General features: G+C 44.6%; 52 protein-coding genes (2 of these 52 only partly in view). 12 read left to right on the top strand and 40 right to left on the bottom strand.

Annotated features, from left to right (window positions below):
• Together HRQ85_RS02340 and HRQ85_RS02335 are read right to left on the bottom strand one after the other, a co-directional pair.
• On the bottom strand, positions 1–859 hold the 5' portion of the coding sequence (locus HRQ85_RS02340; RefSeq protein ID WP_172378569.1) for a glutathione synthase. The gene continues 596 nt to the left of window position 1, outside the view; 859 of the gene's 1,455 nt are visible here — the first part of the coding sequence; its start codon is at positions 857–859; its stop codon lies beyond the left edge, outside the window.
• Positions 860–977: 118 nt separating this feature from the next.
• Positions 978–1,925 (bottom strand): LysR family transcriptional regulator, encoded by a 948-nt coding sequence (locus HRQ85_RS02335; protein ID WP_059017760.1) that lies wholly within the window; start codon positions 1,923–1,925, stop codon positions 978–980.
• Positions 1,926–2,051: 126 nt separating this feature from the next.
• Here HRQ85_RS02335 and add point away from each other — a divergent pair, with 126 nt between their 5' ends.
• Both add and HRQ85_RS02325 read left to right on the top strand, forming a co-directional pair.
• Entirely contained in the window at positions 2,052–3,050 is a 999-nt protein-coding gene (add, locus tag HRQ85_RS02330) for an adenosine deaminase (RefSeq protein ID WP_172378568.1), read from the top strand.
• Between the two features lie 140 nt (positions 3,051–3,190).
• A complete protein-coding gene (locus HRQ85_RS02325; protein ID WP_172378567.1) occupies positions 3,191–3,766 on the top strand; it encodes a sugar O-acetyltransferase in 576 nt (191 codons plus the stop codon).
• 72 nt (positions 3,767–3,838) lie between these two features.
• Here the strand turns inward: HRQ85_RS02325 and HRQ85_RS02320 are convergent, their stop codons facing one another.
• The 3 genes from HRQ85_RS02320 to HRQ85_RS02310 form a co-directional block, all read right to left on the bottom strand.
• On the bottom strand, positions 3,839–4,678 hold the full coding sequence (locus tag HRQ85_RS02320; RefSeq protein ID WP_172378566.1) for a hypothetical protein: 840 nt from the start codon (positions 4,676–4,678) through the stop codon (positions 3,839–3,841).
• Between the two features lie 38 nt (positions 4,679–4,716).
• Entirely contained in the window at positions 4,717–5,340 is a 624-nt protein-coding gene (locus HRQ85_RS02315) for an HAD family hydrolase (RefSeq protein WP_172378565.1), read from the bottom strand.
• Between the two features lie 214 nt (positions 5,341–5,554).
• Entirely contained in the window at positions 5,555–6,508 is a 954-nt protein-coding gene (locus tag HRQ85_RS02310) for a helix-turn-helix domain-containing protein (protein WP_172378564.1), read from the bottom strand.
• Positions 6,509–6,835: 327 nt separating this feature from the next.
• Here HRQ85_RS02310 and HRQ85_RS02305 point away from each other — a divergent pair, with 327 nt between their 5' ends.
• Entirely contained in the window at positions 6,836–8,080 is a 1,245-nt protein-coding gene (locus HRQ85_RS02305) for a membrane dipeptidase (RefSeq protein WP_048609972.1), read from the top strand.
• A gap of 280 nt (positions 8,081–8,360) precedes the next feature.
• Positions 8,361–9,068: a GntR family transcriptional regulator gene (locus tag HRQ85_RS02300; protein WP_017078485.1), complete on the top strand. Its 708-nt coding sequence runs from the start codon at positions 8,361–8,363 to the stop codon at positions 9,066–9,068.
• Positions 9,069–9,187: 119 nt separating this feature from the next.
• Here the strand turns inward: HRQ85_RS02300 and HRQ85_RS02295 are convergent, their stop codons facing one another.
• Positions 9,188–10,282: a carbohydrate porin gene (locus tag HRQ85_RS02295; RefSeq protein ID WP_172378563.1), complete on the bottom strand. Its 1,095-nt coding sequence runs from the start codon at positions 10,280–10,282 to the stop codon at positions 9,188–9,190.
• A 755-nt stretch (positions 10,283–11,037) separates the two neighbouring features.
• A complete protein-coding gene (locus HRQ85_RS02290; protein WP_004732372.1) occupies positions 11,038–12,237 on the bottom strand; it encodes an enolase C-terminal domain-like protein in 1,200 nt (399 codons plus the stop codon).
• Between the two features lie 260 nt (positions 12,238–12,497).
• On the opposite strand from HRQ85_RS02290, the gene HRQ85_RS02285 reads away from it, so the two are divergent.
• The 3 genes from HRQ85_RS02285 (at position 12,498) to HRQ85_RS02275 (ending at position 15,658) form a co-directional block, all read left to right on the top strand.
• Positions 12,498–13,931: a PTS transporter subunit EIIC gene (locus HRQ85_RS02285; protein WP_017065207.1), complete on the top strand. Its 1,434-nt coding sequence runs from the start codon at positions 12,498–12,500 to the stop codon at positions 13,929–13,931.
• Between the two features lie 113 nt (positions 13,932–14,044).
• Entirely contained in the window at positions 14,045–15,013 is a 969-nt protein-coding gene (locus HRQ85_RS02280; protein ID WP_172378562.1) for a sugar kinase, read from the top strand.
• Between the two features lie 15 nt (positions 15,014–15,028).
• Positions 15,029–15,658 (top strand): bifunctional 4-hydroxy-2-oxoglutarate aldolase/2-dehydro-3-deoxy-phosphogluconate aldolase, encoded by a 630-nt coding sequence (locus HRQ85_RS02275; RefSeq protein ID WP_172378561.1) that lies wholly within the window; start codon positions 15,029–15,031, stop codon positions 15,656–15,658.
• A 99-nt stretch (positions 15,659–15,757) separates the two neighbouring features.
• On the opposite strand, the gene melR is transcribed toward HRQ85_RS02275, so the two are convergent.
• Entirely contained in the window at positions 15,758–16,762 is a 1,005-nt protein-coding gene (gene melR / locus HRQ85_RS02270; protein WP_172378560.1) for a transcriptional regulator MelR, read from the bottom strand.
• A gap of 327 nt (positions 16,763–17,089) precedes the next feature.
• Between melR and HRQ85_RS02265 the strand changes: the two genes are divergently transcribed.
• On the top strand, positions 17,090–18,442 hold the full coding sequence (locus tag HRQ85_RS02265; RefSeq protein ID WP_172378559.1) for an alpha-glucosidase/alpha-galactosidase: 1,353 nt from the start codon (positions 17,090–17,092) through the stop codon (positions 18,440–18,442).
• 70 nt (positions 18,443–18,512) lie between these two features.
• Positions 18,513–19,940 carry a melibiose:sodium transporter MelB gene (melB, locus tag HRQ85_RS02260; protein WP_172378558.1) on the top strand — a complete coding sequence of 476 codons (1,428 nt, stop codon included), beginning with the start codon at positions 18,513–18,515 and terminating at the stop codon, positions 19,938–19,940.
• A gap of 204 nt (positions 19,941–20,144) precedes the next feature.
• Here the strand turns inward: melB and HRQ85_RS02255 are convergent, their stop codons facing one another.
• The 9 genes from HRQ85_RS02255 to HRQ85_RS02215 form a co-directional block, all read right to left on the bottom strand.
• Positions 20,145–20,405, bottom strand: coding sequence for a DUF5062 family protein (locus HRQ85_RS02255; protein WP_017061084.1), 261 nt, complete (start codon positions 20,403–20,405; stop codon positions 20,145–20,147).
• 133 nt (positions 20,406–20,538) lie between these two features.
• Entirely contained in the window at positions 20,539–21,285 is a 747-nt protein-coding gene (locus HRQ85_RS02250) for a phosphatase (protein WP_172378557.1), read from the bottom strand.
• Positions 21,286–21,300: 15 nt separating this feature from the next.
• Positions 21,301–22,035, bottom strand: a complete 735-nt coding sequence (locus tag HRQ85_RS02245) for a nucleoside/nucleotide kinase family protein (protein ID WP_050632692.1) — start codon at positions 22,033–22,035, stop codon at positions 21,301–21,303.
• A 10-nt stretch (positions 22,036–22,045) separates the two neighbouring features.
• The gene (locus HRQ85_RS02240) at positions 22,046–22,564 is read right to left on the bottom strand and encodes an MltR family transcriptional regulator (RefSeq protein WP_050632691.1); all 519 of its coding nucleotides are present in this window, start codon (positions 22,562–22,564) and stop codon (positions 22,046–22,048) included.
• A gap of 52 nt (positions 22,565–22,616) precedes the next feature.
• The gene (locus HRQ85_RS02235) at positions 22,617–23,888 is read right to left on the bottom strand and encodes a zinc-binding dehydrogenase (RefSeq protein WP_172378556.1); all 1,272 of its coding nucleotides are present in this window, start codon (positions 23,886–23,888) and stop codon (positions 22,617–22,619) included.
• 48 nt (positions 23,889–23,936) lie between these two features.
• Positions 23,937–25,343, bottom strand: coding sequence for a PTS mannitol transporter subunit IICB (locus HRQ85_RS02230; RefSeq protein WP_029235764.1), 1,407 nt, complete (start codon positions 25,341–25,343; stop codon positions 23,937–23,939).
• A gap of 29 nt (positions 25,344–25,372) precedes the next feature.
• Complete coding sequence (locus HRQ85_RS02225; protein WP_017065190.1) at positions 25,373–25,816, bottom strand: PTS sugar transporter subunit IIA; 444 nt, start codon at positions 25,814–25,816, stop codon at positions 25,373–25,375.
• A 539-nt stretch (positions 25,817–26,355) separates the two neighbouring features.
• Complete coding sequence (locus HRQ85_RS02220; RefSeq protein WP_172378555.1) at positions 26,356–26,787, bottom strand: GNAT family N-acetyltransferase; 432 nt, start codon at positions 26,785–26,787, stop codon at positions 26,356–26,358.
• A 119-nt stretch (positions 26,788–26,906) separates the two neighbouring features.
• Positions 26,907–27,563 carry a Qnr family pentapeptide repeat protein gene (locus tag HRQ85_RS02215; protein WP_172378554.1) on the bottom strand — a complete coding sequence of 219 codons (657 nt, stop codon included), beginning with the start codon at positions 27,561–27,563 and terminating at the stop codon, positions 26,907–26,909.
• A gap of 318 nt (positions 27,564–27,881) precedes the next feature.
• On the opposite strand from HRQ85_RS02215, the gene HRQ85_RS02210 reads away from it, so the two are divergent.
• Positions 27,882–28,472, top strand: a complete 591-nt coding sequence (locus HRQ85_RS02210; protein ID WP_172378553.1) for a TetR/AcrR family transcriptional regulator — start codon at positions 27,882–27,884, stop codon at positions 28,470–28,472.
• A 119-nt stretch (positions 28,473–28,591) separates the two neighbouring features.
• On the opposite strand, the gene HRQ85_RS02205 is transcribed toward HRQ85_RS02210, so the two are convergent.
• The 21 genes from HRQ85_RS02205 to HRQ85_RS02105 form a co-directional block, all read right to left on the bottom strand.
• Positions 28,592–29,839, bottom strand: coding sequence for an anaerobic sulfatase maturase (locus tag HRQ85_RS02205; protein WP_172378552.1), 1,248 nt, complete (start codon positions 29,837–29,839; stop codon positions 28,592–28,594).
• 119 nt (positions 29,840–29,958) lie between these two features.
• Complete coding sequence (locus HRQ85_RS02200; RefSeq protein ID WP_172378551.1) at positions 29,959–31,704, bottom strand: arylsulfatase; 1,746 nt, start codon at positions 31,702–31,704, stop codon at positions 29,959–29,961.
• A 91-nt stretch (positions 31,705–31,795) separates the two neighbouring features.
• The gene (locus HRQ85_RS02195) at positions 31,796–32,227 is read right to left on the bottom strand and encodes a tetratricopeptide repeat protein (RefSeq protein ID WP_172378550.1); all 432 of its coding nucleotides are present in this window, start codon (positions 32,225–32,227) and stop codon (positions 31,796–31,798) included.
• A gap of 194 nt (positions 32,228–32,421) precedes the next feature.
• Entirely contained in the window at positions 32,422–33,627 is a 1,206-nt protein-coding gene (locus HRQ85_RS02190) for an iron-containing alcohol dehydrogenase (protein ID WP_172378549.1), read from the bottom strand.
• A 216-nt stretch (positions 33,628–33,843) separates the two neighbouring features.
• A complete protein-coding gene (locus HRQ85_RS02185) occupies positions 33,844–34,287 on the bottom strand; it encodes a hypothetical protein (protein WP_017070129.1) in 444 nt (147 codons plus the stop codon).
• Positions 34,288–34,359: 72 nt separating this feature from the next.
• Entirely contained in the window at positions 34,360–35,775 is a 1,416-nt protein-coding gene (locus HRQ85_RS02180; protein ID WP_172378548.1) for a coniferyl aldehyde dehydrogenase, read from the bottom strand.
• 274 nt (positions 35,776–36,049) lie between these two features.
• A complete protein-coding gene (locus tag HRQ85_RS02175; RefSeq protein ID WP_017061075.1) occupies positions 36,050–36,532 on the bottom strand; it encodes a MarR family winged helix-turn-helix transcriptional regulator in 483 nt (160 codons plus the stop codon).
• A 362-nt stretch (positions 36,533–36,894) separates the two neighbouring features.
• Entirely contained in the window at positions 36,895–38,106 is a 1,212-nt protein-coding gene (gene choV, locus HRQ85_RS02170; RefSeq protein WP_172378547.1) for a choline ABC transporter ATP-binding protein, read from the bottom strand.
• 2 nt (positions 38,107–38,108) lie between these two features.
• Positions 38,109–38,951 (bottom strand): choline ABC transporter permease subunit, encoded by an 843-nt coding sequence (gene choW / locus HRQ85_RS02165; protein WP_019824535.1) that lies wholly within the window; start codon positions 38,949–38,951, stop codon positions 38,109–38,111.
• A 95-nt stretch (positions 38,952–39,046) separates the two neighbouring features.
• On the bottom strand, positions 39,047–40,024 hold the full coding sequence (locus HRQ85_RS02160) for a choline ABC transporter substrate-binding protein (protein ID WP_172378546.1): 978 nt from the start codon (positions 40,022–40,024) through the stop codon (positions 39,047–39,049).
• A gap of 136 nt (positions 40,025–40,160) precedes the next feature.
• Entirely contained in the window at positions 40,161–41,873 is a 1,713-nt protein-coding gene (betA, locus tag HRQ85_RS02155; RefSeq protein WP_172378545.1) for a choline dehydrogenase, read from the bottom strand.
• Positions 41,874–41,945: 72 nt separating this feature from the next.
• Positions 41,946–43,406: a betaine-aldehyde dehydrogenase gene (gene betB / locus HRQ85_RS02150; RefSeq protein ID WP_172378544.1), complete on the bottom strand. Its 1,461-nt coding sequence runs from the start codon at positions 43,404–43,406 to the stop codon at positions 41,946–41,948.
• A gap of 92 nt (positions 43,407–43,498) precedes the next feature.
• Positions 43,499–44,101 carry a transcriptional regulator BetI gene (betI, locus tag HRQ85_RS02145; protein WP_048610022.1) on the bottom strand — a complete coding sequence of 201 codons (603 nt, stop codon included), beginning with the start codon at positions 44,099–44,101 and terminating at the stop codon, positions 43,499–43,501.
• 429 nt (positions 44,102–44,530) lie between these two features.
• Positions 44,531–45,037 carry a hypothetical protein gene (locus HRQ85_RS02140; RefSeq protein ID WP_172378543.1) on the bottom strand — a complete coding sequence of 169 codons (507 nt, stop codon included), beginning with the start codon at positions 45,035–45,037 and terminating at the stop codon, positions 44,531–44,533.
• Positions 45,038–45,046: 9 nt separating this feature from the next.
• Positions 45,047–46,729, bottom strand: coding sequence for an LruC domain-containing protein (locus HRQ85_RS02135; RefSeq protein WP_172378542.1), 1,683 nt, complete (start codon positions 46,727–46,729; stop codon positions 45,047–45,049).
• Between the two features lie 207 nt (positions 46,730–46,936).
• Complete coding sequence (locus HRQ85_RS02130; protein ID WP_172378541.1) at positions 46,937–48,121, bottom strand: M24 family metallopeptidase; 1,185 nt, start codon at positions 48,119–48,121, stop codon at positions 46,937–46,939.
• A 36-nt stretch (positions 48,122–48,157) separates the two neighbouring features.
• A complete protein-coding gene (locus HRQ85_RS02125) occupies positions 48,158–49,501 on the bottom strand; it encodes a TRAP transporter large permease (protein WP_102478417.1) in 1,344 nt (447 codons plus the stop codon).
• Complete coding sequence (locus HRQ85_RS02120; protein ID WP_172378540.1) at positions 49,498–50,040, bottom strand: TRAP transporter small permease; 543 nt, start codon at positions 50,038–50,040, stop codon at positions 49,498–49,500. Before HRQ85_RS02120 ends, HRQ85_RS02125 begins: the two co-directional genes overlap by 4 nt.
• Positions 50,041–50,161: 121 nt before the next feature.
• Positions 50,162–51,205, bottom strand: a complete 1,044-nt coding sequence (locus HRQ85_RS02115) for a TRAP transporter substrate-binding protein (protein ID WP_102432479.1) — start codon at positions 51,203–51,205, stop codon at positions 50,162–50,164.
• Positions 51,206–51,422: 217 nt separating this feature from the next.
• The gene (locus HRQ85_RS02110; RefSeq protein WP_172378539.1) at positions 51,423–52,619 is read right to left on the bottom strand and encodes a M20 aminoacylase family protein; all 1,197 of its coding nucleotides are present in this window, start codon (positions 52,617–52,619) and stop codon (positions 51,423–51,425) included.
• A gap of 101 nt (positions 52,620–52,720) precedes the next feature.
• Positions 52,721–53,515 carry a maleate cis-trans isomerase family protein gene (locus HRQ85_RS02105; protein ID WP_060980762.1) on the bottom strand — a complete coding sequence of 265 codons (795 nt, stop codon included), beginning with the start codon at positions 53,513–53,515 and terminating at the stop codon, positions 52,721–52,723.
• A gap of 310 nt (positions 53,516–53,825) precedes the next feature.
• On the opposite strand from HRQ85_RS02105, the gene HRQ85_RS02100 reads away from it, so the two are divergent.
• On the top strand, positions 53,826–54,317 hold the full coding sequence (locus tag HRQ85_RS02100; protein WP_048610360.1) for an Lrp/AsnC family transcriptional regulator: 492 nt from the start codon (positions 53,826–53,828) through the stop codon (positions 54,315–54,317).
• Positions 54,318–54,491: 174 nt separating this feature from the next.
• On the opposite strand, the gene HRQ85_RS02095 is transcribed toward HRQ85_RS02100, so the two are convergent.
• Complete coding sequence (locus HRQ85_RS02095) at positions 54,492–55,691, bottom strand: diaminopropionate ammonia-lyase (protein ID WP_108019718.1); 1,200 nt, start codon at positions 55,689–55,691, stop codon at positions 54,492–54,494.
• Between the two features lie 316 nt (positions 55,692–56,007).
• On the bottom strand, positions 56,008–57,117 hold the full coding sequence (locus tag HRQ85_RS02090) for an alpha/beta hydrolase (protein WP_172378538.1): 1,110 nt from the start codon (positions 57,115–57,117) through the stop codon (positions 56,008–56,010).
• A gap of 278 nt (positions 57,118–57,395) precedes the next feature.
• On the opposite strand from HRQ85_RS02090, the gene HRQ85_RS02085 reads away from it, so the two are divergent.
• On the top strand, positions 57,396–57,671 hold the beginning of the coding sequence (locus HRQ85_RS02085) for a response regulator transcription factor (protein ID WP_065677243.1). It continues 429 nt past the right edge of the window; 276 of the gene's 705 nt are visible here — the first part of the coding sequence; its start codon is at positions 57,396–57,398; the stop codon falls past the right edge of the window.

The following is a 57,671-nucleotide window of genomic DNA, read 5'->3' as shown; positions in this document are numbered from 1 at the left end:
GGCAACACACTGATTCATTTAGCTCTGGAGCCCAGTAATCTGAATACTGATAGCCAGCTCTTAAGTACACCACATCGACAGCGCCGACATCTTTCAATAACAAGCGTTGATTATCACCCGATGAAAGCTGACAGCTCAATTGTTCAAAGGTACGACGAACCGTGCGAATGCCCTGTTTTTGTAGCTCAACTTCAAGTAAATGTTGGTCATATACGTTGTCTTCGTTCTTCTGCACCACCATCAAGAACACAGGTTTATCTTGCTCATTGAAGTCGGCTTTCACTTGCCTTGCAGCATTAGCGATACCATAAGCCAACTGGGTTAAGCCTTGGTTTTCAGCTGGCACTGCTGACGGATCTTCCAACCAATGGTTATACACGTTTGGCCATTGGTTTTGCATGAATAAGTGAAATTCTGTTGCTCGCTGACCAAAAGGCGCCATTCCTGCAGCAATGCCATTAAACTCAATCACTTTGGCACCGTGTTGGCGATCATCCATGAAATCAGTGCGCATCAACAACAAAGGTTGTCGCGCTGGATTCAAGCGCTCATCCGCACTGCCATGGGCTTGTTGATGCAACTCCATCAAGCGACCAAAAAACGGATCGGCTTTCGCCATGTCGCTCAATGATGATTGTAAAAAGTCGTGGTCTTCAGAGACATTATTGATGAGCTTGGTGATCAGCGGTGTCACCTTCAACAGGTGTTCAAAAACCTCACGCTCAATACTCATTGGAGCAAGGCTAAAAGGGCAATGTCTCGCGGTATTGTCAGACTGACGAAAAGCGACACCGTGCATAATTGCCCACTCACAAGCATCTTCAATAACTTGTTGCGGAATCGATGGCATTGGATTCATTTAGATATCTCATTCTTGGCGGGCATTTGGCACCCGTAATAAGACGATGCTCATTCTAAAAAGACGAAATAAATTTTAAAAAAGTTATTTCGCCGTTTTGATCATCGTAGCTCGCGGTTTACAGCTGAGGTTCTTGGGTCTTATTGACTATGAGGTCGCGAAGCCATTTGTGGCTTGGTTCAGAGTCAAAGTAACGATGCCAAAGCAGAAACAAACCACCTGGAACCAACTCAATGGGAATTGGCTTCATCACCAGCTCGCCACTCTCAATATAGTCACGAACCGAGTTGTACGGATAACACATCAGCAAATCGCTTTGCTTGCACAGCTTTACTGCGCTGGTGATGTCCGACACGTTGGCGGCTTTGTTAATTTGAAGCTGTTTGGCTTGCAAGATTTCCAGTAGCAGCCAGTCACCAACGCCACCGGTCACTAACTGAATATGACGGTATTTAAGGAAGGCTTGCAGGTTCCATTCTTCTTGAAGCACTGGGTGATCATTGCGCATCAAACAAACAGAATAATCTTGCAGCAATTCGACATGGTTCAGCTCGGCAGGAATGTTTTGAATGTGGGTACTCGCCCTTTCATCGAGCTCAAAAATCCCTATCCCAAAATCGACCTCACGCTTTAGTAAGCGCTTAAAAGTTTCGCTGCTCCAAGTAGTGCTGTTTACCGTAATGTTCGGCGCATCTGCCAGAGCGTTAGGCATAAATTTAGGGTAAATCGCGGTATAAGCGGTTTCGACTAGATCGATATTAAAAGTGCGCTCGCTGTCTTTCGGCTCAAAAATGTCCGGCACGGTTAGCTGTTCAACTTGCAAAAGGATCTGATGAATCTTAGGCGCTAAAGAAGTAGCTTTCGGGGTTGGAAACAGACCTTTGGATTCGCGCTCAAATAGCGGGTCATCAAACAAAGTTCGCAGCTTGGTGAGTTGCTTACTCACCGCTGACTGACTAAGGAATAATCGCTCTGCTGTTTTGCTCACACTGCGCTCTTCAAGCAAAACGTGTAAACACAGCAGTAAATTCATATCACATTTGAGTAAGCTCTTAACATCTACCATGATATTCCTTAGATTCAGATTAATGATGACTTTATGTCACTTTAAATCATATCACAAACTTGTTAATTTAAGCCCATGTAACCTATGAGTTAATAACTCAAAAAATAATAGACCTAAGGAATACTCATGAATTTTCTAGCACTCCCGAAGATTGATCTGCACTGCCACCTTGACGGAAGTGTTCGTCCAGACACCATTATTGATTTGGCGAAACGGTACGGAATCGAACTACCTGAAGATCGCGATGCGGTTGTTCAATCTCTAACTGTGCCAGAAGATTGTAAAAACCTAGATGAGTATTTGGCTTGTTTCAGCCTGCCGCTACAAGTGATGCAGACTGAAGAAGCAATTGAGCGTATCTCTTTTGAGCTTTACGAAGACGCTGCACTAGAAAACGTTAAGTACCTAGAAGTTCGTTTTGCACCGATTCTTCACGTAAACAAGGGCTTGTCTCTTGATGCGATCATCGCAAGTGCGGTGAAAGGCATGAAACGTGCAGAAGAGAAGTACGACATCAAAGGCAACTACATCATGTCTGTACTGCGTATGTTCCCGAAAGATTCGATCAGAGATGTTATCGACGCTGGTAAACCATACCTTGGTAAAGGTGTAGTTGCGTTTGATATCGCAGGTGGTGAAAAGCCGGGCTTCTGTGCTGAGTTCCCTGAATACACGCAATACGCGATCGAGCAAGGTTACCGTGTGACGGTTCATGCTGGTGAGCAATGGCATGGTCAGAACGTTTACGATGCAGTAACACTGCTTGACGCTGAACGTATCGGCCACGGTGTTCACATCCAAGGTAACGAAGACGCATACAACATCGTTAAAGAGAAGCAGGTTGCGCTTGAAACTTGCCCAACAAGTAACGTGCAAACTAAATGTATTCACAAATTCAGCGACCACCCAATTGCTGAATTCAAAAAAGACGGCATCGTTGTAACGATCAACACAGACAACCGTACTGTGTCGAACACAACCATGACTAACGAAGTGAAGCGTGTATGTGAAACATTCGGCCTAACAAAAGAAGATTACGCTGAAATCTACAAGTACTCTGTAGAGAGCGCTTTTGCTTCAGATGAAGTGAAACAGCACCTAATGGGTTTCGTTGAGCAAATCTAATTTGGCAAAGAGTGACTGTTGACGCATAGCTTAGCCCACTTAAAGATATAAAATAGGAAGAGAACGGCTAAGGCTTTTCTCTTTTTTTATGCCTGTATATCCGTATTCTAATACCTATATTGACGAGTAAGATCTAAACAATGAAAACAGAACTCGAAAAAATGTTATCTGGCGAAGTTTTTGACGGTGCCGATCATGAGATTGACCAAATGCGCACCCATGCTAGCAAGGCGCTGTCGGACTTCAATCAATGTACAGACGCCACTCAACAGCCAAACCTGCAAACTAACCTATTTGGTAAAGTAGGCAGCAGCGTTGTCCGTCCCCCTTTTCATTGCGAGTTTGGTAAAACCATCGAGATTGGCGACGATACCTTTATCAACATGAACGTGGTGATGCTTGATGGCGCGAATATCAAAATTGGTAACAATGTATTGATAGGGCCAAGTACCCAGTTTTATACGGCATCTCACTCACTGGATTATCTCAGCCGCCGTAAATGGGAAACTTTCTGTCTACCTATTACGGTCGAAGATGATGTGTGGATTGGCGGAAACTCAGTCATCAACCAAGATGTGACTATTGGTGCTCGCTCTGTTATCGCGGCTAACTCTGTAGTCAACAGCGACGTACCGCCAGACTGTCTATACGGTGGCACACCAGCTAAGTTGATTCGATACTTAAACACTGAACAGCCAAGTGACGATAGCGAATAAGTACGAAACAACAACCCTGAAATGAATAACAAAAGAGGTGATGTTTTTAATTAAACATCACCTCTTTTTTGATTAGTTTACCGTGTCTCTTCTATCGAATGGACTTCGTTCCATGGCTTTTTCATACTCACTTTTCGGGCCACTCAAATACGTAGTTTTGACGAATTTTTCCCAATCATAAAACAGCGATGCTATTGGCTGATCGGTAAGCTGTGAGGGATCCCCATTGCTCTTAATGAGATCAACAAACGCCTCTTCTCCCCATGAACGTTCAATAAACTCACCGACCGTATAGCCAAGTTCATAAACCGCCGAGCTACTGTTCGGCTTGTTGTATAAGTCCTGAGCTAGACCATCGAAACGGCGACTGATGGCATGTCTGTTACTCATGTGGAACCAATAATCTTCCGACTTATAGATAGCGATCGCTTCCCACAACCACCGTGGATTGTTTGCAAAATTCGGATTTACTTGCAGAGTCAGCAAATGTACAAACTCATGTAGAGCGGTTTTATGAATTTCACCACCAAAATAGAGCAACCTAATCTCATTACTCTTAGGTTCGATATACCCCGTCGAGAACGCATATCGATATCCGATGCTTCTTTCTTGCTCGTCTAAATAGGCCTTTTGGTTTCGCCACACCCTAACGGTGACTGACGGCATAGAATCAAGCTCGAACGTTTTCATTAAGGGAGTGCGGTTAATCAATAAGGTATTATGAATGCTTGGGATAACGGAGGGTGACGTTCCATCGTAAAGAACATACTTGAACTGCCCTTTATCTGATTCATAGCAACCATCACATACTTGCTCACCACGAAACTGAAGCACGACAGCCACCACTAAAACCAGCACCGACGTAGTCAAAAACAAGAATGCAACGATAGACTTAGATGGGTATCTTTTCATTTTCTACATCCTCAAATTTGAACTTACCCGCCGAGGCGTCAGTCTATTAAATTAACGCAGAGAGCCTGCAAGCTATTTTCACACTGAACGGCATCGGTAAACTGAATAGCAGCCATACCCACAGCTTTCGCTCCTTCAACGTTATAAGGCATATCATCGAGGAAGACGGTTTCTGAAGCCTTAAGCCCATGATTAGATAACAGCGCTTGGTAGATTTCAGGTTGTGGCTTAAGCATACCAAGTTCAGCAGATACTGCCGCACCATCAAACAACGCCCAAAATTGATAGGTATTTTTTAAATATTCAACAATCTCGACCACATTGTCGGTAAGCGCGTACACACCATAGCCCGATCGCTTTACTCGCTCGATGAGTTCAACTGAACCGTGCAATAAGATCTGCGTTTGCTTAACGTAATAGAACAGGCGATCGCACTCTAACGGGGACAAGTCGAGTTCTTGTTGATAACGAAGCTTGGCCTCACTTTCGGTCAAGAACCCTTTGTTCAAATCCATCCAAATCGTACTTTGAAAAATAGAACGAGCTCGAGACTCCAATTCTTCAGTATCACCAAAAGTAAGCCGGGCAATTTCCAGAGGTGCCCAACGCACAATGACATTGCCTACATCAAACACCACATTTTTGATTTCATTAGAACTCATACACACTCCCATTATCACCATGTCATTGATGAAAAATCGACACAAAGTGCCGCGCATCAAGATTCATAGCGAACGTTTATAAATTAAAAGCCTTGGGTAGAATATACAATCAATAGAGTACAAAAAAGGCCATCATTACGACGGCCTTCTCAATATCAATAAACTAAGAAATAACTAACACAAATCAGCTTCTTAAGAGAATATGGTTGGTGCTTTAGAAGCGCAATACGCCTATACCTTTATTGTTCTTTTTCCATTGAAGTGGAGTTATTCCATTCGCTCGTTTAAACGCTCTTATAAATTGTGAGGCATCTGCGTATCCCAAGTGAAGTGCAATGTCTGCGATCGAATAATCTTGCTCTGTCATAACGCGCTTGGCGAATTCAAAAGACAGGGTCTCTTTAATGGTTCGAAAGGTCGTCCCTTCTTCACTAAGCGCCCTCTGGATTGTGCGCTTGCCCATTCGGTTTATCTGACCAAACGAGACCAAATCTACATCTACTCGACCAATATAAGGAAGTAATGCTTGTGTCACCTTGAAGGTGGAAGTAGTAGCCGTTGATACCGCTTTAATTGAACAATCTCGACCAATGGGGTTATACGAAATGCACGTCTCAGTTTGACCTAAATACTGTGGTGTTTCCGTTTGTATTCTCAACTCACTTAACGCACTAGCCGACACCGAAACTAAGTCGTAGCGAATTGGCTTATCAATATCAATCTGCTGAGATTTAAAATAAGCGTGGCTATAAACGATCAAAAACAGCTCAGCTTCAATACCATTGAGCGAGCTATTAGATACCAGAAATGAAAGCTTTAATAACTGTGAAGACGATTCGACTGACCATTGTTCAAACGGAAAAAGGGACAGAAAATCTTGAGCTGAAAGGTTAGAAAAATCTAGGTCGAAAGCGGCTCGTTGAGCACAGCCTAATAACACAGAAACAAACACCTCGGATGGTAATACCTTCCTCATGCCCTCTAAGAACTGCGTAAACACATTGAACGAGACATATTGAGCAGGTGAAGTATCCATTGAGAATGGCATGCTCACTTGAACTGCGAGCGCTTCTATCGCGGCGTGATATGGAGCTAATGACTTATCTTCTCGGACGCACTGCTGGAAATGACTCACAACACTCTTCGCAATCAATGGTAATTCAAGCATCAGTTCACGATTCCTTTGTCTTGTTCAAAACAGATCAAATCCACAATTCAACCCAATATCAGTATCAATTTCTGCATCAATACAGTCTAAGTTCAGTGGCACAAAATGCACATTTTACTTTTCTAGCTTAGCTACTATTACCTCAAGTTAACAAGAGGCGCTTTAAGTTTTTAGCATTAAGGCGAAATCACAATTCAGAACGTAACGCTTTGATTACAAAGTATGACAGGGTTATCAATTTTAAATAACTCAACGATACCGTCAGGGTCTACTATTAAATCTAGGCATAAATATAAATGGACTTAAGCCAGTAATTGAGAGGTTTTCATGTTTAAAAAGATAACGTTAGTAGCAGCAAGCATTGCAATGAGTGTTGGTGTTGCACAGGCAAGTGTTGAGAGTAAGACCTGGCCTGCATCAGATAAGGCTAAAACATTTGTTCAAGACACCATTGTCATTGGTATGCTCGCGAGCCCTTACGGTGCAGGTTGGCAGGACGAGCAACAGCTGTTGGATTACTTCCAAGATGCTCGTGATGCAGGTATCACAGGGCATGAATACACCATTACCGCTGCTGATCACAACTTTGATGACTTCTTGTTTCACCATCATAAACACCGCTCTGCGATGGCAAAACAACCTGACAATTTCATCATCGCGCATTCCAATAATGACATTGAGAAAGCGCACACCGAAGGCAAAACCGCCGTACTTTGGAACAGCCAAACTGCAACGATTTTGGAAGAAGATGTGACCAAAATGGCGATTCTAAAAGACATGGGCTTAAAAAGCATGATCTTGGCGTATAACGACATTTTCAGAACAGGTTCTGGTCAGTTAGCTGCATTTAACGGTAGAGATATTGGTCTAACCCCTTGGGGCGAGTCTGTTATTGATTCAATGGTCGAGTATCAGGTCATTCTCGATCTCAGCCACACAGGCTCGAAGACAGCAAATGACGCGATGGATTACATGGAAGAGAAGTATCCTGGAACCCCATTTGTCTACACGCACTCAGTGCCTGCTGGGCTTTATAAGAGTGAGCCAGATGCAACGCCACAAGGTTGCTACCGTGCTATTCCTGACGATGAAGCGATACGCGCGGCTAAATCAGGTGGCTACGTTGCCCCAACCTTCACCGAGTGGATGATGGACGGCGTTTGGCCTGAAGATATTTCTCCAGTGCAAGCTGCAGATATGATCGACTACTACGTGAAATTGGTAGGCGTTGACCACGTAGGTATCGCAACTGATGATATGTTCTCTACCGCAATGGTTGTGGATTTCGCAACCAAGAACGCGAAAATGTACGACGACGGCGGCTACATGATTGAGGCGTTCAACAAAGGCGCTACCGGTAATGGCGAACTGTCGAAGATCCTAGCGGCGATTACTGATGAACTTTGGAAACGCGGTTACAGCAACGATGACCTTGCCAAGATCTACGGCGGCAACAAGATGCGAGTGTACGCTCAAGTATCTGAGGGCGCTGACCCTGACGAGTTCCAAAAAGAGTATACAAAGCGTCTAAAGGCGCTCACCAAATTAAGAAATGAAAACTTAGCTATGTAGCTCGCAACCAACAAAGCTCAAACACTCGAAGCACGTCCTATCAGGCGTGCTTTTTTATTATCTACTTGCAGGTAACCTCGCCTTCACGCTTATCTAACCAAGAAAGAGAATGAAGTCACACACCCAGAAGTAACCCTTGAATTCGCACTCCAAAACACCCTATTTCTCATCATCTAATTGGCCTTCTATGTTAGAATTATCGGCTAGTTCGGAATGCGCTGAGTATCTGATTTAGTTAACTATAATTTAATCACCATGAGTGCTTTTTTAAGTTTTTAGAATGAAAAAATATGAATTAGTTGTTCAAGATATTGTGAGCAAAATTTGCCAAAACAGTATCAGCCATAAGCTTCCTGCAGAACGAGAACTATCTGAAATATATGGATTATCTCGTTTCACGATTCGTAAAGCACTAGCCAAGCTAGAGGCTATTGGCATGGTGAAATCTAAGGTGGGTTCTGGTTACTTCGTCAACACTTCTCTCATTGGTACACCACTGGTGTACAACTCCATCACTGAAAACAGTTTTGAAGAGATCTCTTATAAAAAGCTCCAGCTAAATAAAGCGCTACCCGATAACCACGAACAGCAGATTTTTTCTTTAGACGACAATGACTACATCTGGAAAATTAGACGGCTTCGATTGATTAACAACAAAGTAGTTCAGATTGAAGAAGCCAAGATCCCTGTCAGTGTCTTCCCAGAGATGAATGCCGAGATCATTGAAAGCTCAATCCAGAAACATGCGCTAGCGAAAGGCCTTCAGATCGATAGCTACTTAACGACGTATCAAGCGATCAACGTTTCTAAAGAAGATGCGGAGTTGCTCGGCTGCAAAAAAAATGCGGCGGCGATGAATATCACCAACCGAGGTTTCTTGGCATCGGGTGAGCTGTTCATCGTCAGCGATATCATCGACATCAACTACCAATGCACCTACCACACGCCTTTTAACAGTGAGAGCATGAGCTTCCGAGACAAAAAGTAACGGCTTAATTTGTATTGAGCCACTTTGTCTTTCCACGTTTAATTTCTCTAATTTCCGTATCCCCAAAAAACAACAACCCGCACAGTGGCGGGTTGTCAGTAAAATTGAATCAACCGTTATTAGAATTCGTAGTACAGACGTACACGAGCACCAAAATCATCGTCTTCAGAGAACGCCGACGTATTAGTCGTTTGGTTGTCGACCGTCGTGTAGTAAGTACCAAGAAGCACAGAGAAGTCTTGTACTTCGAGTACATTCTGGAACTCATAAGATGCGTAACCCGTGTTAACCGTCACATCGCCTTTCGCCCATGTGGAATCATATTCGTTCGCACCATAGATGTAACCGATACCGAAGTTGTTATAAAGCGCGTTCAAACCCACGGTTGCATTGGTTTCATCGACAGCATCTAAGTAAGCAAAGTTAGCGTTAACGCTCCAAGAATCATTAGACCAATTACCTGTTAGACCGTAGCCAGTTCGGTCAGAGATATCTTTACCCGAGGTGTCGACAACAGCATCGCTGACTAAGTTAGTTTCCATTGAGGCTGCAACAGTAAAGTCACCCATTTTATATGACACAACCGGGCGAACAAGGAAGGCATCTTTTGCGTTATCGTGGTCTACTTCCACACCATGGTAGCTATCAGAGAACAAGTCTGAGCGATCGCCGATCATCGTTCCTACTTCGACATACAGATCCCCAAAACTTTGGCTATACATCAATTGACCATCAGAACCACGACCGCGAGCTTCTTTCATCTGATACACATAAGCGCTGCCACCCGTATAAAGTTCATTTGAGGTATCACCTGAATACTCTAGGAAAACATCGAGGCCAACAGGGAACATATCGTAGGCTTCAAAACGACCCGCTTTGATCGCCCACCCGTCTTTTTTGCCGAACTCAAAGTAGGCATCATCGAGTGCTACATTGCCTGTGCTTTCAAATAGAGGCTGCGCTTTAACCCCAACATAGTGACCATTACTGGTGTACTTTTCGCCAGCGAACTCAATCAGAACTCGACCATCTTGGTTGAACTCTGCGTCACCTTTATCATTCGATTCTCTATCTTGGTAGTTGAAGTTCAGCTCCACGTTACCACCGACAGAGAAGTTACCTTCTTCTGTATCAACAATGGCAATGCCTGCATGAGCTCCCATTGCAGAAGAAACTAAAACAGTAGCTAAAGACAGCTTGAATGTGCTTTTCATATAAACCCTAATATTATTTTATTGTTATTAGTTGCATAGCAACTTTTTGAACTTCAAGTTGAAATATATGGACAGTATTCGACTCGATTTCTAGGGCGTATATTTACTAATTAACTCCTCACTCACAATATTATCCATCTGGAATTGCAGACCTAAATCACTGTTTTATATTTATAAAAATAGCCTTTAAATTCAACGCTTTAAATGTAAATCGCAAAATTAAAAACTAAAATAATCTCTATTGCACAATACAGGTTAAATAACAGTCAAAACTTGGGTGGTTTTATAGCAATACGCTAAACCACTTAATTTAGATTATATTAAACTGTTTTAATAACCATCATGTTTTTTATTGGGATTTAAATTAACCAAAGGTCAATGAAGTAGTATTAAAAATATTAATAGTGACAATTAATGTACATCATTAATTTTTTATGAGCCATTTAAATAAAATTAACCCATATCCAAAAGATAAACTTTGAAAGTGGGTAAATTAATTTTCGAAATTATAGTGGAACATTTTTCATTAAGGTCAGCCTGTTATTACTGAACTATTTAAAGTCAGTTAATTGAAGGTATGTGAGAGGTAATACTAATAGTTTGGATATGAAAATTCTGATTACTTGCTGATTGATTAGCTAGTTAAGCAACAGCAACAAATTGAGAACGAAGACTGACAAAGAAGCTAAAACGAACGGTAAGTTTCAGACAAAAAAATGGCCGCTATCTGCGGCCATTTTGGTTAACTCAATGAATTATGGAGTGTGAATCGCGCCATCAGGAAGGCGACTTTGAGTCCACTCGTGGGGGCGATACATAACAGGGAACTCAGCTGCAACCTCTCGGTCGATTTCAACACCAATACCTGCTATTTCAGAAGCGTATAAGTAGCCATTAATTGGCTCTGCAGCGTTCGGGAATACCTTGTGTGTGTTCTCGTTGTACTCGACATGTTCTTGAATGGCAGCATTGTGTAAATGCACATTCAAATGCGTGTTTACCGCTGCGCCAATTGGCGTCATATCTGGCGGGCAATGCCATGCAATACGAACACCGAAGTTCTGACATAGATGGCCTAGTTTCAGAGCTGGGGTAATGCCTCCAATCTGTGAAACATGGCAACGAATGAAATCAATGCGACGGTTAGCAATCAATGATTTCCACTCTTCAGGGTTATTAAATAACTCCCCTAAACCTAATGAAACTGAGCTTTGGCTACGAATATTATCCAACCATTCCGTTTGATTTGGCGGCAGAATATCTTCAATGAAGTAAGGCTTATATTGCTCGACTTCTTTGGCAAATTGTATTGCTTGATTCGGGAATAGGCGCTCATGAACATCATGAAGAATATGGAATTGGTTCCCATATTTCTCTCTCAACGACTTAAACATCGTTAGAGTATTGTCCATGTACTGATCTTGGTCGTAGTACGAACCTTCAGTCGGGTTTTGAGTGGTATGCAAATCGGTTGGAACACCGCCATAGAAACCAAGCTGACAACGAATGTGCTTGTAGCCTTTGTCTAGGAAAGATTCCACCAGCTCATAAATGCCTTCCATCGTGTCGCTAGTCGCGTGTGTGTATACAGGAATAGCATCACGAGACTTACCACCAAATAATTGGTGTAACGGCATGCCCGCCAATTTAGCTTTGATATCCCACAGTGCCATATCAACACCGGAAATTGCATTATTGATAACAGGGCCATTTCGCCAATAAGCGTTGACCATCATCATTTGCCATAAGTCTTCAATATTATTGGCGTTTTTACCAATAAGAATAGGTTTTAAATATTCATCGACCATTGTTTTTACAGCAAGCGGTCTTTGTTGGAATGTCGCACAACCAAACCCAGTCACGCCTTCATTCGTTTCAACTACCACGGTAATGAGATTGTGTCTGTCTGGTTTAGTAATAATACAATGGATATCAGATATAATAGTTTCTTTCACAATTAAATAACCTAAACTTAAGTCAACTCCTATTATCTAACCGCTTTAAAAACCACATTTCAAGCGCTAATTTTGCGTAAAAATAATTGGTACGTTAAGTGATTTTTTTTGATAAACAAAACATACCAATTGGCCAAAAACGGTGAAAAAATAATTTTTCGGATTTTAAGTGTGATTGAGATCTCTTTTTACTCCGTTGGATTTAAATTGGTTGTCGTTATGATTGCTCGAGTTAAATATATTCCAATAACAGGTGTAGTATGCAAATGGTAGAAAAGAGTGATGCCGTTATTAATAACTCGAAGTCATCATCGAAGAAGAAAAATTTCAAAGAAAATATACAGTTATTAATCACTGCACTTGGTGGTGAAGACAATATCGTGAGTATCACGCACTGTATGACAAGGCTGAGATTCAAATTAGCAGACGAGTCGCTGGTAGACGAAGAAGCGATCAAGCAGATCGCAGATGTGAAAGGCGTGGTACTTCAACAAGGCCAAACTCAAGTCATCATCGGTGTTGAGGTCGAGAAGTGGTTCAACGCACTATCAAACACTCAACAAGCTGACGCAACTCCGGCTGATGAGCTAGAGAAAGGCAAGCTGTTCCAAGGAGTGATGCGCATTGTCGCAGGCATCTTTGGTCCGGTTGTACCCGCAATCGCAGGCGCGGGTATGTTGATGGGCCTGTTGTCTGGCCTTATTGCAACCAATGTTATCTCTGAAACCTCAGACACGGTTTACTTCTTCCGTTCTATCTCTGTTGCTGTGTTCTTCTTCTTACCTATGCTGGTTTCTTTCTCTGCCGCTAAGGTATTCAAAGTAAACGAGTACATCGCACTTGCTGTATCTTCTGCAATGCTAGCGCCTCTGCTCGTTGATAAAGCAACAATGCTAAAAGATGCAGGTGCAGCTCCGGAGTTGACCGTTCTTGGCGTGGTTCCTATTGAGCTGCTCAACTACGGCGGCGCAATTGTTCCTGCGATTCTAGCAATCTGGTTATTGTCTAAAGTGACTCCGTTAGTTGACCGTCTAGTTCCTTCTTCTGCGAAGCCTGTATTTACACCGCTGCTTGCCTTTACGGTAACTTCAACCATCACGCTATCATTTGTTGGCCCTGCAGGCATCTGGCTAAGTAATGGCGCGGGTTGGGTAATGAGTTCACTACTGGAAATCTCTCCGACATTAACAGGCTTTGTTTTTGGTCTAACTCGCCCGATTACCATCGTATTTGGTATCCACCACAGCATGACGCCAATCAGCCTGAACAACTTTGCACTGTATGGTAAGGATCTACTTATGCCAATCATGTGTTTGGGTAACATGGCAATTGCTGGCGCGACAATGGCTATCTGGCACAAGCAACGTAAAACGGTATCTAAAGAGCAATCTTCAATTACGATGGGCTCAAGTGTTACCGCTATCTTAGGCATCACGGAGCCGGCTCTATTTGGTGTCCTCACTAAATACACCAAAGCGATGATGACCGCGAGTTTGGCTGCAGGTGTGTTCGGTGCAATCTCGGTAACAATCGATACGCACTTAACAAGCTACATTCTTTCTTCTGTATTCAGCTTACCGGCTTACCTTGCAGGCGGTACGCAAAACTTCATTCAAGCACTAATGGGCGTGGTTGGTGTGTTCGCACTGTCTTTCGTCCTAACGATGTTGTTCGTAAAACTAGACAACAAGTAATCGGCTAGTCTCACTCCCGTAAGATTAGAATCGAAAAAGCATGACCATATCTCGTTATGGTCATGCTTTCTTCAATACGAACAAACCCAACCTTTCCTTTCTAAGGCTATATTATGACCCACATCGCAATCATCGGTGAGTGCATGATTGAACTGAATGGGGCTCCATTTGGCGACATGTATCAAAGCTATGGTGGAGACACATTAAACGCGGCAATCTACTTGAACCGCAGCGCTGCTGTTAGCAATCCCATGAGCTGCAATAACACTGAAAATCCAGCGATACGAACAAACTATGTCACGGCGCTTGGCTCAGACGCTATCAGCCAAGAGATGCTTAACCGATGGCAAGATGAAGGACTATCAACCGAGTTCGTGCTTATTGATGAACAGCGTTCACCCGGGCTCTATCTCATTCAACTCGACGATGTTGGTGAGCGCACCTTCCTATACTGGCGCAACGATTCGGCGGCTCGCTACATGGTACAGCACCCCGATTTCGATAAGATAGCCAACCAACTTCGTGATGTTGATATGGTGTTTCTGAGTGGCATTTCCCTCGCGATACTGCCACACAGCGATCAGCTAAAGTTGCTCACTATCATCGAAGGCCTGCGTGAACGTGGCGTTACCATCGCCTTTGATAGTAACTATCGACCAAAGTTGTGGTGCTCAGAGGCCGCAACTAAAGAATGCTATCTATTGGGCTATAAAACGACCGATATAGCCCTAGTCACATTCGATGATGAACAACTGTTGTGGAGCGATCAAACGCCACAAGACACCATAACAAGGCTGCATGCACTCGGCGTCAAAACCGTTGTTGTCAAGCTTGGTTCTGAAGGCTGCTTGATCAGCGAAAACCCCGCAAATGAGCCCGTAAAAATCACAACGACACCTGTCGAGACTGTGGTGGATAGCACCTCTGCTGGCGACTCTTTTAACGGCGGTTTCTTATCTTGCTATCTCGCTGGAGGTTCTATTGAAGAAGCCTGCCACCAAGGTAATGCATTAGCCAGATTGGTGATTCAACATCATGGCGCAATCATCCCAAAATCCATCACCGACACTCTTTCAAACTGAAATTAAGAAGTACACATGCCTACAATTAACGAACAGCTAAAAGCACTTAAAGTTATCCCTGTTATCGCCATTGATAACGCAAAAGATATTATCCCCCTAGGCAAAGTATTGGCTGAAAATGGGCTTCCAGCGGCTGAGATTACGTTCCGTTCAGACGCCGCTGTGGAAGCTATCCGACTGCTTCGCCAAGCACAGCCTGATATGCTGATCGGCGCAGGCACCATCTTGAACCGTGAGCAAGCACTGGCCGCGAAAGAAGCAGGCGCAACGTTTGTGGTATCACCAGGCTTTAACCCGAACACGGTTAAAGCATGCCAAGAGATCGGCATCGACATCATTCCAGGTGTGAATAATCCAAGCACCGTTGAAGCGGCATTAGAGATGGGACTAACGACTCTCAAGTTTTTCCCTGCCGAAGCCTCTGGTGGGATCAGCATGGTTAAATCGCTCGTTGGCCCATACGGCGATATTCGACTGATGCCAACTGGCGGTATCACGCCATCAAACATCGATAACTACTTAGCAGTGCCTCAAGTATTAGCTTGCGGTGGTACATGGATGGTGGACAAGAAGCTGGTTACAAACGGGGAGTGGGACGAGATCGCACGCCTAACACGCGAGATTGTTGAGCAAGTGAATCGTTAAGCGATAACGTTCTAGAAAGGACAAACTCCCTTGATTCCATAGCAACGAAGCCACAGCAAAACGCTGTGGCTTTTCTTTTATCGGATTGTATCAATACCGCTAACTGTCCGTCGTCGTTAACGGCCTTTTCCCATCACACGCTCCTTTCTCAAGGTCGTATAGCGGACTAGCCCCATGACTGCTCCATCGGTGATCTTCTCTAGCTAATTTTCTATATTGAGTCGGCGTGACACCAATGTACGTTTGGAAGGTTTCATAGAATCGGCTGCTCGAATTGAAGCCCACCGTGAGTGAGATATCGAGAATGGTTCTATCCGTATCACTCAGCAAAGCACGAGCGTGGTTGATACGCATCGCAGTAATATACTGCTTAATGGTCATCTGCATCGTTCGCTGGAATACGTTCATCGCGTAGTTGCTGTGTAACCCGATATGTTCAGCGATACCTTTAACGGTTAATGGCTGATTATGGTGAGTCGCAATGTATTCCAACATCTGACTGACATAGAATTGGGAGTGTTTCGATACCCCTTTTTTGGTCGACTTATCCTGTCGATTTACCAGTAGTTGTTGCCAACCATCAAGGCAGATTCGTTTAAGCATTAAGCCAATTTCATCCATAGCCAACTGTTGACGACTTTCGGACGAATGTTTTATCTCTTGTGCCCAACGGGAGATTTCAAACTCACTGATCAACGCACAGGAATTCGATTGCAATACACTACCGTGAGTTATCTGATTGATAAAATCCCGACTGAGAGCCCACGACATAAAATGGTGAATCGGTATGTTAATGATCCCCATATTATGGCATTGACCTGGATTCGTAAGTCGATGCGGTACCGATGCCCAAAACAAGCCAATCGATCCGCTTTTAACCACAACCGGGCTGCCGTTAATGATGTACTCCACATCATCCCCAAAGGGAATATTCACCTCAACTTGACCATGCCAGTGATATCCCGGCATGGAGTGAGGCGCTCTGAGTTCGATATCGATTTTCTCATAGGAAGAATAGAGAGAAAGCGGACTTACCGACACGGTCTCGGATGAGTACTTATCTAAAGTGATAATTCTCACCGTATCTGGGGCTGACTTCAGCATATCTCGCTCCTTAGGAAATCGTATAGCTGAGTTTTAGCAGTTCCTCGATAATAAAACTCTGAAGGCGATCATAGAGCCGTAGTACCCCAATTCATAAGATCATCACGATGTGATTAGTGTCAGTATCTTAAGTGCAAAACTCGCTTCATTGCATAAGCTCTCTCCTTAAAAGCCAGCAAGTTGTCCCATTTCCTAAGATTTCTATTTAGTGATTTAAAAATATTAGAAAACGGGAGAGCTATTAGATTATCTGAGACGAATCAACATGGGTTCTAGGTGTAATTTATCTGCATCAACAAAGAACTCAGAGAGATAAAGGATTCCACTATGCAAAGCCCTAAGATCACATTCATCGGTGCCGGCTCAACCATTTTTGTTAAGAACATTCTTGGTGACGTTTTCCACCGTTCGGCATTACAAAACGCTCATGTCGCCTTGATGGATATTGATGAGACCCGTTTAGAAGAGTCTCACCTTGTCGTCAGTAAGTTGATGGAATCATCAGGCGCTACTGGCTCTATTTCATGTCACTTAAATCAGAAAGAAGCGCTACAAGACGCAGATTTTGTCGTCATTGCTTTCCAAATCGGCGGTTACGAACCTTGTACCGTCACAGATTTCGACGTGTGTAAGCGCCATGGTCTGGAACAAACAATCGCAGACACACTCGGCCCAGGCGGCATAATGCGTTCACTGCGCACAGTCCCGCATCTTTGGAGTGTCTGTGAAGATATGACGGAGGTTTGCCCGAACGCGACCATGCTCAACTACGTCAACCCAATGGCAATGAACACATGGGCAATGTACGAGAAGTATCCGCACATTAAACAAGTCGGTTTGTGTCACTCAGTACAAGGTACTGCTGAAGAGCTAGCACGAGACCTAGACTTAGATTACGCAGACCTTCGCTACACCTGCGCGGGCATCAACCACATGGCTTACTACCTTACCCTCGAGAAGAAAACAGCAAGTGGCGAGTACGTCGACATTTATCCAGACCTACTTGAAGCTTTCGAGAATGGCCAAGCACCTAAGCCGGGTATTTATCACAATGGTCGCTGCACAAACTTAGTTCGCTATGAGATGTTTAAAAAGCTTGGCTACTTTGTGACAGAGTCTTCTGAACATTTTTCTGAATACACCCCCTACTTTATCAAGCCAAATCGTCCAGATTTAATCGAACGTTATAAAGTGCCACTGGATGAATACCCTAAGCGTTGTGTCGAACAGATTGCCGATTGGAAAAAGGATCTTCAAGAGTTCAAAACGGCCGATAAGATCACCGTTGAAGAATCTCATGAGTACGCTAGCACCATCATGAACTCCATCTGGACAGGTATACCGAGCGTCATCTATGGCAACGTTAAAAACGAAGCCTTAATCGATAACTTACCGCAAGGTTGCTGTGTTGAGGTCGCTTGTTTAGTTGATGCAAATGGTGTGCAACCGATCAAAGTTGGTCACCTACCAAATCACTTAGCGGCATTGATGCAAACCAACATCAACGTTCAAACTCTATTAACCGAAGCCATTCTCACTGAAAACCGCGACCGTATTTATCATGCTGCGATGCTTGATCCTCATACCGCCGCAGTACTGGGAATAGAAGAGATATACGCGCTGGTTGATGACTTAATTGAGGCTCATGAAGGTTGGTTGCCAGAGTGGGTTAACAAGTAATTTCATACTAATAAAAATACAATAACGTGAATATTAACGCCTTCTCTGTGAGGAGGCGTAAGGAGTGGCAATGAGTATCTCAATGAATACCAAGCTCAGTTATGGCTTTGGCGCATTTGGTAAAGACTTCGCAATCACCATCGTCTATATGTACCTAATGTTTTACTACACGGATGTGGTCGGTATTTCTGCCGCTGCAGTCGGCACTATTTTCCTCGTCGCGCGTATCTGGGATGCGGTCAATGACCCAATTATGGGATGGCTGGTCAATAACACCCGCACTCGTTGGGGTAAATTCAAGCCTTGGATTTTAATCGGCACACTCGCCAATTCAGTCGTTCTATTGATGGTGTTTAGTGCTCATTATATCGAAGGCCCTTGGCTAATCGCTTACGCTGCTGTCACCTATATTCTTTGGGGCATGACCTACACATTAATGGATATTCCTTTTTGGTCATTGGTTCCAACACTCACCTTGGATAAGCGTGAACGTGAAGAGCTCGTCCCATACCCTCGCTTCTTTGCTAGCCTAGCTTGGATTGTCACTGCGGCTATCGCGATGCCTTTCGTGAATTACGTAGGTGGTGACGACAAAGGGTTCGGCTTCCAGATTTTTACACTCTTGTTGATCGCTTGTTTCTTGGTATCAACTTTCATTACATTGCGTAATGTGAAAGAACGTTATTCAACCGCCAACCTAGACACAACTCAACCTGAAGAAAAGGTTTCACTGAAAAAGCTACTGTCACTTATCTACAAAAACGACCAACTGACCAGTGTTCTGTGTATGGCGTTGTCTTACAACCTTGCGACCAACATCATTACCGCCTTCGCGGTTTACTACTTCACTTATGTGGTCGGCAATGAAGAACTGTTCCCGTACTACATGGCGTATGCAGGTATCGCAAACCTTATCACTCTAGTGTTGTTCCCTAAACTTGCGAAAATGTTCTCACGCCGAGTTTTATGGGCCTGTGCCTCCACTTTCCCTATCTTAGGCAGCGCGGTACTCATCTACGTCGGCATGTATGACAAACAAAGCATTCTGCTGATATCAACGGCAGGCATCTTCCTACAAATCGGTACCGCTCTGTTCTGGGTACTGAACGTGATTATGGTGGCAGACACGGTCGATTATGGTGAGTTTAAACTGGGTTCTCGTTGTGAAAGTATCGCTTACTCGGTTCAAACTCTGGTTGTAAAAGCAGGCTCAGCATTTGCCGCTTTCTTTATCGGTATCGCACTCACCGCTGTTGATTATGTGCCCAACGTAACGCAAAGCCCTGAGACCGTATTCGGCATGCAATGCATCATGGTCGGCCTACCTGCTTTCTTCTTTGCCATTGCGTTAATCATCTACTTCCGCTTCTACAAACTGAACGGCGCATACCACCAAAAGATTCAAGATCACTTAACAGAGAAATACGACCACATTACAAATGATGGCTCAAACATAGGAGAAGCTTCGAAGCCAACCAAACCAGTACAAGCAATTTAGATCCAAGTAATAAGTCAAAGAAACTGGGAACAGAAAACTAAAATCAAAACAATCAGCACATCATCGATGCAAAAAAACCGGAAACTAAAAAGCCTAGCGAGTCATCGCTAGGCTTTCGTACATTAAAACAATAAGTTAGATTAGGGGAAAGGTTGCTAATCATCAGTTCTAATCAGGCGAGCTGCACCAGTATTCAGAACTTCTCTATTTTAGCGGGTCATTGTCCGGCAGTGCCTTATGAAGCCAGAGTGCTAAACGCTTCTTAATGTTCGCGCCATCAAGCTTGTCGTCCGGTAACGGTGTGATCTGATTGACTTCAACAAGGAACAAGTACACCGCTTTAACCTTTATCGGTTGGGATGAATTTGGCAAATCAAAACCTTGTAGCTTTGCCATCTTAAAACCGACTTCAACTGCTTTTTTTACCAGCTTATCTTCATTAATGATCTTCGCGGTTTTCGACATATCATCTCCATCATCTTTATCGAATGAATACTGAGTATATCAAACCGAAAAACTCACAAGATTACTTCGCTCTCAATTTGAGGCGTCGCTTTGATAAATAACAAACTCCAAATATCAAAAACTAGCAACGCACTTAATATAAGTGTACAAATTCTTCGATTAGACTCTTACCGCGCAATAATAAAAAGTTCAAAAAGCGGGATGTTGAGGTAGTGATTATTTTGTCTTCTTCCACATCGTGCTTTTCAAGTAATGCTTTTACAAGACTCAGATGAGCAATCTCTTCACAGAAATGCGCATCAGAACCTGTCGAGAAATAAACCCCGACTTGCTTTCCAATCTCCACAATCTTAGAACAGCGTACATCACTCCCCTTGCGGCTTTTTCCCGTCAAAGAGGTATTGTTCACCTCAATCGCCACATTGTGCTGTTTAGCACACTCAAGCACGGCTCGAATATCAAATGGGTAATTTGGGTTACCAAGGTGCCCAAGCACATCAACCTTTCCCCCCTCAATTATATTAATGAGGGCTTGGGTATGTATCTCTTCAGTGGATGGAGGAAACACAGGTTCGTGGAAGCTGGCAATAGTCCAGTCAAGGTGCTGATAGGTTGAAGGAGCTAGGTCTAAATCACCTTCAACATTAAGAGTATTCGCTTCCACTCCACGCAGGATTCCAACATCGTGAAGAAAGCGGGGCAAAATTCTTTGATTGTTGAAAAACCAGTAGTGGGGGGCACCCGGCATTTCAGGAGCATGATCCGTTGTACAAAGAAGTTTCAGCCCCTTATGCTGTGCTGCTTTAGCGTTCTCAATAATAGTGCTGTAAGCATGGCCGCTGGCAAGAGTATGAGTGTGGCTGTCGACGACGATCTTCATAGCGACCTCCTAGAATTAATTGATATCAAAAGAACCATCTTGGTTCATATATAGAGTTAGGTCCGCTTTTACAGAATGATTTAAAACCATGTCTACATTCTTTGAATCTGAACTTTTATAAAAAGCGAGAGCCTCTTCTAAGGTGGTACCTCCTCGCACCTTGCGGTTTACTAACCGCTCTTCGAGGAACTTAGCGTCGGTATCTATGAAGATGGTGAAGTCAGCAAGCTCATTCAACCCACTCCATACTGGTTCATCGAGCAGAAGCCAATTTCCCTCAATCACCACAATCTCTTTTTCAACAGTGATCGCATCATCAACTGGATCATGCAGGTTACGATCATAGTAAGGCCACTTTGGGTCTTGAACTTTTAGCTTCTTGAGTTTGTCGATAAGAGATGTGAGGTTAAAGGTTTCGTGTGCGCCTTTAATACTACGCAGCTTTATCTTCTCTTCACCGCGCATGGTGTAATTCGAATCGAGGATCTCGTTCGGATAGTGAAAGCCATCAAAAGGCAACACCTGCAATGGCTCAACATTTGGGATTGTGTGAGATAGGTACTCCCAGAATGCCGCTAGGGTTGATTTTCCACTGCCAGGAGGCGCAGCTAAGAATATAACCGTTCGTTCGTTCTTTTCTTGGTAAAGGCGAGAAAACTTTTCAACCAATGGCTTATGAATTTGTTCGATATTGTTATCTGGGAATACAGCTTCAGTCTCAAAGCCACTGACATTTAGGGAAACTTTCATGTGAAAAGCCTTAATTTAAAATTTCGTTCTCCACGGTTTCTAGCAAACCCTCGCAAGCGAGTTTCAACACGGTTTTGACCAGTGATTCATAACGAGCTTGAGAAAAGGAGTCGAATGATGAAAATTTTAATTGGTTAATCGAATCAAGATAGATGCTACCGTCGCTCTTTGAGAGCGTCGCTTGATTAGTGATGAAGTCGTAAATGACATCATCACTAAACGAAATCGGCTCTTGTTGCTGAGCGACAAAACCGTGCATTTGGTCAAACAAGTTAATGTCAGCATAGCTCTCCAGTGAGATCTTACCCATCGCAAACATCAGCTTTGATACCACATCAATCTCGACCAAAGGACCATCCTCTTTGAGTAGAGGGGTCACGGCATACTCAATCACCAAAGGATCTTGAACAAATACCCTTGGTAACAAATGCTTTAACTTAACGCTAATCAGCTTATGAGATGCTTGGATAAAACAAGTGGCGGTTTCGCACTCTTCTAAGGCATCTAATAATTCGTCTTGCACCGTAATAACATGTTCCTTATTGGTCGTGGCAGCAGTGTAGCTGCCACGAAATCATCGATTACGCCGTTAGGCTAACGCCGTAGAACTCAAGCAGTGCTTTCTCTGCCAGTTCGTTCCAAACGTAGTTGTTGTCTTTCAATATTCGGTCTAGTTCGCCGAAGAACGGGTCTTGTTCTGCTAGCTTATCGAACTCATCAATTGCCGTCAGCGGCAGGTCAATATGCGGGTAGATTAGCTTTTTACCACCCGGAATATCCAGTTGATTTAGGATAGTGTGAGGTGCCGCTTCTAAGCCACCAACGTGAGTTAGCATAAATGATGGGTTGATCTTACCCGCTTCCGAAAGTTCAATGGATTCAACCATATCCCCTGTTGAACCGCCAGAGGTTCCTACAATATGCGTAGATTCATAATGCACATTGTAAAAGTTGAACGGTACTTTGAATTGCTTATCTGTTGGGCCAGCAAAGAAGTTCAGGCAGCCATCGTTACCTAATAGCTCATCAGCTTGCTCAAGCACCTGTGCAACCGCTGCGTACACCATGACATCGTCATAGCCATTACCGTCATTGAGTTCTTTTAAGTACGTAACAGGGTCATCAATTTTCGCTGTGTTCACGTAATGGAGTTCAATACCATTCTCGGTCGCTTTTGATACCGGGATAAGGCTTTCTGCGCGCGCGAGACGAGCTTCATCGATATCAGTCACCACAATACGGCTTGGCTTCACAGGGCCGTTAATCGCGTAATCAATCGCGCCAATACCCATAGGGCCAGCACATGCAAGTAGCGCTAACGCTCCGCCCTCTTTGATGCCCATTTGATGTTCATACACGTATGGGGTTGTGTGGTAGCTAGCGTGGAACGCACCGATGATGCAAGACATTGGCTCTGCAAGCGATGCGTTTGCATAGTAAGAACTCTTGTATGGCAGCACACAGTCTAAATCAATCGCTACTTTAGGGATGATTGAGTACGTCGCGTTACCACCAAATGTCTCGTAGCTGTAGCCTGCTGAGTAGCCTGTTGGCAAGCCCATTGCTGGCTGCAGTACAAATGGTTCGCCCGGCTTAAAACGGTCTTGTAAGTTAGCACCTACTTCTACAATCACACCTGCGTATTCATGGCCTGTCATTACAGGTACGTCAGCAATATTTTCAGGCACACGTTTGTGGTTACTGCCGAGGAGCGCTGCTTTGTAAGTCGATAGACAGATGCTGTTTGAAACGTTTTTAACCAGCAGTTCATCATCTGAAATCTTTGGTAGATCGAAGGTTCTTAGTTGAACGTCTTTCTCACCACAAATTACCGCTGCAGTTGTTTGAACCATGATTTTATCTCCGAAAAGTGGGGCCAATACCTGACCCCAGAATATTAATTAAGCTTGCTGACCGATGGTGTCCATTAGGTTGTCTAATGCTGGGTCATGTAGGAAGTTCTTGATAGTCACCACTGGCAGGCCTGTTGCTTTGATTGCTCGACTCTCTAGACTCTCGTGGGTCACCACCACGTCCGCGTTACTCGGCACTTTTTCGATTGCGAAGTTCTTCACTTCAACGTTAAAGCCGGCTTTTTCGAGTTTGCGCTTAAAGGTTGATGCCCCCATTGCGCTTGAGCCCATCCCTGCATCACATGCAAAGGCGACAAATTTAATGTCTTTCGCTTCTGCTTTTACCGCTGCTTGTGCTGGCGCTTTTGCTGCTGCACCTTCAGCTTTCATATCTTTCATGTCTGTGATTGATTGCTCAAACTCTTCTTCAGACTCTTCTTTCTTGCTTACTTTGAGGATTGCGCTTGCGACTAAGAAAGAAACAATCGTTGCTGTTGTTACACCGGCGATGGTCGCGAAGAAGCTGCCTTTTGGTGTTAGAGCTAAGTAAGAGAAGATTGAGCCAGGGCTTGGACCAGCCACCAGACCACCATCAAGTAGATTGAACGTTGCGATGCCTGTTGCTGCACCTGCAATCATCGCTAAAATCATGATTGGCTTCATTAGCACGTATGGGAAGTACAGCTCATGAATACCACCGAAGAAGTGGATGATGATTGCACTTGGTGCTGATTTCTTACTTAGACCTTGACCAAACTTAGCGTAAGCCAGAAGCATACCTAAACCAGGGCCAGGGTTAGACGCCACCATAAAGAAGATAGATTTGCCCGTTTCCGCCGCCGCTTGTAGACCTAGTGGGTAGTAAATACCTTGGTCGATAGCATTGTTAAGGAACAAGACTTTTGCTGGCTCGTTAATAATTGCAAGTAACGGTAGGAAGCCAGTCGCTACAAGCGCTTCGATGCCCGATTTAACGAATAGGTTCGCTGCAGTTACAGCAGGACCAACAATCGCGTAAGCAAATAGACACATCAACATGCCGAAGATACCTAGCGAGAAGTTGTTTACCACCATCTCGAAACCAGAAGGGATCTTGTCTTGTAGGCGTTTATCGATTTGAACAATCACCCAGCCACTGAGTGGACCCATGATCATTGCACCAACAAACATTGGAATCTCGGCGCCGGCAATAACACCCATAGTACCGATAGCACCAGCTACAGCACCACGCTTGTCACCAACAATCTGACCACCGGTATAACCAATAAGTAACGGTAATAAATAGGTAATCATCGGACCAACAAGCTCACCGAAATACTCATTCGGCATCCAACCTGTTGGGATAAATAATGCGGTAATGAAGCCCCAAGCAATGAAGGCTCCGATATTTGGCAATACCATGGCAGTCAGATGACCACCAAAAGCTTGCACTTTGGCTCTTATATTTGTAGACACGTTAAATTCCTTATTTTCAAAGGTTATTATTAGTAACTTTTAATAATTTCAAGCACTTCTGCTTTTGAAGAAGAAGCAGCCAGTTTGGCAATGTTTTCTTCATCAACCAGCATTTCGCTAAGCGCTTGAATAACCTCAATGTGTGTATCTGAATCCTTTGCAGCTAATGTTAATAAGACATTGGCAGGCCCCATATCAGACCCAAAATCCACCGGGTTAGAAAAGACATGAATACCAAGTCCAGTCTTTAGTACACCTGCTTCTGGGCGTGCATGAGGCATAGCAATACCTGGACAAAGAACGTAATAAGGTCCATTATCATGCGTTGACTGAATGATCGCGTCTGCGTAGTTATCGGTAACGTAGCCCTTATCTTGTAGGTAACGAGTCGTTTCCTTAACTGCATCTTCCCACTTGTATTCAGAGTGGTTAATAACATCAATTAGGTCGTGGTCAATAAGGTCATAAAGCATAATATATCCCAGTTATTCTTTGTTCGTTGTTGTTGGGATTATTATCAATGGAAGTAGAAGAATAGAGAAATGGCAATAAAGTAAGATCCAGATCACTTAAATATCAGAGTCAAACGATTAGTTATTCTCTACCTCTCATATTTGTCATGAAATTTAATTACAATTTTATTATTAACAACAAGTCAATAGTTTAAATTTGATAGCAAGCCCAGTTATAGGATTTAAATAAGATTACACAAGCGTGATAAAGATCTATTTATACGTATTGACCAAGTGTTAATTGTGATGATGGTTACATTTAATTTGGGCGTTTGGGTAATGTTAAGCGCTAAGATCAGTGACCAAGATCCCGTATGAAATACAAACACCACCGCTTTGTAAGTGAGTAACACCTCGTTCACGCACCTATTCAGATCTGCCTCATATTGGATAATTTGGTTATCATTGGTTCAGATACGGAAAAGCCCAAAGTTATTAGCTTTGGGCTTTTCTTCTAGCGACTGTGGTTGATTACAACCGAGTGATACGACAACCGAGGCTTACAGCGTCATATGCAGAATTGGAAATGGTTTTCCCATGTCATCAAGTGGAGAGCGTGATTCAATTTTGAACCCCATGTGCTGATAGAAACCTACCGCTTGTGGGTTTTGCTCATTAACGTCAACTTTGGTGGCTGCTAACTGCTCAATCGCATGTTGCAACAACACCGTACCTACGCCTTGCCCTCGAACTTCATTTAAAACGAAAAGCATCTCAACTTTTGCATCATGGACACCCACGAAGCCAACAATCGAACTACTTTCATTTTTAACGCATTTCAAAGAAACCGCAGGGAACGCATGTTCCATGATAATAGGTTTAAAAAACTCAATATCTTCTTCTGTAATAAAGTCATGAGTTGCTCGGACCGAATTCTCCCAAACCTTAAGCATTTCTGCATAATCTTCAGGAAGCACATTTTCTATAGTCATAATTTTCTCTAGATTAAACTGAATATAAACATGTGCAGCCGCGAAGCTATAGTGTAACAGACATTAATAATACAAAACAACAGCGTTCACTATCGACTCACTCTACCTCACTGCCTCTATTAATCAGGCATTACAACAATACCCATACTTTCAAGCAGTTGCTCTTGTTGCCACGCAACAATTTTAACGCCTGTAGTATCGACTTTTCTTGGGTCCAACCCTTCTAATTCAGCATGGCATAAATTAGCACCTTGCATACTGAATTGCCCCCATACGTCTTCCGAGAACACACCTCGGCTGAGATCAGACTCTTTCAGTGACGCGCCGCCAAGGTAAGTACCTATCCAACGGTTCTCAAACAGCTCGCACTTCTCTAAACAAGCTTGTTCAAAATTGGCGTATGACAGGTTACAGCCCGTAATATACGCGGAGCAAAAATACATTCTATTGCTTACCTGATTGGCAAAGTTAGCACGAGTAAAGTTCGCCCCTTTCAGGTCGCATTCACGTAGCTCAATACCATAACAATTCGCGTTACTAAAATTCGCCATTGCCAACTGACAATTCTGGAAGCTTGCATCTCGTAAGTCGGCAACATCAAAGTGGCATCCCTCAATATCGCCTTGTTCAATAAACTTACAGTTAATAAACGTTGCGTCACGTAAGTTCGAACGTCTGAAATCACAACGGATAAACGTACAGGCTGTAAATGTTAGCTCTGATAAATCTTGTTGAGCAAAACTGTGGTGATGATAAGTGCTGTTATTGGTGTCCATTTAGCCCCCTAAAGAAATTACGCTAAGACTATCATTGCGATCTCAAGAAAACACTAAATTAAAAACCAACAAAAACAGCAACTTAAAACGCTCCAATTTGGCTATTTTAAGGCACCAAACAAGCTCTTTAAGGTTGTTATTTTCGTTTTATAGCATGCGCTTATCTTGAAAAAAGTTTTGTCGCTTAGAAGGGGGCATAGAGAAAAGCCAATTTGACCGTTCGAGCCAATTATTGACAACGTCCTAACGCACTAGACTGGACGGTTGGTATGTTGCTGGTTACACTATTCCTCATTCTCAGCATAAAGAGTAAGAACAATGAAAGACATGCGACAAGCTATGCTCGATGCAGGGTTTAGCCTTATTAATGAACACGGGTTTGCTGGTGTTGGCCTGATGAAAATCATCAACCAAGCGGAAGGCACGAAGGGTTCTTTTTACCACTACTTTAAATCCAAAGAGCACTTTGGCGAGATCCTTCTTACTAACTACTTTGATGAGCATCTCGCTAAGCTGGATGACTTTTTAAGTGATGAGTCACTTTCTCGTCGTGATCGCGTTAAGGCCTATTTCGAGTTTTGGTGTGCGTCGAAACTGACTGAAGACTTCAATATCCAATGTCTTGTCGTAAAACTGGCGGGAGAAGTAGCTGGATCTGAAAACCCGTTGCAATCGACCATGGCAGAAGGCGCGGAAAAGATCATCCTGCGTATGGCGAAACTGTTTGAAGAAGGCAATGAGGCCGGTGATTTCACTATCGCAGAGCCAGAATCGCTATCTCGAACGCTTTATGGTTTATGGCTTGGCTCAACGCTCATGGCCGCAATGCAGCGCAACCGTTCGATTCTAAACAATGCCATGGATGAAACCATTCTTGCCATGAGCCCAGTACAAGAATCAGCTGACTAGGTACCCGTTACCAAATACCAAATACCAAATACCAAATACCAAATACCAAAAGGCTCGCACAATTTAGCGAGCCTTCTATCTAACTTAAATCTTGATTGAATCCATTCACGCCTACTCCATTACCCCAGACGAGACGCAATATTATTGGCTTTGAGTAAGCCCTTAATAACCGGGTCGATATGCTTGAAAAAGCGCAGCCAACCTTCACAGAGATAATTTAACCCCGCCTCACCATCTCGGCTTGTGATGATACGGTTTTTGGGACATTCGCCATGACATGCAAATTTAAACTCACAGGCTTGGCATTGTTTCGGCAGAGACTTTTGTTTGGCGAACCCAAAACGCTGCTGCTTTGGCGAAAAGGCTAAAGTTGAAAGTGCTTGTTCCTGAATATTACCTAACTGAAATTCAGGAAATACATAATGGTCACATGAGTACACATCGCCATTGGGCTCAACTGCTAACCCTTTGCCGCAGATCTCACTCAGCGTGCACATGGTGCTTTCTCTGCCCATCCATACACCGACAAAATTTTCAAAGTACGGCACTAACACTCGACCAAAATCGTGTTCGAACCACTCATCAAAAACGGTAGTGAGGAATTGTCCCCATTGCACAGAATCGACACTCCACGGTTCAACCTCGCCTGATACGGGAATGATCGCTTGTTGGTTGCTCAACCATTTATTGTTGGTGTGAGCTTCGCGCTTATCGACGACAGGAATAAACTGCAATTGCTTCGAACCCACTTCATCGCGTAGAAAGCGATAGACCTCTAATGGATACTTACCTGTCACATCATTCACGCAGCTTAGAGTCGCGAACTCGACGTTATGTTGTTTCAAGTAGCGAATGCCACACATTGTTTGAGAAAAAGTGCCTTTGCCTGCACGGTTAGTTCGGTAGTGATTATGTAGGTGCTCTGGTCCATCAATACTCACGCCGATGATAAAGTCATTGTTCTTGAAGAACTCGCACCACGCATCATTCAATAACGTGCCATTGGTTTGAAGGTCATTGCTGATCTTGCTGTAACTAGGACAATATTTTTTTTGCAGCTCGACAACCTTTTGAAAGTACTCAATCCCCAATAAGGTAGGCTCTCCACCATGCCAAGAAAAAATGATTTCAGGCGTGTTCTGCCCCTCTATGTACTGTTTGATATAACGCTCTAACAGGACTTCATCCATCGTATATTGAGAGCCTTTTGGGTATTCAAGCAGCTGTTGTTTTTCTAGGTAATAACAGTAGGTGCAACTGATATTACACACCGCCCCAATCGGTTTTGCTAGCGCTTGAAGCTTGCTGTGTGCTTTACCATTGAACTGCGGAATTGAACTCAAATTTGATAGCGATAGTGTCGTCATGAAGAGTGCCTCGATGTAAAAGTTATTGTATTAGCTAAAACAATTCGTAATTCCTTTACACGGTGTTCATCGGCCAACCAAGCTCGATGGCATTAGATTGGCCGAGTGGTTCATTTCCTCTATTTCACGTTTTCAAACGGGTTCCACGCTTCATCAACCGGGACGATGTTTTGCGCTTTTTCGTACTCTTGATATTCAGCGACCATTTCAAGGAACAGATCTGGCATTTCATTTCTCAAGTCATGTTGCTCAGCAGGGTCTTTCTTGGTGTTGTATAAGTGCCATTCACTGTCACCGCCCATACCGGTAGAGATTCGAATGATCTTGTAATCACCTTTTAGCAAAATCCCGCTACCAAACAATTCAAATGGAATCGCATTATCGGCACTGTGCACCTCTGCCGTTTCACCTTTGAAGTAAGGCAACAAGCTCACGCCACTCATTGGTGCGACTTCTCGACCTTGATATTCCGTTCCTGGATGCTCTACCTCTGCAATCTCGAGAATCGTGGCAGCGATGTCTTTCACTTGTGATAAGTCGTCTGTTTGCGTTCCCGGTTGCAACGCATCTTCACCTTCTAGAAGCGCTTTGGTTGGCTTAACGATAAACGACACACGGATACCGCCCTCTGCTGTGTAAGCTTTGTACCAAGATAGGCCGCCGGTTGAAGCGCTTGCCCACTCAGGACCCAGTGACACACTGGAGCTCGCCTTACCTAAGTTTTCGGTCGAATTATCGAAGTGATGAGCGGTCCACGTTCGGATCAGGTCACTGATGTTTTCACCGGTAATATCCGCCGCTTCTGGGCCGTTATCCGCTAGATACATGATGTAGGTATTATCGTATTCCCCGATTTCTTTCAGGTAATCGACTATCTGACCGACTTGTTGGTCCTGCATTTCCATCATGCCCATCGCGACAGCCATTTTCTTGCCGTACCACTTTTGTTCTTTCTCAGAAAGCGAGTCCCAAGGGCGGCTTAATGAATTACGTCCTGAAATCTCAGCCTCTTTAGGAATCACGCCCATCTCTTTCATTCGTTGGAAACGATCTTCTCGAACCGAGTCCCAACCATGTTCAACGTAGTAATCGACTTTATCTTGATAAGCAGACTCAGGCGCTTGCAGTGGCAGGTGAATACCGGTGAATGGCACGTAAGCGAAGAAAGGCTTGCCGTCGTCTTTTTTGCTGTCGATCATCTTGATGATCTCGTTGGTGTAAACTTGGTCTGAGTACTCGCCTTTGTATTTATCCTCAACCACTTCACCGTTGCGGTAAGTTGGCTCAACTTCAACACCAGGAATATCGCCTTTTTGCAGCGCATCCGCTGTCGCGGCATTTTTAGCCGGGAACATCATATCTCGGTTAAAGTGATTCGAACCGCCCGCTAAAATACCGTAACTCTCCCCAAAACCTCGATCATCCGGTAGGAAGCCATCCTCGTGTCCCAAATGCCATTTACCAGACAGGTAAGTGTTATAGCCGCTCTCTTCAAGCAGCGTTGCGACCGTGACACCTTTCTTGGTGAGGTAACCTTCATAACCCGGCTTACCAATCGCGCCCGGATAGACAGCATAGTCGAAGGTGCCTAGCCCAACCTCGTGACTGTTTGCTCCGGTTAGCATCATTGAGCGCGTTACCGATGAGGTTGGTGACGCGTGAAAGTTAGTAAACTTGACCCCCTCTTCAGCCAGCGCCATCAGGTTTGGGGTATCCGCTTCTGAGCCATAAGGCTGTGTATCGGCAAAGCCCACATCATCACCAACAATAACAACAATATTCGGTTTTTCTGATTCAGCCGCAAGAGCAGCACTGCTTGCCGCGGCCATTGCCGTGAACACTAAAGATTTCTTGAATGTCTGCATAAGACGTTCTCCAATTTCTGTGATTAATTTTTTTATGATTAACTTTTTCTGTGGTTAACCTTTCTGTGATTAACCTGAGTTAGGATTTGAATTAGTGCGCGGCTTGCGACATCCAATGTAATAAGTCGAGCGCAGGGTCATACTCTTGAGCTGCTGCCATGCCGATCCAGGTGACAGCTTCCGCTTGGCTGGCTTGAACGCCACTTCCAGAGATATACATCAACCCAAGCTGTATTTGAGCTTCAGGGCTACCGTTATTGGCTGCGGTGACGAACCACTCCGCGGCTTTTTCATCATTCTGTTCTACGCCATCTCCGCTCAGATATAAGTAACCGACAGAGAGCTGGGCATCCAATTGCCCTTGGTAAGCCTCATCCAACAATTGCACGACATCTTGATGCTGCTGCGATTGATCCATGGTGGCTGCGTTCTTAGAGCTTTCGCTTCCAACGCTTGCTTTGGCAAAAAACAGAGCAGCCAAAACACCAGTCATAATCACGGTAGTTAAACGTTTATTGATCATTTATTTCCTCCTCGGGAATAAAGGTCACAACGTCCCTGTTGAATGAGTTAGGTGAAAAGTAGGAATGGCGCGATGATGCACAAACTTGATAGCAATACGTTTTCAATTTTCATAATTGGCTCTCGAGTAATTGTTGTGAGTGAATCAAGGACTGAACTAAATGGTCATAAGATTCAGTCGATTAAGACAGAGACTTAAATCGCTTTCTCAATGATGGTTTCAATCGTCTGTTTCGAGATTGGGTAGAACTGAAAGCAGATGTCTTTTTCAATCGCTTCTGCAATGTTGATCTTCTCTTGCTCATCAAAGTTCCAGCTGCTGAAACGCTTCATCGCACCGACGCGGGTTTGGAAGTTATTTAAAAAATCCAACACTCTCTGGTAAACCATCTCATCGGTTCCCGTCGTGTCGACCGAGAAAGCTTGAGCTAACTTCGCCGCATTCGGCATATAGAATTCCGGTAGCGCTTCAATCACAACCGGCATCAGTACCGTGTTGGCATCGCCATGTGGAATGTGGCTAATCGCACCAAAAGCGTGAGCACAGTTATGAATCGGAATACCGCCCAAAGACGAATAGAAAGCAGAGATCGCCATGGTGCTCGCTTGAAGAAGATTGCCGCGTGCTGTTAGGTTTTCTGGTTCTTTAAGTGCCAAGGGTAAGTTTTCAACAATCAGTTTTGCTGCCTGAATGCCGTAAGCGTCGGTGAATGCATTACTCATTGGCGAGACAATCGCTTCAACAGCGTGTGTTAGTGCATCCATCGCGGTAGAACGAGTCAGGTGAGCTGGCAGCTTAGTGGTCACCGTTGGATCAAGAATCGCGATATCAGCTTCCAATCCCGATGCGACTAGGCTTGCCTTAATGTTTTCATGTTCGTTGTAAAAAACAGCAATAGGAGAAGCTTCTGCGCCCGTGCCAGCCGTTGTCGGAACCGCAATGTGGGGCACTCGAATATCTTCATTGTTTGGCCACACATCCATATGACCGCCACCCGCAATCACGGTGCGAATGTCATCTATCTTCTTATGAAATGCGTATTTCACACCTTTAGAGGCATCAATCACGCTGCCGCCACCAACAGACAAGATCGCATCAGCATTGACGCTGTTTGCAAACTCAATGGCTGCGTTGATGTTGTCGCAAGTCGCGTCTGGTGCGATATCGGTGTACACGCCAACAAGCTGAACCGCTTGTTGGTTCTCTTCCTGACTCGCATTCTGGTTTACAAACAACGCCGAGAACTGCTCAACAAAGCCAAGAGACTCCAAACCTTTATCAGAAAAGAGCACGACTCTTTGCGCACCTAAGCGACCAAACAGAGAAGGGATATTTTCAATGCCGTTCTCTTGAGCATGAACAATGGTTTTAAGTTGAAAGTTAAAATTATTGGTTGTCATGGTGTTTACCTCATTTCTAGTTGATGACTAAACAATAACCAAAACAAACCGGTCGGTCTAGAGTGTAAATGTCAAAGATATGTCAATTAAGATCTTTATGGATCATTGCCCCAAAACGAAAAAAGCCCGCAAATGCGGGCTGTAATCATAAGTAAGCTATTGATCATTAAAGAAGTATTATTGACTCACCCTGAGCAACTCACAAACGGTTAACGATTAACGAAGGTGAGCTGGGACCTTACTCTTATCTCTAGTGAGGTAGTAGTACAGATAAACCAAAGAATAAACGGTCACAAATCCATCGAGCGCAAACACTCCGCTCCAGCCATAGAACCACTCATAATCGTTGATACACACGTTGTATAAGAAGATGCCAACGAACATCGACTTCTCAAATGCGCTGTAAATCATCGTCGAGGTTCGCAGCGATTTGTACTTCGCCGAGAACATCAACAACACACCAATACAGCCAACCATCACACCCCAGTGTTGATAAGTACCGAGCAAGTACTCTTTGTTTTCCATCATGGTATCGTTGTATGAGAACAGCGTCTGCATACTCCAATCTGGCGCTAGGAAAGTGGAAAAAGCCGTCGCTGTTAAGAAACCTGTAATCATCAAATACGATTTGATCGTACGTTCAAAAAAACGTTCCAACATAAAAGTAACCTCTTAAAATAATTTCGTGAAAATAACTTTTTGAAAAATAAACAGTGTCATACCAACAGTGATTTACTGGCCAAGCATGCCCATCACTGCGGTTTTTAATTCGTTGTCTTCTTTTGAAAACAGATGCTTAACTCGATGATCTAAACCCGTTTCCAAGACTGTTTTGGCGTGGGAGAAAGTCAGGAAACCTTCTTTACCGTGATAGTTGCCCTGACCTGATTCACCAATGCCACCAAACGGCGCGTCATCAACTGCTAAATGAAAAACACAGTCATTGATACACATGCCACCGGAGTGAACTTGGTGCTTAACCTGAGCCTGTAAGCTCAAATCAAAGCTCATTAAGTAGAGTGCTAACGGCCTTGGTTTGCTATTGATGACTTGGAACGCCTCTTCGACATTGCGATACGTAATCAAGGGCAATAATGGGCCGAAAATCTCTTCGTTCATCACCTTGGATGACAGGCTTGGTTCAACGATCAAATGTGTCACCAAGCGATGAGTATCTAGGTCCATCGCTTCGTCATGGCAAGCAACGATTCGTGTCCCTGCTTCCTGCTCTTCATTCAACAGACCAGCAATACGATCACATTGGCGAGGGTTAATGAGCGAGGTTAAACTCTCAGAGTAGATCCCTTCATCAAACAGCTGTTGGTATTGTTTTTTGTACTCCAGAATGAAGGATTCGAGCTTATCTTCAGGGAGTAGCACGTAATCTGGAGCGACACACACTTGGCCGTTGTTTAGGCTCTTGCCATAAATGATTCGCTCTACCGCAATATCAATCGGCATGTCTTCTGCCACGATAACCGGCGACTTTCCACCCAGCTCTAGCGTGACTGGGGTTAGCGTATCAGCCGCTGACTTCATCACTTGGCGACCCACTTGGGTTGACCCTGTAAATAGAAGATGATCAAACGGCAACGCCGAAAATGCGGCTGCGATTTCTACCTCACCTTCAACCAAGCACACCTCATCGGCATGGAAAACTTCCGCCAATAGCGCTGTTAATACTTGGTTCGTCGCTGGGGTAAATTCGCTCATCTTGATCATGGCGCGATTGCCTGCAGCCAGCGCCGAAATAAGCGGGCCGACGGATAACATGATCGGGAAATTCCACGGAGCAATAATCCCTACGACGCCTTTGGGTTGATAAACCACCTCAACACGAGAGGTTGAAAGTAATGGTCCGGAATGACGAATTGAAGATGTCGACCAATGAGGCAAACATTCAATGCTGTGATCAATATTTCCGATACAAGGCAATATGTCAGCCATCAAAGTGTCTTGTCGGCTACGGTGACCATAGTCCTCACTCACGGCTACACACAAACGATCTGTGTAATCGATAAGCGCAGATTTAAGTGCGAGCAGCTGCTCAATTCTCTCCGATATCGCCGGCATCGGTTTCTGTGCAAAAGCTCCCTGCATGCTGTTCAACGTCATGGTCATTTGTGTTGGCGTCAATTCGTGTTTCATACATCACCTCGTGGTTAAGATGAGCACACAATAATACACAGCAGACCGGTCGGTCTAGTGTTTTATTGTCAGAGAATCGTCAATGGAGTTTTGATTACAATCCAATGAGGCGGCTACAAACGGGGCAAAAAGTCAGGGGAATTTAAATAAGAAGGCGTAACTAACACGCAAGGCAAATAGAGATTTTAAATGGCAGGATCAAAAATGGCCGCTTAATGCGACCATTTGATAATTACTTAAGTTATTGTTCTAAAAAACAATTTAAAAATTAACGTTAGCTCTTGGCTACGTTTGCAATGCCTTCAAGCTGAAGTACTGGAGCGGCGTCAATGTCTTCTGCGTTCATCATTGATGATACTCGCTGCATTGAAGAAAGCAGTAAGCTTTGCTCCCACGGCTCTAGGTTTTGGAATTTTTTAACGAAGTTATCTTGCAGCGGTGGTGGCGCATTGTTTAGCAACTCTTGACCTTTTTCAGTCAGGTTTGCGTGTACTTTGCGGCGATCTGACGAGCTGCGAACACGTTGTACATAGCCATTCAGTTCCAAGCGATCGATGATCGTGGTTGTGGTGGCTTGGCTTACATTGGTGTGATTAGACAATTCTTTGATCGTCACATTACCCATTTCTTGGATTGCTCTCATTAAGATTAATTGAGGGCCAGTCAAACCATACTCTTTACTCAGCTTTTTCGAGTGTAAATCGATAGCGCGAATAATTTGGCGAATAGCGACCAGGATTTCGTCATGTTTGTCCAAGATGCAGACCTTTGTACTAATATACTGTGAATGGTTTTACAGCGTCGAAGCGATGATATGTCCTGATTATTTACGTCAGGTGAGCTCGAATTACACTGTAAATTGATAAATTACTTCATTGATTTTTCCGCATTGTACTGATGTTCATACTATTCTCAATCTTTTCTATACCACTAAACTTGCGTGGTACGGCACTTTTACTTATTGAAGGGGAAATGAAAGCTTCAATGAAAGTAAAAATAGTGAGTCAGAGAATACAAGTTCAAACAATAATATATTTTAATAATCATGGAGGTAGAGAGACTTAACCCTCTCCACCTAATAAAAAACCAGCCCTAATCGCCAAGCTGGAAAACGAAATTTTACGCGGCTGTATTCATCTGAAAATTACCCGTTAGTGCGTTGTAAAACTCGCTGTTATCCAGAATACCGACCAGTTGATTGTCTTCCACCAGCAAAATCGGGTGATTACTTAGCTGTTTCAGTTTAATCGCATCACGCATGCCAATTTCCGGGCTTGCCACAACTACACTAGACTCGCTGATCGCAGTTAAGTCGTCAGACTCATTCCACTCGACAAGCGCCAAAGCAGATTCACCTTTCACTGATAAAGCACCTTCACTCTGTTCAATCCAGAGATCTTTAGAATCGCAAATCTTCCAGCTTTCATTCTCTTGCGTCAGTGAATCAAGAGGCTGCATCAAAGAGCGACCTTTAAGTACATTCAGTGGGTTGGTGTGAGCAACGAAGTCTTTTACGTATTCTGTTTTTGGCGTCAATACGATCTCTTCAGGCTTACCGTGTTGAATCAGTTTGCCGGACTCCATGATCGCGATGTTGTTACCAATCTTCAGTGCTTCATCTAGGTCGTGACTCACGAACAGAATCGTTTTGTTGAGTTTGTTTTGCAGTGTGATCAGTTCATCTTGCAGCTGAGCACGAATCAATGGGTCCAGCGCCGAGAACGGTTCATCCATCAATAGAATGTCTGTGTCCATAGCGAACGCACGTGCCAAACCAACACGTTGCTGCATACCGCCAGAAAGCTCATGCGGGAATTTGGTCTCCCATTCCGCTAGGCCAACCATTTCCAATTGTTCACGCGCTTTTGCACGACGAACATCTTTTGCTACGCCCTGCATTTCAAGACCAAACGCCACGTTGTCTAATACGTTAAGCCATGGCATCAAAGCAAACTTTTGGAAAACCATGGATACACGGTGAGTACGTAGATGACGCAGAGTCGCTTCATCACACTGTGCTAAATCGACTTGTTGGTCACCGTCTTTGATTGTCAGTGAACCACGGCTGATCTCATTCAAGCCGTTAACTGCGCGAAGCAAAGATGATTTACCAGAACCAGACAAACCCATCAATACACAGATCTCGCCTTCTTCAACCGTCAGCGACACATTGTCTACGCCGACAACTTGACCTGTTTCATCGATGATCTCTTGGCGAGTTTTACCTTGATCGAGTAGCTCAAGCGCTTGATTGGCTTTGTTACCAAACACAACATCAAGGTTTTTAATGGTAATCGCGTCCATTGCCTTTTGTTCCTGAGAGATAGACATGATTAAGCTTCCTTCTGGTTTGGTGTTTTGCACAAGCGGTCAAGGATGATTGCGACTAAAACAATCGCTAATCCGGCTTCAAAACCTTGTGAGATGTTCACTGTGTTCAATGCACGAACAACAGGTTTACCAAGTCCGTCAGCACCAACAAGAGCGGCGATAACCACCATCGAAAGCGACAACATAATACATTGGGTGACACCCGCCATGATGCTTGGCAGAGCGGCAGGCAATTCAACTTTGAGCAGTAACTTCATGCGACTTGCACCAAAGGCTTTACCCGCTTCAATCAACTCTTCAGGGACTTTCGTTACCCCTAAGTAGGTCAAACGAATCGGTGCAGCTATCGCGAAAATAATGGTCGAGATTAAGCCAGGAACGATGCCCAAGCCGAATAGAACCAGAGTTGGGATCAGATACACAAACGTTGGAACGGTCTGCATTAAATCGAGAATTGGGCGCAACATCGTATAGAGCCAAGGACGGTGAGCAGCCATGATGCCAACCGGTACGCCAATTAATACGGAAATCGTTGTCGCCGCAAAGACGAGAACAAAGGTTTCCAGCATTTCTTGCCAGTAGCCGAGGTTAAGAATAGTCAGCAGTGCCGCGACCACAAAGATCACAAGCGAAGGTTTACGGTGTAAGTACCATGCAATCGCAGCAGTAATCACGATTGGCAGTGCAGGCGGCATCCACTTAAATACGTCGACTAAAAACATAATGACGGTTTCTAGAAAAATCGAAATAGCGTCAAAGAATCCTGCTGCATTGATTGTTAGCCAATCAACACCCGCTTCCATCCATTGTCCGACAGGGATTTTGTTTTCCGTAATAAAATTCACAATATTGCCTTTTATTATGGGCGGGCTACTTCAAACCAATCGATAAATTGGCAAGCCCACCTTTATTATTTATGTAGCTGTTGAGATAGGTAGAACTAAACTTTAACTTGTTTTAGGTATTCAGTAACTGCTTGAGTCGCTGATTCACCTTTATGCGTTTTTACGTTGTCTAACCAAGCTTCAACTTGTTGAGGGTTGTTGTTCAACCATTGTTGAGCCGCTTTTTCTGGCTTCACTTTTTGGTTAAGAATCTCTTCCATCAACTGGTTTTCCATCTCTAGAGTGAACTCTAGGTTCTGTAGAAGCTGACCGACGTTTGCACACTCAGACAGGTAGTTTGAACGAACGTTGGTGTAAACATTCGCGCCACCGTAGTTAGGGCCGAAGAAGTCGTCACCACCTGAAAGGTATTCCATTTCAACATTGCTGTTCATCGGGTGCGGAGCCCAACCAAGGTAAACAATCCATTGACTACGGCGTGCTGCGCGTGACACTTGAGACACCATGCCCGCTTCGCTTGATTCCACTAGGCTGAAATCTTTCAAGCCAAACGCGTCAGAATCAATCATTGATTGGATTAGGCGGTTACCGTCGTTACCCGGTTCGATGCCGTAGATGCGGTCTTTAAATTTGTCGGCATGTTTTGCTAGGTCGGCGAAGCTTTTTACACCTGAGTCGTACACGTATTTTGGTACAGCTAGTGTGTATTTTGCGCCTTCAAGGTTGGCACGAACGGTTTCAACCGTGCCCTCTTCACGGTACTTAGCAATATCGCCTTCCATGGTTGGCATCCAGTTACCTAGGAATACGTCAATATCGCCGTTCGCCATTGAAGAGTATGTCACCGGTACTGAAAGTAGGTCGGTTTTGGTTTTGTAACCAAGGCCTTTTAATAGTTCAGAAGTAACGGCGGTTGTTGCGGTAATGTCAGTCCAGCCTACATCAGCGAATCGAACGTTTTCACATTGCTGCGGTTCTACTGAAGCATTGGCATAAGCACTGAACGCGAATGAACTGATTGCTAGCGTTACGAGCGCCTTTTTTGTAGCGGTTTGTTTATGTTGAGTCGTCATAATGATTCCTTTTTATCTTTCCTTTTTCTGCCCTAACTCATACTAATCAGGGCAGCTTTGCTGACTTTTGACTAATTTTGGTTGTTACTTTTTTTATTATTTCTGCGTTTATTATTTTTATTTCAATAACAGAGGCTTACGCTTCTCTTACTGGTTTATTTATTCTTTGCTTCTCTTGCCATTCAGGTGCAATCCACACTGGAACGTCCTGCTCTTTGAGCATTGGCTTACCCAAAATCAAATCGGAAGCACGCTCAGCCACCATGATGGTCGGGGCGTTCAAGTTTCCGTTCGGAATAACAGGGAAAACAGATGAGTCGACAACACGCAGATTATCAATGCCGCGAACACGACACTCTTCATCAAGCACTGCCATTGGATCATCATCAGCGCCCATTTTGCAGCCACATGAAGGGTGATACGCACTTTCCACGTTCTGCTTAACCCATTCGTCGATTGCTTCATCGGAAGTGATACTTAGACCCGGCTGAATCTCTTCGCCTCGGTAAGCATCCATTGCTGGTTGAGACAAGATCTCACGCGTTAAACGAATACAATCACGCCAATCTTGGCGGTCTTGCTCAGTCGAGATGTAGTTGAAAATGATCTCTGGCTTGGCATGCGGATCAGCAGAAGTGATCGCAACCGTACCGCGACTTTCTGGCTTATTAGGCCCAACGTGTACTTGGAAACCGTGACCATCAAAGGCCGCTTGTCCGTCGTAACGCATCGCTGCAGGCAAGAAGTGATATTGAATGTTTGGCCACTTCAATCCTTTGCGAGAACGAATGAACGCGCACGATTCAAAGTGGTTAGTGGCACCAAGGCCTTTGCGAGTCAGAATCCATTCCGCGCCAATCATGCCCTTGCTGACCAAGCCAAGCTTACTGTTGAGCGTGATAGGTTCGTTGCAGTGATATTGAAAGTACACTTCTAAGTGATCTTGAAGGTTTTCACCGACACCGCTTAGTTCGTGTTTAACTTCAACGCCGGCCTTTTCAAGCACGGCTTTCGGGCCGATACCAGAAAGTTGCAGCAGTTGAACCGAGCCAATAGAACCCGCAGAAGAGATCACTTCTTTGTTCGCCACAGCCACCTGGGTATTGCCTGACTTTTCAAACTCGACACCGACCGCTTTCAAGCCCGATTGACCTTCTGAGTCTTGTGCTTCAAGTAAGAAACGACGCGCCACGATGCCTTTCTTCAAGGTCAGGTTTGAACGCTTCAATGCACGGCGTAGATAAGCGTTAGAGGTTGAGGCTCTAACACCCTTGTCTACCGTCATATGCATAGTGCCGAAGCCTTCTTGCTGGTAGCCGTTGTAATCGTTGGTTTCTGGGTAACCTGCGTCTTTACCTGCATCGATAAACGCTTGGTAAAGCGGGTTGAGCGCCATATCGTTACCATTACAAGTGCCAACAGGGCCATTGTCACCACGGTATTCATCACCGCCTTTGTTCCATGATTCAGCACGGCGGAAGTAAGGCAAACAAGCTTGGTAATTCCAACCCGCTGCGCCCTCTTCTTCCCATTGGTCAAAATCACACGCGTGGCCACGAACATAAACCATCCCGTTGATCGATGAGCTGCCGCCTAACACTTTGCCACGTGGGCAGTGCAGTTCACGTCCATCAAGACCCGGTTCTTTCTCTGTTTCAAATTGCCAAGCGTACTTTTCAGTATTCATTGGGTAAGAAAGCGCGGTTGGCATCTGGATAAAAATACTCTTATCCGTACCACCCGCTTCCAGTAATAAAACGCTATGTTCACCGCTTTCCGTTAGCCTATCCGCTAACACACAGCCGGCCGAACCCGCGCCGACGATAATATAATCGTAGCGTTGTTCCATGTTTTGATTTCCCTGAGATGAGTCAGTAGGGCTAGCTTTTTTAAGCTAACCCATAAAATTGAGTGTTACGCGTTAAGCATAAGGGCTGGCGTAGTCGCCAAGTTCAATAAGAATGCTCTTAGTCTGCGTATAATGAAGTAGGGTTTCTGGTCCATTTTCACGGCCAATACCCGAAAGCTTGTAACCACCAACAGGCATTTCTGCCGGTGAGTCGCCCCACGTGTTCACCCAACAAATACCTGCCTGCATTTGATGAATAACACGATGCGCACGAGAAAGGTTTTGCGTGAACACACCAGCCGCAAGGCCATATTTGGTGTCGTTAGCGCGGCGAATCACGTCGTCTTCGTCGGTAAACTTCAACACTGACATCACAGGGCCAAAGATCTCTTGTTGAACGTGAGGCATGTTGTCTTCGCAATCCACAAACACGGTTGGGATAACAAAGTTGCCGTTTTCGAGGCCATTGTCTGTCACTTGATAGCCGCCCGTCAGCAGAGTTGCGCCCGACTGCTTAGCTAGCTCAATTGCTTCAAGGACTTTTGAAAGGTGTTCTTTAGAAATCAACGCGCCGATCTGAGTCTCCATGTCCATCGGGTTACCAATGATCAGCTTCTCAGTGCGTGTTTTAAGTTGGTCGATGAATGCGTCATAGATGTTTTCATGTACATAAACACGAGTACCGTTGGTACACACTTCGCCTTGGGTGTAGAAGTTGGCAACCATCGAAGCGGAAACCGCATCATCCAATTTCGCATCATCAAACACGATCATTGGTGACTTGCCGCCAAGTTCCATCGTTACAGACTTGAGTGTTTTAGCACTGTCTGACATTACCGCTTTACCGGTACCGGTTTCACCTGTGAACGACACTTTAGCGATGTCGGGATGAGCCGTTAGCATCTGACCAACACGGTAATCGCCCTGAACCACGTTAAACACGCCATCAGGAAGACCAGCTTCAGTAAAGATCTCTGCAAGCTTTTGAGCTGTGAGCGGAGTCTCTTCTGAAGGTTTGAAAATCATCGCGTTACCCGCGGCCAATGCCGGAGCCGATTTCCACATCGCGATTTGAATAGGGTAGTTCCACGCGCCAATGCCAGCACAGATGCCTAGCGGTTCACGGCGTGTGTAGAAAAATTGAGATTCGCTCAGCGGTTGTTGGTCACCTTGTAGAGTTGGAGCAAGGCCAGCAAAATATTCAATAACATCAGCGCCAGAGGCTACATCCACTGCAATCGCTTCCTGTAAAGGCTTACCCGTATCAACAACCTCAAGTTTTGCAAGGTCATCATTTCGAGCTCTAAGTATCTCTACCGCCTTCAAAAGAATACGACTGCGCTCGACTGCTGTCATTGCTGACCACACAGCGAAGCCACGTTTTGCTGATTCGATAGCGCTATCTACATCCGCGGCAGAGGCTTGGCCTAGCTTGGCAATAGGTTCGCCATTTGCAGGGTTGATGCTATCAAAGGTTTCACCAGACGTAGCTTTAACCGCTGCGCCATCGATGTATAACGAGTTCATTTCCATGTGAGATTCTGACTTAATTATTGTTATTAGACTCTACTGGTCTAGTTTAAATGTTGGTCGTTCTAGTGCTGTTCTAGTTCTAATACTGCGTTCTATTTGGTACTGCACGAGTAGAACGTAAGTTGTTTATCTAGATAATCATTGATGATGGCACGCGCCTTTTGAGCATCGATACCATCTGGGTTTAGTGTGCCTCGCAGCCACAAACCATCAATCAGAGACGCAATCCCGTGAGCAACGAGATCCGCTTGTTCATGATTCAAAATACCTTTCAACTCAAGACGTAAGTGTGAAATCAAACGTTTTTCATTCACACGCTGCAGTCTTTTCAGCTGCTCGTCATGCATTGAATATGACCAAAATGCCAACCACGCCTTCGCGACCTTATTTTCTGCTTGGTAACCTTCGAAGTTACCATCGATGATCGCGTTGATTCTCTGTTGGTGAGCGTCAACAGGAAGCGCTTTTAGTGACGTGGTGATGGTGTTGGAGAGTTGGCGAAGGATTTCACGCATGGTCTCTTCGAGCAGCCCATGCTTTCCACCAAAATAGTGATTAATAATGCCAGTGGAGACTCCCGCTTCTTTGCTGATCAACGCAATACTCGCGGCATGCAAACCCACTCGATCAATCACCGTCATGGTGGCTTGAACAAGCTGTGGTTTACGTATATCAGGCATCCCAACCTTCGGCATTTCTCAGTCCTTTTATTTTATATTGAACGTTCAGTTAAATATAAAATGACAGAAATTTAGTTAGGGTTCAAATGATTATTTAAAACAAACTCGTAACAACACAGCATTCAAATCGACAAAATCCATTACAAAACAATAGATTAAATATCATTTAGAGCACTAACGAAAACAATTAAAGATTTGAGGTGTGATAGTTATTGGTCAAATGTTTTTGCTTGTTCTGAACAAACTTCAACCGCTTATCTTCTGTGCCGAAATAGGACGAGACACAGCGAATAGGCATCGTTATTTGTATATTGGTAGGGAAAGTCGATGATGCGATTGATGAAGAGTAAAAATGAAAATCAGATACAAAGAGAGCACCACAAGTAAGTTCGGTGCTCTCATTTTTATCGCCAATATTGAGATAATAAAATGTGGTTGGTTCAACTAAAAAGCCAAGTGGTAACTATTGCTCGATTGATCCAGTGAAATTACCCAACTTTGCTCTTGTTCACTGCTGCTCATCGGTACCCAACGAGCGTAGATTTGATCCCAGTTCCCATTCACCTCTAATTCCACCACATCGATTTGAGTTGGGTACACCGTGGTGATTCTCGACAAAGGGTCAGCGACAACATCACCGTTACTCATCACAAATGCCGACTCGGAATACAAGTGCAGCGCTCCCGGAGTGGTTCCCGTGTAATCCATCGACAAACTGATCTTCTCACCGACATCAAACGAAAACCCAGCTTGCGCAACAATCTCCGAAGTGTCGGTTATCGCTGCAACGGCTGGCTGAGCAGGAGAAACAGGCGTCTGAACCGGCGTTGGCGTGGCAGATGGTGTCTGAGCTGGCGCAGCACTTGAGCTTCCCCCACCACCTCCGCCGCCACAGGCTGCGACTAACAAAGGCAGAGAACTGATGGTGAATAGTTTGATTGTATAATTCATGGTGCTCTCCTACTCGTCCGTCGCTGAAATAACTTTATTGGTGGTCGATGCCTTGTACCACTCGCCATCTGTCTCACCACTACTGGTTACCCATGTAGGGAACGACGTATAAGCTTCACTGATGTCAATGTATTCTACAGGGTGGTCCCATTCGTCACGGATGTTAATCACCCAAGGCATGTTGTTGCTGGTCTTAAACGATTCAGAACCCGAAGAGCGGTCATCGTGACTATTGAACAAGGCATTATTCATTTCACTGGTGCCAGAAAACGCTTTGAGGTGAGTTTGCCATGTCATACCTGGAGGAGTGCCAACAAAATCACCGTGGTACATATCTTCAGCCGCGAAAATGAATGAGTCATAAGGTGGATAGCCGATTTCATCACGCGATACTGGAGACGTAAACTCGACGTACAATTGATAGTTGAGAGCATCAGCATTTTGCTGTTCAGAGCATGCGCTTTGTGTTCGGTAGAAGACGCAGCTTTCGGTGAGTTCACCTAGGTTTTCTAGCTCCACTCTCAGATCTTCAGACACCATCAGAATCGTTTCGCTGCTCCCCTCTTTGAGAATGGTATGGCCAACGGCGACACCATTTCGAGTCAACGTTGTGGATGCCACGTTAGCAGGCAGAACGTTCGGCAGTTTCAATGCATAGCCATTGGAGTAACCAGCCCCCATCGCCTGAAGTGTGTAATCTATGGTTAAGTTTTTAAGCTCTCGCTGTCCATTGAGTTGCTCTGTCACTCGGTAACGCCACACCACATCATTGAAATCATAGTCCCCTTTCAAGGGCCAATTATCTTCAAATGCGATCGTTGCGTAGCTGTTCGAGCTTGGGTAGACCGACGTGACTGTCACATCCTCATTATTCTCTTGCACAAGCACTTCGTATTTGGAATCTGTCGTGCCATCTTCATTGACCCCATCAACAGCCGCAAATGGCGTCACTTCAACAGTGAAGATCAAATCATTAAAGTCGTTGTCTCCAGTAGGGCGATAAATATCCTCAAAGCCAAGTACTAGGAACTCATTTTCTGTATCGAGGAAGGCAACATTGTGTCTTCGATATTCAGCGGTCGCCTCTGGGTTGAGCGATGGATAGCTGTAAAAAGGTGTTCCCCAACCGCCAAGCCACGGGATATTGTTATAAGAACCCTCCCAACCCCAACCATTGGAGATAATGAAGAAAGCCAATGTTTGGCCAGCGGTAAGTTGGACACTTAGATCAATCGTGTCGCCTTCCTGCATCTCACCAACACTAGCAACGGACGTATTGGGAAACACAATCACATGCGCATTAATATCATCTTTAGTCGCCGGTGGGTTGTTAGTGTCAAACACAAAATAACCGAGGGAATTTCGATAACCCGCCCCTTCATTCAGGAAAGTGATTGTGGCTGTGGCGTACTCTGCACCGCCCAACTCATCATCAATATCAATACTCGAATAACGCTCAGGTGCAATAAAGGCACTGTTCACGGTAGTGCCTTCTGGCAACATCGAATAGACGTTAGTTAAAACATCTTGAGGAAGTGACCCCGCGATCGAATAAGTATTATTGGGTTTACCTTTTGCAGAATAGTTAGAAGCATCCGAGCCTGATTCAAATGTAAGGTCTGCGGTTGTCAACGCCATCGCGACACATGGCACCAAGCAACTCGGCAATATGACTGAATTCCAATTTCTCATTCTGTTCCCTCTTTCACTAGCCTTAAACGTGTATAGAGGAATGGAGCAAGTATAGTGCCGAAAAATAAAACTATATTTAACAGAAGGTTATGATTATCTAGTTGAAAAATCTCATTTTGAGAATGAAGTTGAATGTAAAAACCGCTATTCAAATAGCGGTCTTAATTTGGGATGAATAGAAGGGTTAACAAAGTAACTAACTGTGGTTTATTCGCCGATAATCGGCATAGACTGCCAGGCTCTTTGGTGCAACATTTCACAACCAGATTCGGTAATAACGATGTTCTCCTCGTGTACCATCATACGGTTTTTCGCAAATGCCATACCGGGCTCTAACGTTAACACCATGCCGGGTTTTAATATCACATCACCATTTGGCACATGTGATGGCCACTCGGTTAGCTGCATACCCAGACCATGCCCCATTCGACCCACATCGTTGCCGAGTGCACCGTTCTTTTCGAGCACCGACCACATGGCTTGCCACACGTCTCCGGTTGTTCGTCCCGGCTCTGCAATCGCGAGCCCTGCTTCTGTCGATTGATAAACGGCGTCATAAGCCGCTATCGTATCTGGCTGTGCATGCCCAAACGCATAATTACGGTCAAAGTCGCTAAAGTAGCCATCAAAGTTAGCCCCCGTGTCGATGATCAACACGTCACCTTCACTGAGTACACGGTCGGTTGGTCCCATAATGATGTTGTCATACCCACCTTGGCCGGACGCGGAAATAAGATAAGGACACGCATCGGCACCCAAACGTAACATCTCTAAATGCATCGCTTTACACGCCTGTCGTTCTGTCATGCCTATCGCTAAATGGTGACGAAGATATTCAAAGCCCGCCGCCGTCACTTGACAAGCAAAGCGTACTTTATCGATCTCAGCTTGAGACTTAACACTACGCAAGTCTCGAACCATCAATGACACATCAACCACACAGTGTTGGCTCAACTTCTGCTGTAACAATGCATAATTAGTGGCTGGCATACGCAAATGTGTTTCAGGGCCAATCATCGAACCGATTCTACGAGAACCCTTGGAGACCTCAGATAGCGTAGAAGCTAACAAAGAGATACCGTCATCTTCAGGCCTTGGTGACGGCCAACTACGCACGTCGTCAATCCATGTTTCTTCAAAGCCAGCAACACCGATCTCTGGCACTACCGCTATGGGCTTACCAACCGCAGGCACCACCAAAAACCAAGGTCGAGTTGGGCTTTCCCAAAACTGCGATTTAAAGCCACTGAAATAACGGAATTCAGGCTCGGTTGTGAAAAACGCAGCATCGATGTTTTGTGCGCGAAGGCGTTGTTGTAACTCGACAGTGCGTTGCTCGAGTTCTGCTGATTCAAACCCTCTCTGCGGAGGTGTTAACGGCAATATACTCATATCTCTATCCTTAAATGAAGAAAGGTAACCCTAGAATTAATTGAATAAAACATCTCTTGGTAGCAGAGCGATACTTGGAAAGAAAATCAGCAAAGCAGACATCAATATCAAAATAAGGAAAAACGGTAATGCCCCACGGATCACTTCCATGTAAGGTCGCTCGAAAATCGCTATCGCGGTAAAGATGTCACAACCAAATGGAGGTGTTGCCGACCCAATGGCCATTTGCAGCGTTACCATCACACCGACCAAGATTGGATCGATACCTGCGGCATTAACAATCGGCATGAAAATCGGCGTCAAGATCAGCAAGACCACTAACGAATCCACAAACATACAGCCGACAAAGAAAGTCAGTGCGATGACAAACAGAATGTATTCAGGTGAGGCGTCTTCTAGATTAAGAGGAGCTAGCAATTCCTGAGGAATTTGTTCAAACGAGATATACCAAGAGAACGCCTGACCGACACCCACCAGCACAAAAACAACTGCAGTAATCAAGCCGGTATTTAGCGCTGCATCGCAGATATCTTTTACGCCAAGTTTGCGATAGAAAATGCACTCAACGATGATTGCATATAACACAGCAAATGAAGCCGCTTCGGTAGGAGTGACCACACCAGAATAGATACCACCGATAATCAAAGCAGGGAAGCCGAGAGGAAGAATCGCTTTCTTGATCGCTTCAATACGCTCGGCAGTGTTGGCCTTTTCAACCAAAGAGATGGTGTCACTGTGTTTCACGCTGTAGGCATAGCTGTATAACGAGAACAGGCTCGCGAGCACTAAGCCCGGACCAATACCAGCAATAAACAACTCCCCTACACTGGCGTTGGCTAAGGTGCCGTAAAGAATCAAGCCGATACTCGGCGGAATAAGAAATGCGATGTCACTGGCATTGATGATCAACGCCATCACAAAACTATCTTTGTACCCTGCTTGCAGCAACTTAGGACGCATGATTTGCCCAACCGACACCACGGTCGCTTGGGTCGAACCGGAAACTGAACCAAACAAGGTACAGCTGATACACGTAGTAATCGGTAACCCGCCACGCAGGTGTCCAACAAAAGCTTGAATCAGACCCAGTAGGTTATACGCCGTGTGACCACGCGTCATAATATCCGCAGCCAAGATGAACATCGGCACCGCGATCAGAGCGTTCGGCGAAATACCTGTCACCATCTGCTGAATCAATACACCGGGCTCTACCTGAGAGAAATGAATCAAGCCAATCAAAGCCCCAACCGCTAACGGCACGATCATAGGGAAGCTCAAAAACAGCAAAATCACCATCACAGAGACAAGAGTAAATGTAATGACATAAATATCTAATTCGCCGGCAATAATGTCCGAGAAAAACTGTGCAACATCACTCATTCAAACTCACCTACTTTTGTATTTCTATTTTCAATCACGTCAAATGACACGTAGATCTCTTCATGCAATAAGTTCATCAAGAAACTCATGCTGTATTGCAATCCCGCGATAAAAAATCCGATCGGAATGATCGCGTACACCCAATACACAGGGAACTGTAAGGCTGGACTTAACCGGTTGATATCTTTCAGCTCTTTAACGTAAAAGAACGCATGGTAGGTGAGGTAAAACATCAGTATTGCTGTTAATAACGCAATGATGGTTGTGAGGATTTTCTGAGCTTTCGTGCTCAATGAATCGTAGACAGCTGTCATACGAATATTTCGACCTTGGCGCACCGCATAAGCGAAGCCAATAAAGGTCACAGACACAATCAGAAACTGATTGAGCTCTTCCGAAAAAAATAGGCTTTTATTGAAGGCGTAACGACCAATCGCATTGGCAGTAGAGTTGATCATCATCGCGAGAATGGCAGTCATGATCAAAAAGCGCTCTAGCTTTTCTGTCGCGACACTTATTTTATGTAGCAGTTCTTTCATAACAGGCAGTGCTCCATACTTCGTTCAGTGACACGAGTCCATTGCCACTATTTGGAGAAGGTTGGGATAAGCTATCCGCTGACACATATCAACGGATAACTATCATCCTTACTAACGCTTTCTATTGCGTTGCTGAAGCAGCCTTCACTTCACCTAGGATCTCTTCGAGAATGGTTTTCGCACCCTCACGAGCTTCGCTTTTCTGACCCGCCGGGTAAGCATTCGCCACTACGTCGTAGTATGTCGTGTGCAGCTTCTGGCTTAGCGTTTTAAAGCGCTCACGCTCTTCATCCGTCAACACAACCACTTGCATGTTTGGACGCTCTTTCAAGATCTTGTCCATGTTCTCTTTGTTGATGCGGATCTGATAGTCGTAAGCCGCTTGATCTGCCGCTTTGATTGCTTTGTCGACCATTGCTTGCTTCTCTTCAGACAAAGCGTTGTACCACTTACTGTTGGTCGAAACGGTACTCACATAAGGTTGCTGACCTGGGAACATTAAGTAGTCTTGAACCTCATGCCACTTTGCGTTGTAGATGAAGTAGATAGGGTTAACCATGCTATCAATGGTCTTTAGTTGCAGTGAACCGTACACTTCACCCCAAGAAAGAGGGGTAGGTGTTGCACCAAACGCTTTGTAGGTTTCAACAGGAATGGTTGAAGTGAAAGTACGGATTTTCTGGTTCGCAAAATCTTCAGGAGTACGGATAGGTTTATTACCGCCCCAAACCATTTCACCCTCAGACATCATCGACAATAGCTTGAGGTTTACACTCTCAAACTTCGGTGCCAATTTGTTGTAGATGGTTGGGCTTTCCGTTAACACCTTATGGGTGATTTCTTCATTGGTACCCAGTACATAAGGCAAGCTCACTGCCTGAACTTCAGGAACATAAGATCCTAAGTGACCCGCTCCTACAGATACGAATTGAATCGTGCCTTTAGCAGCCAATTCTACGATGTCGTTTTCTGTCCCTAGTTGACCGTAGTAATAGATGCGGACACGGATGTCGCCATCAGATTCCTTCTTAATCACTTCCGCAAATTTTTGCGCATAGATGTCTTGAACGTCTGTTTTGTCCTCTTCTGAAGCAAACTTCCATGTTTCGGCATGAACGCCAAAAACCATGCTCAAACTTAGCAGTGCTACGCCTAATCGTTTCATCCTGTCTTTCCTTTTATTATCCTAATTACACGTTGATGACCTTGGTCACTTCACGCGCTTCAGTTTTGGCTGTGTCGACAATAAACTCCGTTTAAAGTCTGCCATCTTGCAGTGCCAAATGCGTCACTGCTGAATCCGTGTCTCTACTTATCGCTTCTAATTGAGTTGTTACTTCCAATTGAGCTGCTTTTAATTCATTGTTTCTAAATAAGTGTTTCTAAATTGATCTTGTTAAACGGTCGTTCACCAACTGAACCCAGTAACTCGCACCGAGCTTTAAGATGCCGTCATTAAAGTCATATTCAGGGTTGTGCAATGCGCAGCCACCGACCGATTCCGTACCATTACCCAACAGCACATAACAGCCCGGTTTAACACGAAGCATGCTTGAGAAATCTTCCGAAATAGTCAGCGGGTCGCAGGCGTCATTAACGTTCTCTACGCCAAGCACTTTCTGCGCGGCGGCAACCGAATATTGGGTTTGTTGCTCACTATTGATGGTTGGGTAGAAGGTATTGATGAACTCGAAATCGTAAGTAGCGCCCGCAGCCTGACAAATGCCAGCCACAATCCTCTCCATACTTTGTTTGATTCGATCGAGAGAAGACTCAGTGAAGCAGCGGCAGTCACCTTTAATGGTGACTTGGGTCGGGATAACGTTAACCGTGCCATCGGTAATAAACTCGGTCGCAGAGACTACAGCCGTGTCGTGGATCGCACTAAGGTTGCGAGATACTATGGTTTGCAGACCAAGAATGACTTGCGAACCGACGACTAAAGGATCAACACCTTGATGCGGCAGAGCAGCATGCCCACCCACACCATTGATGGTGATCTCAAAGCTACTTTCACTGGCCATTAATGATCCGGGGCGAACCATCAACTCACCTTCCGCTAAACCGGGGAAGTTATGAACTCCATACACTTCATCAATCGAGAATCGCTCAAATAAGCCATCATCAATCATCGCTTGCGCGCCACAACCGTGCTCTTCATCGGGTTGAAAGATGAAATACACAGTGCCATCGAAGGTTAGGTTCTCGGCCAAATAGCTTGCAGCGCCGAGCAGCATTGCGGAGTGTCCATCGTGCCCACAAGCGTGCATTTTTCCATCGTGTTGTGAGCAGTGTGCGAAGTTATTTTGTTCGTGAATATGTAGCGCATCCATATCAGCTCTCAGACCAATGCTCGCTTCACTCGATCCTGAACGAAGTATCCCAACTAATCCTGTTTTACCGATGTTACGCACCACTTCGATACCAAAGCTATGTAACTTATCGGCGATGAAATCGGAGGTCAGATTCACGTCAAAGCCACACTCAGGGAAACGGTGTAAATGTTGACGCCACTCCGTCATGCTTTGAATAAGCTGCGAAGACAGTTGGTCTGGTTTGATCGAGAAAGTAGAAGGCATAGTAGTAGTCCCAAAGTGTCATTCTTTGTATTAACGTAAAATGTAGAGTTAGCTTGACTGCTGAATGTAAACACGAAACGAGCAGCTTTAATCGAAGGTTGTTACAACGACTGCGACCTTCGGTGATTATCTGAGGTTGGCTCAAGATGGTGCTCTAGCAGTGCACCGAAACCTTTTATGGGTATGGGGTAGTTCATCAACTGAAGCGAATGCCAAGCCAATACCTGATTGCTGCTAACAACGGGCTTATCTAATTCCACTTCAATGGATTCAATCACCGATGCTGCACGCAGTGCCGTGCAAGAGATAAAAAGAAGATCCGCTTCAGGATCGCAAACTTGTAGTGCGGCATTTTTAATGTCCATTGGGTCAATGAACGTCATCGCGGTGTCATCTTCAAAGCCAAAGCCAGCAATGCTCAATACCTCAATGCCTTGCGACTCAAAAAATGCTGCGACGTCTTGATTCACAGCTTCGGTATAGGGTGTTAACACTGAGATACACTTAACTTTGAAGCTTTCGAAAGCTGCTAAGGCCGCGGTCACCGGGTTGGTTACTGCTGCATTTGGGCAAGATTGATGAATAAGCTGGGTAATTCGTTCGCTGCCAATCGCTACGGTGCCGGAAGTACAAGCGTAAATCACCACATCCAATTCGGTACCCGGAAGGATGGTATCAGCGCAAGCAGCGATTCCTGGCTCCATCTTTCGCAGGTTCTCTATCGTCAAAGGATTATAGTTTCGAACTCGGCTGGTGAACGACTGTACATCGTCTGGAAACAACGTGTTTAAATCACGCTCAATATTGAAATCTGTCGCTAACGCAATCACACCGACGCGTCCTGCTGGTGCCAATTTTTCTAATTCAAACTGTAAAGTAGCGGTTGCAGATTTCATACTTTCCGACTCCTTGAGCTGCCAATATCAACACTTAACAAATGTTAACAACATGTATCATATAAACTTCAAACTCTGTGATTTTGAACTTTACATTTCGTTCACAAGGTTAATAATGCACCGACAACTTTAAGGATTATCATTAAACGAATACCTTATTGTGCGGGAATTCCGCATTTTTATTGCGTTATAGTGATTTTTTGTTCTCAATCCTCTGTGATTAATTGTTGGAGCCAAATACCTTTAACTCGATCACACACTGGAAAAAAAGAAACAAATAATTTACAAATTGACACTGGGAAGTATGGGTATGACACAACAGCCTGCATTGGTGGTCGACAGTTTCGACAAGAAGATCCTCAACATCGTACAAGACTCAAATAGAGCAACATCAGACAAGATTGCAGAGAAGGTCGGGCTCTCTCCTGCTGCCGTTCAGCGCCGTTTAAAACGCATGAGAGCACAAGGGGTAATTCAGGCTGATGTCTCGGTGATTAACCCAAAAGCGGTCGGTCACGGAATGACGTTTATCGTTCAGGTAACACTTGAACGTGAACGTGTGGATTTGATGCATAACTTCAAAAAAGAGATGAGTTCGAACCGTTCTGTGCAGCAATGCTATTACGTCACAGGCAGCTCTGATTTTATCTTAATCGTCACGGCTGCAGATATGGAGGGGTACGATAATTTTACTCGTGAGGCCTTCTTCGATAATGCCAATATCAAAAGCTTTCAAACCAATGTGGTGATGGATAACGTCAAGGTCGGGCTGACTATTCCGATTGATGAGCAGCGCGATTAGAAAGCAAGACGTGTCATGAGATGAAGTCAAAAAGAGAGAAAAAAAAGACGGTATGAAGAAACCTTACATACCGCCAACTTTGGGGCTTACTTTATTATTCGTTGTTCGCGATTAGCTATTAATTGCTAGCTGCTAACTGCTAACTGCTAACTGCTAACTATGAGCTTTTCGTTATTAGATTTTGTTGTCGATGATTTGTTGGTAGAGATCCGGGTCAGTTGCCCCTTCAGTACCAATGACTAGCACTCGGCTGTCTTGAGTTAAATCCAGTTTTTCAGCGAAATTCGGCTCTTGCTTAGCGATGATCGCTGCGGCAAACCCTGGAACGGCAGATTCGCCCCCTTCTATCGCCGCTTCCGTTTGCTCGCCACTTGCCAGCATGCGCATCGCTTGCGGGATCGCCTCTTCACTCAGCGTCATGAAATCATCAGCACCATTTTGTAGAATCGTCCATGCCAAGCTTGAAACCTCACCACAGGCAAGCCCAGCCATCAGTGTCTCTAGATCGCCGGTAACTACAACGGGCTTGCCCGCTTGAGCACTCTTCTGCAAACAGTTGGCCTGCTCAGGTTCTACGATTACAAAACGTGGACGCTCAGCGCCCCACAAATCCCAGAAGTAACCACAGACGGCTGATGCCAAACCACCTACACCGCCTTGTACGAAGACATGTGTTGGGATCTCACCATCCAATTGCTCGACAATTTCAGCCAACATCACTGTGTAGCCAAGTGCCACATCCTTCGGGATTTCCATGTAACCTTCATAAGAGGTGTCCGACACAATCACGCGGTTTTTCGCTTTGGCTTCAGAATCAGCCAAACGAACCGATTCATCGTAATTACCTGTAATGCGAACTACTTCTGCACCGAACGCTTCCATCGCTTGCTTGCGGCCTTCTGAGACGTCACGGTGAATGTAGATAACACAACCACAACCAAACATTTGTGCGCCCCATGCGACGGAGCGGCCATGGTTTCCGTCTGTTGCACAACTCACAACGATCTCAGCAACTTCTGATTTCCATTCACCGTTGAGCAGCTCACTGATGGTCGGATTCTTCCCATAGCGATTAGCGATTTCAATCTGAAGCTGACGAGCCACCGCATAAGCGCCGCCCAGAGCTTTAAAACTCTTTAAGCCAAAACGCTGCGATTCATCTTTGTACCAAAACTTGTTTACGCCGATCTCAGCAGAGATAGCATTCAGTTCATGCAAAGGAGTCACAGAGTAACCTGGCCATTGAGAAATATCTTTAATCGCCTGTTGAGAGTTCGCGACACTTAAAATGTCACGCTGCTCACTTGAGTATTCCAATTCACGGCGTGCTTGGGGATTAGCGTAGTGTGTCAGAGTGCCTGCCAGTAACTGCATAAATGATCGTCCTTATTAGTCATTCACATGCTCCTTACATCGTTAGATTATAGAAACCTATTGGCCAGTAAGGTTGCGGATAATAAATACTATCGTCAAAAAAGTGCTGTGATTGTGCTTTCTAAAAACCAAATCTGCAGAAATTAGTTGTTACTTAGCGAATAAATGCGGTTTTTACTCACATCCATGTTTTCTCGTTGAATTCATGAGCATTACAAGCGGTACCGCCTTCAATTCCAGAACAAAAAAAGGCTGGTGATGACAAAGCACAACCAACCTTTCAACATACACACCTAATTTTTAATGCGAGTCAAAGCTACTCAATACGTGTAATAAAACCGTATTTATCTGAATCGGCCTTAGTCACCCAGTGTTCGCCAGAAGCCGGAGCAGAATCTAAAGTGAAGATATAGAAATCGATCCCTTTCTCTCCCATCACCTTTTTAAAGTAGGTCGCTTGCTTGCGATGGCTTTCGTTCGTGTATGGGAAGTCTTTGGCTGTTTTATCATCCTCAGCCCAACTGTGCACACCAACCTGCTTATTAAGCTCAATGGCTTTAGTGGTATCTGCTCGTTGCAAAACTCGTTGGTTACCCGCAGCGAAAAGATCCGTGCCGCCAGAGAACACCGAACCCGTAGGCGTTACGATCGTCGTCATGTTGTTACTGTGGATCATGATCCCGGTGTACATATTGATATCATCGTCGGCGCTTCCACCAATATGGTTGGTAAACTTCAATGTCATCTCGCTGCCTTGATACAATTTCACGATATCAAAAAGCTGAGAATAGGTTGATGCACCCAGAGTCGACCGAATTCGATCAACAGCACCAGTCTCTTTGAGCACATCGCGATAAAAGGCATTGAAAGCAAATGAAGTGGTGATGGTGACCTTATTACCCTTTTTGGTTTTACTCAGAATCGTCGAACCCAAGCTCGTCACGTATTGCGACAACTCATTTTGGTACTCAAGCTCAACCGCTTTTGCACTGTTCGCTTTTGTTTGGATTAGCGTGGTCTCATTAGAGACAGAGCGTTGGGCGGCGCTGCAATCAAACACATCTAACCCCTTGCCCTCTGTGTAAATACCGCAGCTATCAAACCCTGCATCAGGAAGGTACAGATCCACACTTTGACCTAAACTATCCGCAAGCCTAACCACTTTTTGCTTATCACTAATATCTTCCGCAAACAGAATGCTTTCATACTGCACACCGTCGTAATCAAGCTTTATGGCCTCTTGAACCTCTTGTCGTTCTTTATACAACTCACCAAGTTTCGCTGATGAAAATACGTAATCAGCTTGAGGTTTTGCTTGCGCTTTAGTCGCCGCTTTACCAGAACTTGAGCCTGAGTTAGAGCTTGAATTACAGCCCGCTAAAAGAATTAAAGGTAACGCCAGTAATGCATTTCTATAGTCGTTCATACAGTTATTCCCAAAATATTTGATGGGAAAATTCTATTATTTAAAGGCCAAAACATCTGTCGTGCGAATGTATGAGAATGTATATCGTTTTGAACATTGTTTTTTATTTTCACACAAATCCAAAAACATCATTGAACTAGCGTGCAAAGTGTTTAATCATTCATGTCAGGTATTTTACGTAAGGCCTGTAAATTGGGTATGCCACAATAACTAGATACTCAAAAAGGCTCCCTCACGTAATCTCAATAAATGAAACGCACGACAAGGCTGATAATGGAATGACAAAACCTAAAATGATCATCGTAGAAGACGATTTGAAACTTCAGCGAATGCTAAAGGATTACTTTGTTACGCAGGACTTTGATGTTTCCACACTCGATGATGGCAGTGATGCCGCACAGACCATCCTTGCCGAACAGCCTGATATCGTGTTGTTGGATTTAATGCTCCCTGTAACCGATGGACTGACAATATGCCGACAGACGCGCACGCTCTTTAAAGGTAAGATTTTAATGCTCACCGCCAGCGATGATGATTTCGACCACGTTGCAGGC

Origin of the sequence: Vibrio sp. Vb339 (assembly GCF_902751245.1) — a bacterium.
In the GTDB taxonomy this organism is placed as follows: Bacteria; Pseudomonadota; Gammaproteobacteria; order Enterobacterales; family Vibrionaceae; genus Vibrio; species Vibrio coralliirubri.
This window is presented reverse-complemented; position numbering and strand designations above follow the sequence as displayed.

Bases quoted from the DNA above. Each gene is read 5' to 3' on its own strand.
- HRQ85_RS02320 (WP_172378566.1), bottom strand. From the start codon at position 4,678: ATGAAAAGATACCCATCTAAGTCTATCGTTGCATTCTTGTTTTTGACT.
- HRQ85_RS02180 (WP_172378548.1), bottom strand. From the start codon at position 35,775: ATGAAACACGAATTGACGCCAACACAAATGACCATGACGTTGAACAGC.
- HRQ85_RS02310 (WP_172378564.1), bottom strand. From the start codon at position 6,508: ATGCTTGAATTACCATTGATTGCGAAGAGTGTTGTGAGTCATTTCCAG.
- HRQ85_RS02195 (WP_172378550.1), bottom strand. From the start codon at position 32,227: ATGATCAATAAACGTTTAACTACCGTGATTATGACTGGTGTTTTGGCT.
- HRQ85_RS02200 (WP_172378551.1), bottom strand. From the start codon at position 31,704: ATGCAGACATTCAAGAAATCTTTAGTGTTCACGGCAATGGCCGCGGCA.
- HRQ85_RS02205 (WP_172378552.1), bottom strand. From the start codon at position 29,839: ATGACGACACTATCGCTATCAAATTTGAGTTCAATTCCGCAGTTCAAT.
- HRQ85_RS02265 (WP_172378559.1), top strand. From the start codon at position 17,090: ATGCAAAGCCCTAAGATCACATTCATCGGTGCCGGCTCAACCATTTTT.
- HRQ85_RS02185 (WP_017070129.1), bottom strand. From the start codon at position 34,287: ATGTTGGAACGTTTTTTTGAACGTACGATCAAATCGTATTTGATGATT.
- HRQ85_RS02130 (WP_172378541.1), bottom strand. From the start codon at position 48,121: ATGAGTATATTGCCGTTAACACCTCCGCAGAGAGGGTTTGAATCAGCA.
- choV (WP_172378547.1), bottom strand. From the start codon at position 38,106: ATGTCTATCTCTCAGGAACAAAAGGCAATGGACGCGATTACCATTAAA.
- HRQ85_RS02210 (WP_172378553.1), top strand. From the start codon at position 27,882: ATGAAAGACATGCGACAAGCTATGCTCGATGCAGGGTTTAGCCTTATT.
- HRQ85_RS02245 (WP_050632692.1), bottom strand. From the start codon at position 22,035: ATGAAAGTTTCCCTAAATGTCAGTGGCTTTGAGACTGAAGCTGTATTC.
- add (WP_172378568.1), top strand. From the start codon at position 2,052: ATGAATTTTCTAGCACTCCCGAAGATTGATCTGCACTGCCACCTTGAC.
- HRQ85_RS02115 (WP_102432479.1), bottom strand. From the start codon at position 51,205: ATGAAACGATTAGGCGTAGCACTGCTAAGTTTGAGCATGGTTTTTGGC.
- HRQ85_RS02100 (WP_048610360.1), top strand. From the start codon at position 53,826: ATGACACAACAGCCTGCATTGGTGGTCGACAGTTTCGACAAGAAGATC.
- HRQ85_RS02275 (WP_172378561.1), top strand. From the start codon at position 15,029: ATGCCTACAATTAACGAACAGCTAAAAGCACTTAAAGTTATCCCTGTT.
- HRQ85_RS02105 (WP_060980762.1), bottom strand. From the start codon at position 53,515: ATGAAATCTGCAACCGCTACTTTACAGTTTGAATTAGAAAAATTGGCA.
- HRQ85_RS02090 (WP_172378538.1), bottom strand. From the start codon at position 57,117: ATGAACGACTATAGAAATGCATTACTGGCGTTACCTTTAATTCTTTTA.
- HRQ85_RS02295 (WP_172378563.1), bottom strand. From the start codon at position 10,282: ATGAAAAGCACATTCAAGCTGTCTTTAGCTACTGTTTTAGTTTCTTCT.
- HRQ85_RS02235 (WP_172378556.1), bottom strand. From the start codon at position 23,888: ATGGTTCAAACAACTGCAGCGGTAATTTGTGGTGAGAAAGACGTTCAA.
- betI (WP_048610022.1), bottom strand. From the start codon at position 44,101: ATGCCGAAGGTTGGGATGCCTGATATACGTAAACCACAGCTTGTTCAA.
- HRQ85_RS02280 (WP_172378562.1), top strand. From the start codon at position 14,045: ATGACCCACATCGCAATCATCGGTGAGTGCATGATTGAACTGAATGGG.
- HRQ85_RS02140 (WP_172378543.1), bottom strand. From the start codon at position 45,037: ATGAATTATACAATCAAACTATTCACCATCAGTTCTCTGCCTTTGTTA.
- HRQ85_RS02250 (WP_172378557.1), bottom strand. From the start codon at position 21,285: ATGAAGATCGTCGTCGACAGCCACACTCATACTCTTGCCAGCGGCCAT.
- betA (WP_172378545.1), bottom strand. From the start codon at position 41,873: ATGGAACAACGCTACGATTATATTATCGTCGGCGCGGGTTCGGCCGGC.
- HRQ85_RS02285 (WP_017065207.1), top strand. From the start codon at position 12,498: ATGCAAATGGTAGAAAAGAGTGATGCCGTTATTAATAACTCGAAGTCA.
- HRQ85_RS02110 (WP_172378539.1), bottom strand. From the start codon at position 52,619: ATGCCTTCTACTTTCTCGATCAAACCAGACCAACTGTCTTCGCAGCTT.
- HRQ85_RS02225 (WP_017065190.1), bottom strand. From the start codon at position 25,816: ATGCTTTATGACCTTATTGACCACGACCTAATTGATGTTATTAACCAC.
- HRQ85_RS02095 (WP_108019718.1), bottom strand. From the start codon at position 55,691: ATGCAGTTACTGGCAGGCACTCTGACACACTACGCTAATCCCCAAGCA.
- HRQ85_RS02335 (WP_059017760.1), bottom strand. From the start codon at position 1,925: ATGGTAGATGTTAAGAGCTTACTCAAATGTGATATGAATTTACTGCTG.
- HRQ85_RS02120 (WP_172378540.1), bottom strand. From the start codon at position 50,040: ATGAAAGAACTGCTACATAAAATAAGTGTCGCGACAGAAAAGCTAGAG.
- HRQ85_RS02305 (WP_048609972.1), top strand. From the start codon at position 6,836: ATGTTTAAAAAGATAACGTTAGTAGCAGCAAGCATTGCAATGAGTGTT.
- betB (WP_172378544.1), bottom strand. From the start codon at position 43,406: ATGGAAATGAACTCGTTATACATCGATGGCGCAGCGGTTAAAGCTACG.
- melB (WP_172378558.1), top strand. From the start codon at position 18,513: ATGAGTATCTCAATGAATACCAAGCTCAGTTATGGCTTTGGCGCATTT.
- HRQ85_RS02325 (WP_172378567.1), top strand. From the start codon at position 3,191: ATGAAAACAGAACTCGAAAAAATGTTATCTGGCGAAGTTTTTGACGGT.
- HRQ85_RS02255 (WP_017061084.1), bottom strand. From the start codon at position 20,405: ATGTCGAAAACCGCGAAGATCATTAATGAAGATAAGCTGGTAAAAAAA.
- HRQ85_RS02315 (WP_172378565.1), bottom strand. From the start codon at position 5,340: ATGAGTTCTAATGAAATCAAAAATGTGGTGTTTGATGTAGGCAATGTC.
- HRQ85_RS02160 (WP_172378546.1), bottom strand. From the start codon at position 40,024: ATGACGACTCAACATAAACAAACCGCTACAAAAAAGGCGCTCGTAACG.
- HRQ85_RS02300 (WP_017078485.1), top strand. From the start codon at position 8,361: ATGAAAAAATATGAATTAGTTGTTCAAGATATTGTGAGCAAAATTTGC.
- HRQ85_RS02215 (WP_172378554.1), bottom strand. From the start codon at position 27,563: ATGGACACCAATAACAGCACTTATCATCACCACAGTTTTGCTCAACAA.
- HRQ85_RS02125 (WP_102478417.1), bottom strand. From the start codon at position 49,501: ATGAGTGATGTTGCACAGTTTTTCTCGGACATTATTGCCGGCGAATTA.
- HRQ85_RS02220 (WP_172378555.1), bottom strand. From the start codon at position 26,787: ATGACTATAGAAAATGTGCTTCCTGAAGATTATGCAGAAATGCTTAAG.
- melR (WP_172378560.1), bottom strand. From the start codon at position 16,762: ATGCTGAAGTCAGCCCCAGATACGGTGAGAATTATCACTTTAGATAAG.
- HRQ85_RS02190 (WP_172378549.1), bottom strand. From the start codon at position 33,627: ATGACAACCAATAATTTTAACTTTCAACTTAAAACCATTGTTCATGCT.
- HRQ85_RS02135 (WP_172378542.1), bottom strand. From the start codon at position 46,729: ATGAGAAATTGGAATTCAGTCATATTGCCGAGTTGCTTGGTGCCATGT.